This is a genomic window from Bifidobacterium tibiigranuli, assembly GCF_022655035.1.
Taxonomy (GTDB): Bacteria; Actinomycetota; Actinomycetes; order Actinomycetales; family Bifidobacteriaceae; genus Bifidobacterium; species Bifidobacterium tibiigranuli_A.
Map to the genome: position 1 here is coordinate 115,344 of NZ_JALCUA010000004.1, position 57,671 is coordinate 173,014.

The 57,671-nt window shown below is 60.3% G+C and carries 44 protein-coding genes and 1 other RNA gene (1 of these 45 only partly in view); 34 read left to right on the plus strand and 11 right to left on the minus strand.

Features of this window, described 5'->3' with window-relative positions:
* Positions 1–404: 404 nt before the first annotated feature.
* From LKK40_RS06150 to LKK40_RS06175, 6 genes are all read left to right on the plus strand, one after another.
* Positions 405–3,704, plus strand: coding sequence for a DNA polymerase III subunit gamma and tau (locus LKK40_RS06150; RefSeq protein WP_304309893.1), 3,300 nt, complete (start codon positions 405–407; stop codon positions 3,702–3,704).
* Between the two features lie 9 nt (positions 3,705–3,713).
* Complete coding sequence (recR, locus tag LKK40_RS06155) at positions 3,714–4,316, plus strand: recombination mediator RecR (RefSeq protein ID WP_152581810.1); 603 nt, start codon at positions 3,714–3,716, stop codon at positions 4,314–4,316.
* Positions 4,317–4,604: 288 nt separating this feature from the next.
* Positions 4,605–5,369, plus strand: a complete 765-nt coding sequence (locus tag LKK40_RS06160) for an aspartate kinase (RefSeq protein ID WP_152581811.1) — start codon at positions 4,605–4,607, stop codon at positions 5,367–5,369.
* Between the two features lie 136 nt (positions 5,370–5,505).
* Positions 5,506–6,072 carry an ACT domain-containing protein gene (locus tag LKK40_RS06165; RefSeq protein ID WP_152581812.1) on the plus strand — a complete coding sequence of 189 codons (567 nt, stop codon included), beginning with the start codon at positions 5,506–5,508 and terminating at the stop codon, positions 6,070–6,072.
* A 306-nt stretch (positions 6,073–6,378) separates the two neighbouring features.
* Positions 6,379–7,449, plus strand: a complete 1,071-nt coding sequence (locus LKK40_RS06170) for an aspartate-semialdehyde dehydrogenase (RefSeq protein WP_304309894.1) — start codon at positions 6,379–6,381, stop codon at positions 7,447–7,449.
* Positions 7,450–7,513: 64 nt separating this feature from the next.
* On the plus strand, positions 7,514–8,134 hold the full coding sequence (locus tag LKK40_RS06175) for a DUF5701 family protein (protein WP_152581814.1): 621 nt from the start codon (positions 7,514–7,516) through the stop codon (positions 8,132–8,134).
* Positions 8,135–8,232: 98 nt separating this feature from the next.
* Here the strand turns inward: LKK40_RS06175 and LKK40_RS06180 are convergent, their stop codons facing one another.
* Entirely contained in the window at positions 8,233–9,387 is a 1,155-nt protein-coding gene (locus tag LKK40_RS06180; RefSeq protein WP_304309895.1) for a glycosyltransferase family 4 protein, read from the minus strand.
* A 256-nt stretch (positions 9,388–9,643) separates the two neighbouring features.
* On the opposite strand from LKK40_RS06180, the gene leuA reads away from it, so the two are divergent.
* The 7 genes from leuA to LKK40_RS06215 all read left to right on the plus strand — a co-directional run bounded on the left by leuA (position 9,644) and on the right by LKK40_RS06215 (position 17,725).
* Positions 9,644–11,551, plus strand: a complete 1,908-nt coding sequence (gene leuA / locus LKK40_RS06185; protein WP_304309896.1) for a 2-isopropylmalate synthase — start codon at positions 9,644–9,646, stop codon at positions 11,549–11,551.
* A gap of 221 nt (positions 11,552–11,772) precedes the next feature.
* Positions 11,773–12,012, plus strand: a complete 240-nt coding sequence (locus tag LKK40_RS06190; RefSeq protein ID WP_304309897.1) for a hypothetical protein — start codon at positions 11,773–11,775, stop codon at positions 12,010–12,012.
* A 435-nt stretch (positions 12,013–12,447) separates the two neighbouring features.
* On the plus strand, positions 12,448–13,425 hold the full coding sequence (locus tag LKK40_RS06195; RefSeq protein WP_304309898.1) for a ketopantoate reductase family protein: 978 nt from the start codon (positions 12,448–12,450) through the stop codon (positions 13,423–13,425).
* A 162-nt stretch (positions 13,426–13,587) separates the two neighbouring features.
* Positions 13,588–14,493 carry a MetQ/NlpA family ABC transporter substrate-binding protein gene (locus LKK40_RS06200; protein ID WP_423773203.1) on the plus strand — a complete coding sequence of 302 codons (906 nt, stop codon included), beginning with the start codon at positions 13,588–13,590 and terminating at the stop codon, positions 14,491–14,493.
* A gap of 176 nt (positions 14,494–14,669) precedes the next feature.
* Positions 14,670–15,767 (plus strand): methionine ABC transporter ATP-binding protein, encoded by a 1,098-nt coding sequence (locus tag LKK40_RS06205; RefSeq protein ID WP_273192446.1) that lies wholly within the window; start codon positions 14,670–14,672, stop codon positions 15,765–15,767.
* Complete coding sequence (locus LKK40_RS06210; RefSeq protein WP_273192449.1) at positions 15,764–16,423, plus strand: methionine ABC transporter permease; 660 nt, start codon at positions 15,764–15,766, stop codon at positions 16,421–16,423. The genes LKK40_RS06205 and LKK40_RS06210 overlap by 4 nt, the downstream gene beginning before the upstream one ends.
* A gap of 69 nt (positions 16,424–16,492) precedes the next feature.
* Positions 16,493–17,725 (plus strand): pyridoxal phosphate-dependent aminotransferase, encoded by a 1,233-nt coding sequence (locus LKK40_RS06215; RefSeq protein WP_434735125.1) that lies wholly within the window; start codon positions 16,493–16,495, stop codon positions 17,723–17,725.
* 453 nt (positions 17,726–18,178) lie between these two features.
* Here LKK40_RS06215 and LKK40_RS06220 read toward each other — a convergent pair whose 3' ends face one another.
* Positions 18,179–19,153: a P1 family peptidase gene (locus tag LKK40_RS06220; protein ID WP_273192451.1), complete on the minus strand. Its 975-nt coding sequence runs from the start codon at positions 19,151–19,153 to the stop codon at positions 18,179–18,181.
* Positions 19,154–19,595: 442 nt separating this feature from the next.
* Here LKK40_RS06220 and LKK40_RS06225 point away from each other — a divergent pair, with 442 nt between their 5' ends.
* The 5 genes from LKK40_RS06225 to LKK40_RS06245 all read left to right on the plus strand — a co-directional run bounded on the left by LKK40_RS06225 (position 19,596) and on the right by LKK40_RS06245 (position 26,489).
* Positions 19,596–21,005, plus strand: coding sequence for an amidase (locus LKK40_RS06225; protein WP_304309899.1), 1,410 nt, complete (start codon positions 19,596–19,598; stop codon positions 21,003–21,005).
* Positions 21,006–21,191: 186 nt separating this feature from the next.
* On the plus strand, positions 21,192–22,715 hold the full coding sequence (locus LKK40_RS06230; protein WP_304309900.1) for an ABC transporter substrate-binding protein: 1,524 nt from the start codon (positions 21,192–21,194) through the stop codon (positions 22,713–22,715).
* Between the two features lie 149 nt (positions 22,716–22,864).
* Positions 22,865–23,806 (plus strand): ABC transporter permease, encoded by a 942-nt coding sequence (locus LKK40_RS06235; RefSeq protein ID WP_273192458.1) that lies wholly within the window; start codon positions 22,865–22,867, stop codon positions 23,804–23,806.
* 2 nt (positions 23,807–23,808) lie between these two features.
* Positions 23,809–24,669 (plus strand): ABC transporter permease, encoded by an 861-nt coding sequence (locus LKK40_RS06240; RefSeq protein ID WP_304309901.1) that lies wholly within the window; start codon positions 23,809–23,811, stop codon positions 24,667–24,669.
* Positions 24,666–26,489 carry a dipeptide ABC transporter ATP-binding protein gene (locus LKK40_RS06245; protein ID WP_304309902.1) on the plus strand — a complete coding sequence of 608 codons (1,824 nt, stop codon included), beginning with the start codon at positions 24,666–24,668 and terminating at the stop codon, positions 26,487–26,489. Before LKK40_RS06240 ends, LKK40_RS06245 begins: the two co-directional genes overlap by 4 nt.
* Before the next feature lie 257 nt (positions 26,490–26,746).
* Here the strand turns inward: LKK40_RS06245 and LKK40_RS06250 are convergent, their stop codons facing one another.
* Positions 26,747–29,083: a transglycosylase domain-containing protein gene (locus LKK40_RS06250; protein ID WP_304309903.1), complete on the minus strand. Its 2,337-nt coding sequence runs from the start codon at positions 29,081–29,083 to the stop codon at positions 26,747–26,749.
* A gap of 232 nt (positions 29,084–29,315) precedes the next feature.
* On the opposite strand from LKK40_RS06250, the gene LKK40_RS06255 reads away from it, so the two are divergent.
* A complete protein-coding gene (locus LKK40_RS06255) occupies positions 29,316–30,458 on the plus strand; it encodes an inositol-3-phosphate synthase (protein WP_024463269.1) in 1,143 nt (380 codons plus the stop codon).
* Between the two features lie 189 nt (positions 30,459–30,647).
* Here the strand turns inward: LKK40_RS06255 and glf are convergent, their stop codons facing one another.
* Positions 30,648–31,808 carry a UDP-galactopyranose mutase gene (glf, locus tag LKK40_RS06260; protein ID WP_304309904.1) on the minus strand — a complete coding sequence of 387 codons (1,161 nt, stop codon included), beginning with the start codon at positions 31,806–31,808 and terminating at the stop codon, positions 30,648–30,650.
* Positions 31,809–32,199: 391 nt separating this feature from the next.
* Here glf and ffs point away from each other — a divergent pair.
* The 5 genes from ffs (at position 32,200) to LKK40_RS06285 (ending at position 39,092) form a co-directional block, all read left to right on the plus strand.
* An RNA gene (ffs, locus tag LKK40_RS06265) (signal recognition particle sRNA small type) lies at positions 32,200–32,296 on the plus strand.
* A gap of 92 nt (positions 32,297–32,388) precedes the next feature.
* Positions 32,389–33,951, plus strand: a complete 1,563-nt coding sequence (locus tag LKK40_RS06270) for a phosphatase PAP2 family protein (protein WP_304309905.1) — start codon at positions 32,389–32,391, stop codon at positions 33,949–33,951.
* A gap of 166 nt (positions 33,952–34,117) precedes the next feature.
* Entirely contained in the window at positions 34,118–37,183 is a 3,066-nt protein-coding gene (gene topA, locus LKK40_RS06275) for a type I DNA topoisomerase (RefSeq protein ID WP_304309906.1), read from the plus strand.
* The gene (tmk, locus tag LKK40_RS06280) at positions 37,183–37,941 is read left to right on the plus strand and encodes a dTMP kinase (RefSeq protein WP_304309907.1); all 759 of its coding nucleotides are present in this window, start codon (positions 37,183–37,185) and stop codon (positions 37,939–37,941) included. The genes topA and tmk overlap by 1 nt, the downstream gene beginning before the upstream one ends.
* Positions 37,938–39,092 carry a DNA polymerase III subunit delta' gene (locus LKK40_RS06285; RefSeq protein WP_304309908.1) on the plus strand — a complete coding sequence of 385 codons (1,155 nt, stop codon included), beginning with the start codon at positions 37,938–37,940 and terminating at the stop codon, positions 39,090–39,092. Before tmk ends, LKK40_RS06285 begins: the two co-directional genes overlap by 4 nt.
* A 245-nt stretch (positions 39,093–39,337) precedes the next feature.
* On the opposite strand, the gene LKK40_RS06290 is transcribed toward LKK40_RS06285, so the two are convergent.
* Positions 39,338–39,607, minus strand: a complete 270-nt coding sequence (locus LKK40_RS06290; protein WP_273192490.1) for an HPr family phosphocarrier protein — start codon at positions 39,605–39,607, stop codon at positions 39,338–39,340.
* Between the two features lie 173 nt (positions 39,608–39,780).
* Between LKK40_RS06290 and ptsP the strand changes: the two genes are divergently transcribed.
* From ptsP to LKK40_RS06310, 4 genes are all read left to right on the plus strand, one after another.
* Positions 39,781–41,430, plus strand: coding sequence for a phosphoenolpyruvate--protein phosphotransferase (gene ptsP, locus LKK40_RS06295; protein WP_273192492.1), 1,650 nt, complete (start codon positions 39,781–39,783; stop codon positions 41,428–41,430).
* Between the two features lie 422 nt (positions 41,431–41,852).
* A complete protein-coding gene (locus LKK40_RS06300) occupies positions 41,853–42,413 on the plus strand; it encodes a YbhB/YbcL family Raf kinase inhibitor-like protein (protein WP_304309909.1) in 561 nt (186 codons plus the stop codon).
* A 93-nt stretch (positions 42,414–42,506) separates the two neighbouring features.
* The gene (locus LKK40_RS06305; protein ID WP_304309910.1) at positions 42,507–44,153 is read left to right on the plus strand and encodes a C69 family dipeptidase; all 1,647 of its coding nucleotides are present in this window, start codon (positions 42,507–42,509) and stop codon (positions 44,151–44,153) included.
* 120 nt (positions 44,154–44,273) lie between these two features.
* On the plus strand, positions 44,274–45,791 hold the full coding sequence (locus LKK40_RS06310; protein ID WP_304309911.1) for a formate--tetrahydrofolate ligase: 1,518 nt from the start codon (positions 44,274–44,276) through the stop codon (positions 45,789–45,791).
* Between the two features lie 177 nt (positions 45,792–45,968).
* Here LKK40_RS06310 and LKK40_RS06315 read toward each other — a convergent pair whose 3' ends face one another.
* Positions 45,969–46,316 carry a phenylpyruvate tautomerase MIF-related protein gene (locus LKK40_RS06315; RefSeq protein WP_304309912.1) on the minus strand — a complete coding sequence of 116 codons (348 nt, stop codon included), beginning with the start codon at positions 46,314–46,316 and terminating at the stop codon, positions 45,969–45,971.
* A 276-nt stretch (positions 46,317–46,592) separates the two neighbouring features.
* On the opposite strand from LKK40_RS06315, the gene LKK40_RS06320 reads away from it, so the two are divergent.
* Positions 46,593–47,126: a GtrA family protein gene (locus tag LKK40_RS06320; protein ID WP_304309937.1), complete on the plus strand. Its 534-nt coding sequence runs from the start codon at positions 46,593–46,595 to the stop codon at positions 47,124–47,126.
* 90 nt (positions 47,127–47,216) lie between these two features.
* Here LKK40_RS06320 and LKK40_RS06325 read toward each other — a convergent pair whose 3' ends face one another.
* Complete coding sequence (locus LKK40_RS06325) at positions 47,217–48,593, minus strand: MFS transporter (protein ID WP_304309913.1); 1,377 nt, start codon at positions 48,591–48,593, stop codon at positions 47,217–47,219.
* 298 nt (positions 48,594–48,891) lie between these two features.
* Between LKK40_RS06325 and LKK40_RS06330 the strand changes: the two genes are divergently transcribed.
* A complete protein-coding gene (locus tag LKK40_RS06330; protein ID WP_304309914.1) occupies positions 48,892–49,551 on the plus strand; it encodes a histidine phosphatase family protein in 660 nt (219 codons plus the stop codon).
* Positions 49,552–49,694: 143 nt separating this feature from the next.
* A complete protein-coding gene (locus LKK40_RS06335) occupies positions 49,695–50,669 on the plus strand; it encodes a hypothetical protein (RefSeq protein ID WP_304309915.1) in 975 nt (324 codons plus the stop codon).
* A gap of 73 nt (positions 50,670–50,742) precedes the next feature.
* On the opposite strand, the gene LKK40_RS06340 is transcribed toward LKK40_RS06335, so the two are convergent.
* The 3 genes from LKK40_RS06340 to LKK40_RS06350 form a co-directional block, all read right to left on the minus strand.
* Complete coding sequence (locus LKK40_RS06340) at positions 50,743–52,047, minus strand: DUF805 domain-containing protein (protein WP_304309916.1); 1,305 nt, start codon at positions 52,045–52,047, stop codon at positions 50,743–50,745.
* Positions 52,048–52,137: 90 nt separating this feature from the next.
* Positions 52,138–52,989, minus strand: coding sequence for an ABC transporter permease (locus tag LKK40_RS06345; RefSeq protein ID WP_304309917.1), 852 nt, complete (start codon positions 52,987–52,989; stop codon positions 52,138–52,140).
* 9 nt (positions 52,990–52,998) lie between these two features.
* A complete protein-coding gene (locus tag LKK40_RS06350; RefSeq protein WP_368491391.1) occupies positions 52,999–54,072 on the minus strand; it encodes an ABC transporter substrate-binding protein in 1,074 nt (357 codons plus the stop codon).
* Positions 54,073–54,395: 323 nt separating this feature from the next.
* Between LKK40_RS06350 and LKK40_RS06355 the strand changes: the two genes are divergently transcribed.
* From LKK40_RS06355 to LKK40_RS06365, 3 genes are all read left to right on the plus strand, one after another.
* A complete protein-coding gene (locus LKK40_RS06355) occupies positions 54,396–55,217 on the plus strand; it encodes an HNH endonuclease family protein (RefSeq protein ID WP_304309919.1) in 822 nt (273 codons plus the stop codon).
* A gap of 83 nt (positions 55,218–55,300) precedes the next feature.
* On the plus strand, positions 55,301–55,573 hold the full coding sequence (locus tag LKK40_RS06360; RefSeq protein ID WP_304309920.1) for a hypothetical protein: 273 nt from the start codon (positions 55,301–55,303) through the stop codon (positions 55,571–55,573).
* On the plus strand, positions 55,570–55,902 hold the full coding sequence (locus LKK40_RS06365) for a ribbon-helix-helix protein, CopG family (protein WP_304309921.1): 333 nt from the start codon (positions 55,570–55,572) through the stop codon (positions 55,900–55,902). The genes LKK40_RS06360 and LKK40_RS06365 overlap by 4 nt, the downstream gene beginning before the upstream one ends.
* Before the next feature lie 159 nt (positions 55,903–56,061).
* On the opposite strand, the gene LKK40_RS06370 is transcribed toward LKK40_RS06365, so the two are convergent.
* Positions 56,062–57,671, minus strand: partial view of an MDR family MFS transporter gene (locus LKK40_RS06370; protein WP_434735126.1) — the 3' portion only. The gene runs 124 nt beyond the window's last position; only the last 1,610 of its 1,734 coding nucleotides appear in the window; its start codon lies off the right edge, out of view — the gene reads right to left on this strand; the stop codon is at positions 56,062–56,064.

The following is a 57,671-nucleotide window of genomic DNA, read 5'->3' on the forward strand; positions in this document are numbered from 1 at the left end:
GCAGCGCACGATGCGTGTCGGCATAAGGTGCATGGAGCATGGTGCATGGTGACGCAGGGCATATGTGCATGATGTGTGACGCCGCATAGTACGTGGCGCGTGATGTGACATATGACGCATAGCGACACGTAATACGTACTGACACGTGATACGTGCCGAAGCGCGAACTGCCGTGGCAGATCGTGGCATATTGCAGCCGTTATGGCACCAAGATAGTCGGGTGCAGGTAGGTTAGGAGGCGCGAGCAGATGCTGCGGATGCGAAGACCGTGGCGGTAAAACAGATGATGCTGGCAATGCGACGATATGGCATCAGCTAGACGCGAAGGACGAGCAGACCCGGCGGCGGATTGTAATCTGTAAGTCGGATGAGATATGGGCATAAGCGTGCGTAAGGGAGCAGATATGGCGTTGGCGTTATACCGCAGGTACAGGCCGGACACCTTTGACGGGGTGATTGGTCAGGCACAGGTCACGGTCCCGTTGTCGCGCGCGCTTGACGAGGGCAAGCTGACCCATGCCTACCTGTTCTCGGGGCCGCGTGGATGCGGCAAGACGAGTTCGGCCCGCATCCTCGCACGCTGCATCAACTGCGAAAAAGGTCCGACTTCGCATCCGTGCGGCGAGTGCGAAAGCTGCCGGGATCTGGCGACCGGCGGCCCGGGATCAATCGACGTGGTGGAGATCGACGCGGCCAGCCACAACGGCGTTGACGATGCGCGCGAGCTGCGTGAGCGCGCCGCATTCGCCCCCGCGCGGGATCGCTACAAGATCTTCATCCTCGACGAAGCCCATATGGTGACGCAGCAGGGGTTCAACGCCCTGCTCAAAATCGTGGAGGAACCTCCGGAGCATGTGATGTTCATCTTCGCGACCACCGAGCCGGAGAAAGTGATCGGTACGATTCGCTCGCGCACCCACCACTATCCCTTCCGCCTCGTCCCCACGGAGATCATGGGACCATATTTGCAGCAGATCTGCGAAAAGGAGCAGATCAAGGCCGAGCCCGGCGTGCTCAAGCTTGCTATGCGGGCTGGCGGCGGTTCGGTGCGTGATACGCTCTCTGTGCTCGACCAGCTGATGGTCGGTTCGGTGGGCGGCGTCATCGCGCAGGATTCGGCTGTCGCGCTGCTGGGCTTCACGCCTGACGCACTGATCGGCGAGGCGATTGACGCCGTTATCGAGCGCGATGGCGAAAAGCTGTATGGCGTAGTGCAGAAGGTCGTGGTCGGCGGCTTCGACCCTCGTCGCTTCGTCGAGGATCTGCTGTCACGCGTGCGTGATCTGCTGGTGTTGACCTTGGGCGGAGAACGTGCGGAAAGCGTTCTTGGTGATGATTCCGCGGCCGAGGACATGGATCATCTGCATCGTCAGGCTGAGGCGCTTGGTCTTGGCACGCTCAGTGGCATGGCTGAAACCATCAACTCTGCGCTCAGCGCCATGACCGGTGCCGTGTCGCCGCGCATGCGCTTGGAACTGCTGGCGGCGCGTCTGCTAGCAGGTCGCGACCCCGAAACGGCGACAGTCATGCCTGCGCAGCAGAGTTCCGCTGCGGATATGGCGGGTATCGTCCAGCGCCAGCCTTCGGGCCGTGCGGCGACTCCGGCGAGTCGTGGCGGTTTCGCAGGGGCGAATCGGCGGACGGCGCAGCAGCCATCCGGTGGTGCCGCGACGTCGTCTGCTCCTGCGTCGGTTGGGCAGACACATAATGATGCAGCGGCGAACGTGGGCACGAACGCAGGGATGGCGCGGTCTGCTGCAAGGGCGCAATCTGTAGGGGCATCGTCTGCAGAGGTATCGAACGACGCGACGCCTGCTGCGACACCGAATGGCATGGTGTCGGATAACGCAGCGCAGCATGCGTCGGCGGGAGTCCGAGCCGCATCGAATGGACGTGGAGCCGGCGCTATGGATGGCGACTCGGCTCAACACGCATCATATGCGGCAACACCGGCTGTCGAGCCTGTTGCAGCGCCAATGGCATCGTCTTCCGGATCGTCTCCCGTTGCACCGAATGCGTCGGTGCAGCATGCGGCGCAGGGAGCTGCCGCTGCTGACTCAGCGGTTGACTCAGTGATTGACGGTTCAGCGGCACCAGCGCAGGAGGACAGCCGCAGCGTCGATGAGCGTTGGGATGCTGCCGTTGCCGCACTACCGTCCGATGTCCGCGAATATGTCACCCGTGACAAGGTCGTGCGTGTTGCGCTGGCCTCGAATGCCGTTGGCAAACAGCGGGTATCGATGACCTTCGACTGCCCGCTCAGCCAGCATGCCTTCGCCTTGGCTGTTTCCTCCGATGAGGCGCATCGCGGGCATAAGGCGTCGAAGGTCGTGCTTGCGGCCGTGCGCGAGGTGTTCGGTGCGAACACGATGATTGCGCCGGCACCAGTCGCTGCCAATGGTGACAAGGTCGAGCCGACTTCGCGCATGAGCGGCGAGCAGCTCGCCCAGGTGAAGCAGCAGATTGCGCTGGCCAAGGCCGGTCTTGCTGCCGCTGGTCTCGCCGTCCACATCGGTGCGCATGCACCGGCGCAGTCCAAGGAGCCTCGGACCGGTGCCGCGGATGGACAGCAAGACGCCGACGACCCGGTTCATCGGGTCAGCGGGGCGCTCCTAGGCGAAACGGGCAATAGCGCAGATTCTGGCAATCAGGAAGCGCCGTCTTACCTAGGGGTCAACGGCCAGGAAAAGCTTGGCGCATCGGATGGCCTTAATAATCGCGGCGAACTGAGCAACTCGAGAAATTCCTTCAGCCCAGCGAGCCCCGATGCCGCACCGACCCCCGATGATTCGGAACGATCAATAAGCTTGGGGAAACTCGGCAATCGCGGTGATTCGGCTGGCAGCCTGAGCGGCGAGGGCCATAAAAACGGAATGGCCCACGATGCAGGCCGCGATGACGACAACGCTGACCCGTGGGCGCAGCCGGCGCAAGAGCCGAGCGCGACGGCATCCGCTGCGGCCTCCGTTGCTGCGGCAAGTGCAGATGCTGCGGATACCGGGGAATCGAAAGGAACCCGGCATCACAAGCAGGTTTCGGTTCCCGATACAAGCGATGGCATCGACCCATGGGCCGTGTCGTCCCTTCCGCCGTTAGACGCTGCGGCCAGCGACACAACCGACAGCGCAGCTGTTCATACGCTCGCCAAGGTAACCAGCAACGTGACTAGCAGCGCAGCCGACAATGCCCATGACAATGCGTACGAGCCGGCTGTGCATGCAGGCGGGACCTCGTCTGCAATTTCGGACGAAAACCCATCGGCGAATCCAGCCATGCAGGATCAATCCGACCCTTGGCAAACCGAAGCGCATGGCGTCGCGGGCGGAAGCAGCAACAGCAACGCGGCGAACGGCGAACAGGGGTCAAGGATTGGGCGGGATGCCGTGCAGTCAGTGCAGCAGCCACAATCAATACGTCAGCCACAATCAGCACGGCAACAGGCGATGCAGCAGTCGCAGCAGCCGCAGCAAGAACGCTCGACGCAACCAAGGTCGGCCGGAGCGCCGGAGCACGCGCAGGTCGCGCCGGAGGATGACGAATACTCGCTGAACGACGAATCGCTCGGCGCTGCGAGCGCGATGAGCATGGATGAGCTCGCGCAGCTGTTCGAGGTGAAGCGCGTCGAGGATTTCGCCGCCGACGACCCGCACAATCCGAAGAACATCCAACCGCCCAGCAAGTCCAGCAAGCACCAGGAAGGCTGACGAAAACCCATGGCATTGGCTTACGACGGCGCGATACAGCGCCTGATCGACGCATTCGCGCATCTTCCCGGCATCGGGCCCAAGGGCGCGCAGCGCATCGCCTTCTACCTGCTGTCGGCGAGCGAGGAGGAAAGCCGCGACCTCGCCGAGGCAATCAGCGAAGTCAAAGAGAAAGTGCGGTTCTGCGACATCTGCGGCAACGTGTGCGAGACGAGCCCGTGCCCGATATGTGCCGATCCGCGGCGCGACCACAGCCTCATCTGCGTGGTCGAGGAGCCCAAGGACGTCATGAGCATCGAGCGCACGCGGGAGTATCGCGGCACCTACCATGTGCTGGGCGGGGCCATCAACCCTATGGCCAACGTCGGTCCGAACGACTTGAACATCCCCAAGTTGCTCGACCGGCTCAAAACCGACGAGGTCAAGGAGATCATCCTCGCCCTTGACCCCAACATCGAAGGCGAGGCCACCACTACCTACCTCAGCCGGCTGCTGTCCCCACTGGGCATTCTGGTGACCAGGCTTGCCAGCGGCTTGCCCGTCGGCAGCGACCTGGAATACGCCGACGAGATCACGCTCGGACGTGCGCTCGCCGGCCGTCGTGAGGCGTAGCTGCAAAGACTATGGAGCTGCAAAGGCATAGAGCCACAGAGTCATAGAGCCGCAAAGTCGCAAAGTCATAGAACCACAGAGCCGCAGAACTACAGGGCACATAGCGCACATATGCATAATGCGGCGCACCGCAACACTGCTACAACGTCAACGCAAAAAACATCAACAATGGCGCAAAACAGCCCGCATAGCGGCCGCTGCGATGCGCGACCGCTTCGCCTGCGGGTATAATCGCCCCGTTTGCGTAGAATAAACGCAGCGAATCGACGAAACAAGGATTGGACAGTCGTGGCTCTTATCGTGCAGAAATACGGCGGCTCATCGGTCGCCGACACCGATTCGATCAAGCGTGTCGCCAAGCGCATCGTCGAAACGAAGCGGGCGGGCAATGATGTGGCGGTTGTGGTCTCGGCGATGGGGGACACCACCGACGACCTCATCGACCAGGCGATGAGCATCGACTCGAACCCTCCGGCGCGCGAGATGGACATGCTCATGACGGCGGGCGAGCGCATTTCGATGAGCCTGCTGGCGATGGCCATTCACGCCGAAGGCTCGAAGGCACGTTCCTTCACCGGCTCCCAGGCAGGCTTCATGACCGATGCGAAGTTCGGCACCGCGCATATCAAGGCCGTGCGCCCTGCGCGCTTGCGCAAGGCTATGGAGGAGGGCTGCGTGGCGATTGCCGCAGGTTTCCAGGGTGTGAGCGAGATAGGCGATGCGACGACACTGGGCCGCGGCGGTTCTGACACGTCGGCGGTGGCGCTTGCGGTGGCGCTGGGTGCGGACGTATGCGAGATATACACTGACGTCGATGGCGTCTTCACTGCGGATCCGCGCATCGTGCCTACCGCGCGGCGCATTCCGTCAATCGATTACGAATCGATTCTGGAAATGACCTCCTGCGGATCGAAGGTGCTGGCATTGCGTTGCGTCGAGTACGCGCAGCGCTTCGGCATGCCCTTGCATGTGCGCAGCTCCTTCTCGCACCGCAGCGGCACCGTGATCGTGCCGGACGGCGTCGACCCGCGCAGTCTGCCGAATCTGAGCTGAATGCGGCCGGGCTTATCACTCGGGCATCATGGTCCGGGCGCGGCACAGCGGCACAGATGATTCCGATGACAATGATTTTCAAGACAATCCAGCAGTTACCCCAACACGGCATGCTTCGAACCGAGAAGGCAGGATTATGACCAACAACATGAACGTTTCGATGGGCGATCTCTTCCCCGACCTCGACCCCGAGGCCCCCGTAATCTCCGGCGTGGCGCACGACCGCAGCGAGTCCTTGGTGACCGTGCGTGCCATGCCTGACGAACCGGGCATGGCGGCACGCGTCTTCAGCACGCTCGCCGAGGCCGGCGTGAACATCGACATGATCGTGCAGGCCAGCGCTTCGACCGGCACGGCGGATATCTCCTTCACCGTGCCCGGCTCGGCCGCCAAGCGCGTGCAGGAGGTGCTGGAAGACAAGCACGAGGAGCTGGGCTACCAGTCCTTCGATGTGAACTCCTCCGTCGGCAAGGTGGCGGTCGTGGGCGTGGGCATGAAAACGCATTCCGGTCTCGCCGCGAAGTTTTTCAACGCGCTCAGCGAGCATGGCATCAACGTGATGATGATCTCGACCTCCGAGATCCGCATTGCCGCCTTGGTGCCCCTCGATGATCTGGATGAGGCGGTCAAGGCGCTGCATACGGCCTATGGCTTGGATGCCGAGCGAATTGAAGCCGTGGTGTACGGCGGCACCGGCCGCTGAATAGCGCCATAGCGCAATAATGTACGTCATAACGCTGTAGCGGCACAATGACATAGCGTCCAATGGCACAGCGTCATAGTGGCACGGTGTAGTAGTGACACAGTGCAGTAGCGACACAGCGCAGTCGCCAAACCGCCAACAGCGGCTTGTCGCGCGTGTTGTTGTCGGCGCGATGTGGGCAATATAGAGGCATACGCAAAACGTTTCGCCGAAAATCCGAGGCAGACCGGCGGGACCGGCGAGCATCTGCGGATTGCAGCGCTTGCGTAGCATATAGGGCGGAAAGCAAGAAGGAGTCGATCTCAAATGGTGCAGATACACGAACGTGGCGTGAACGTGGCGGTGCTGGGGGCGACCGGCCAGGTGGGCATGGTCATGCGCCGTGTGCTCGACGAACGTGACTTCCCGGTGCGCGACCTGCGTTTCCTCGCATCAGCGCACTCCGCCGGCACGACGCTCACGTGGCGCGGCGTCGACATCCCGGTTGAGGACGTCGAGAAGGCCGATCTTTCGGGCATCGACATCGCCATATTCTCTGCGGGCGGCGGCACGTCGAAGATCTGGGCGCCGCGCTTCGCTGAAGCGGGTGCGTACGTGGTCGACAATTCCTCGCAATGGCGCATGCATGATGACGTGCCGCTGGTCGTGGCTGAGGCCAATCCTGACGATCTGGACGATATCCCGAGCCGCATCGTGGCCAACCCCAACTGCACGACGATGGCCTGCATCCCGGTCCTGAAAGCGCTTGACACGCATTTCGGCCTGAAGCGGCTTATCGTAAGCTCGTATCAGGCGGTTTCCGGTGCGGGTCGCGCCGGAGTCGAACAGCTGATGAACGAGGCTGCGGCCGCAATCGAGCAGGGTGCCGACAAGCTCGCGTTCGACGGCTCGGCCATCGACTTCCCCGAGCCTACCAAGGTCGTGCGCACCATCGCGTTCAATGCCGTGCCCTTCATCGGTGCCATCGTTGATGACGGCTCCGAGGAGACCGACGAGGAGCAGAAGCTGCGCAACGAAAGCCGCAAGATCCTGCATCTGCCGAACCTCGCCGCATCCTGCACCTGCGTGCGCGTCGGCATCTTCACCGCCCACGGCATGAGCGTCAACGCCGAATTCGAGCGCGACGTAACCCCCGATATGGCTCGTGAGGTGCTTGCCACCGCTCCGGCCGTCGAGTTGGACGACATCCCCACACCGCAACTGGCCGCAGGCAAGGACCCGAGCTACGTGGGTCGCATCCGTCAGGATCAGGCGGTGGACGGCAAGAAGGGCCTCGCCTTCTTCATCGCCAACGACAATCTGCGCAAGGGCGCTGCCCTGAACGCCGTCGAGCTGGCCGAGATCATCGCCCGCAAGCATTTCGCTGAGCAGCTGTAAGGCCTGCAGCGCAAGCGCACTGGCAGGGCATGACTACCGGCGATTGGCGTGCCATACTAGAGCTATGTCGAAGGCATCTGAAGAAGCGCAAAAACAGCTCGACCGCATCGTGGCTCTGGGCTACCCGGACGTGGCCGATATGAGTTCGGCGGCGTTCCGGGCTCTCGCCCGCCCGCTGATCACCGCACTCGAACGCAGCGATCTGGGCACGAACATCCTGCTGGTGCCTACGCATGAGCTGGTTTCTCCCGAATCGCTGATCGCACGTACCAGCATCAACCGCATGGCCGGATTCACGACCATGCCGCCGCGCGACATCGCCAGTTTCCTGCCGCAGGATGGCTTCGAACCGCCCGAAGGCCCCTTCTATCTCGTTGTGGATCCGCACACTGGCACGGCTTATATCAATCGCGAGCCCGATGTGGCGCGCAAACTCATCGACACCGACGAGCGACTGCCGCTGACCATCGGCGAAGGGCTGGCGATAGCCACCCAGCACCCTGACTGGCTGGTGAAGAAGAACGGCTTCAACCTGCTCGGCTCGCGCAGCACCGATGGCCGCGTGCCCAGCATATGGATGAGCCAGAACGCGCCTCGGCTCGGTGCCGTCTGGCCCAATTCGCGCCACACCTGGCTTGGCAACGCCTACTGTGCCGCACGTCGCGGCGTCTCGCTGTTTTTGTAAGGCTGCGAAGGGCAACGAGCAAAGGGCAGCGAACGGTGCTCTCGGCTCCATTGCTAAGCACCGCCAATACATACCACTAACAACGTGCCAATAACCGGCTACTGCCGTCTATCCGCAATCGCCTGCGCATACACCGTTTCGACTTCGTCGGCCACGGTGCGCACATCGTAACGCTCGAGCAACGCCGCCTGCCGTTCATGCATGCTCGCAGCCCACGGAGCGTCAGTCAACGCTCTCGCGATGCTGTGCGCCAGTTCGCCCGCCCGGCGCTGCGGATCGATGGTGAACAGCGCATCGTCGTCATCGCGCAGCGTGGACCGGTAGCCGGGATTGTCGCCGGCGAGCACCACGCGCGCCCCGGCGGCTATCGCCTCCACGAGCACGATGCCGAAGGATTCGCCTCCCGTCGAAGGGAAGACCGCCGCATCCGCGCTCGCCAGCAGCGCCGGCTTGTCATGCTCATCGACGAATCCGGGGAATGCAACCGGCGTGCGCAGCCGCGCGGCTGTAGCTCGGCAATCCCCCAACAGCGGCCCGGCCCCGGCGAGCGTCACATGCATGCCCGGAGGGAAGATGCCCTGGCGCTCGCCCCAGTCCAACGCTTCAAGCAGAATGCCGGCTCCCTTGCGGCTGACGAAACGCCCGACGAACACTACATGCGGCCCCTCGCCGTGGAATTGCGCGATGCGTGCCGCGCCCGCCTGAGCGCGCGCCGCCACATAAGCCTGCACATCGACCGGATTCGCGATGACGCGGCTTTCGACATGCGCGGTATGCCGTGCGTAGGAGGCCGCCACGGGAGACACTGCCACCACCTCGTCAATGCGCTGGTGCGTGCGCTGGTTAATCATCCCCAAAGCTTTGCCGCCGTAATACGCGGCCATCGATGTGGGCGCGATATGATACGTGGCGACCACACCCGCCGTCTGCGGCGCCAGCGCAAGGACGCGCCCGGCGAGCAACGGGCTGTATGGCGCCTGCACATGCAGAATGTCGTAGTTCCCCTCGTGCAGCGTCCTACGAATCTGCGCGCGGCTGGATGCGACAGGCACGCGCATGCGGTTGCCGTTGAACGACACCATCACGTTCTTGGACAGCGAGTGCGTGTCAGGCATCGGCGAATGCTCGCTTTCCCCTACCAAATACTCGACATGGTGCCCGCGCCGCGCCAGCTCGCGCCCGAGCGTGACGATATGCTGCTGGACGCCGTCGTGGACGTCGAGCGTGTCGTCGAAGACAAAAGCTATGCGCACCTGTTCCAACCTGCCTTGGTTCCGCCCGCCGCCAGCGGGTCATATACATTCGTGATGCGGACGGCGATCCGCATCACGCCAGTCTACTCGCGTCCAACATGCCGCCCAAGGCACTGGGGTAGGCCGTGGGTACACTGAGGCAAGTGCGTGCATGTTACGGGCACGTTAACGATTCGCGTCGGACTTCGACGCGGATTTCACAAGCAGTACATGCTTCCATGCGGAAGTCGTGATACAGAAGAAAGAAGGAGGAGTGATGGGTCAGGATCAATCATCAGTATTTGATCTCGCGGCACAAGCCGCAAAGTCCAATGGGGGGAACAACGACCTGCTGCTGCCTCCTCGCAGATTCATCGGAGCGCCGCAGAAGCCGAGCGCCATGCCCTACACCAAGTACGTGGCTTATAACAAGCAGATTCCCTTCGACTATCCTGAGCGCACCTGGCCGGGCAAGACCCTGCAGCGTGCGCCGCGCTGGGCTTCGGTCGACCTGCGCGATGGCAATCAGGCGCTGGTCAACCCTATGGATCCGGAGCGCAAGCTGCGCTTCTGGAACATGCTCGTCTCGATGGGCTTCAAGGAAATCGAGGTCGGTTTCCCGAGTGCTTCGGAGACGGATTACGATTTCATCCGCATGCTTATCGAGCGCGAGCTCATCCCCGAGGACGTGACCATCATCGTGCTCACTCAGGCGCGCGAGCATTTGATTCGCAAGACCTACGAGTGCCTGCGGGGTGCGCGCCGCGCCGTCGTGCATTTCTACAATTCGGTTTCCGTGCTGCAGCGCGAGGTCGTGTTCCGCAAAGACAAGGCGGGCATCAAGAAGCTCGCTACCGATGCGGCCACCTTGTGCAAGGAGCTTGAGGCCGAGGTGGGCGACACCGAGCTGTATTACGAGTATTCGCCGGAGTCGTTCACTGGCACCGAACCCGAATACGCGGCTGAGGTGTGCAATGCGGTGACTGACGTCATCAAGCCCACGCCCGAGCACAAGATCATCTTCAACCTGCCGGCTACGGTGGAGATGACCACGCCGAACGTCTTCGCCGATGAGATGGAATACATGTCCAACCATCTGCAGGATCGCGACTGCGTGGTGCTTTCCGTGCATCCGCACAACGACGAGGGCATGGCCGTGGCCGCCACCGAGCTGGCGCTGCTCGCCGGCGTCGACCGCGTCGAGGGCTGTCTGCTGGGCAACGGCGAGCGCACCGGCAATGTCGATTTGGTGACCTTGGGCCTCAACCTGCTCACGCAGGGCATCGACCCGCAGATCGACTACTCGAATGTGCCCGAGATTCGCAAAACGGTCGAATACTGCAACCAGATCAAGATCTCGGAGCGCCACCCCTACGCCGGCAACTTCGTGTTCACGGCATTTTCCGGGTCGCATCAGGATGCGATCAAAAAGGGCTTGGATGCGCGCGAAATGGCCGCGCAGCGCGCTGGAGCGGAGCTTGACAGCTTCGTGTGGCTCGTGCCGTATCTGCCGATCGACCCCAAGGACATCGGCGGCACCTACGAGGCCATCATTCGCGTCAACTCGCAGTCCGGCAAGGGTGGCATGGCCTACCTGCTCAAGACCAACCACAACTTCGACCTGCCCAAGCGCTTGCAGGTGGAGTTCGACAAAGTCGTGCAGACCTACGCGGACCGCACCAAGAAGGAAGTCAAGGACGCCGATATCTGGCACCTCTTCAAGGACGAGTACCTGCCGGTCGAGGACGGCGGCGTGACCGCTGCCGCGGAGGTCATGGGCGATGGCGGCGATGCGACGCTCAAACAGTGGGGCCGCCTCAAGCTGCTCAAGGTCACTTCGTCTTCGGGCGAGGACGGCTCGGACACCGTCATCAAGGTGCGCATCCTCGATCGTGGCGCCACGCCTGACGCGACTCCGGTCGAGCGCGAGATCTCCGGCCTGGGCAACGGCCCGCTCGCGGCCTTCCTCAACGCGATTCGCACGCTAGGCATCACCGTTTCGATCATGGACTACGCCGAGCACGCCATGACCGCCGGCTCCGAAGCCCTGGCCGCCTCCTATGTGGAGTGCCAGATCGGCGAGGAGGCTGACACCAAGATCATCTGGGGCGTCGGCGTGGATTCCTCCATCACCACCAGCTCCCTGAAGGCGATCATCTCCGCCATCAACCGCTCGCAGCGCTGAGCCAAGGCTGCTGAGTAGCTAGGAGACCGATCAGTCAAAGGGCTGCGCGGCATAATGATTACGCCAGTAGGGCAGGAAAGCCATAGTGCGCTTTCCTGCCCTACTGGCATTTGGTTCCAGACAGCCAAGACGTCATTGCAATTCGCCGAACGTGATTCCTGCTTTCAGCGCTAAGGGATATTGGTTAGAATCAAGGCAAAGCATTGGAAGGGTGGTGTGTTATGACCGTTGTGAGTAATGGGCCGTCTTTGTATGAGCAGGCGGAATCGATTGCGAGTCGTCGCGGCGTGAACATCGACGATCTGGTCAATGCCTTCCTTGCGGGATATGTCGCCGGAGGCTCTCCTCAGCGTGACGAACGCGGATATCCGATTCTGCGGCTCAATCCTAATTATTCGGGAATAGTGCGACCAGAGATTCGTGACGGTGCCGTTGTACTGCCCGAGGGATGTCCCGCGTGAATTATTCTTGGATGAAGGACCGGTCGGGGTGCTGTCCAAATATGACGCCGAACGTGTATATGGTGCCGTTCTGCAGGCCAATCCGGGCATAGAACTGTAATTATTCATTGCCACCCCATACTTGTGACGAGGAAGATTCCGACTGCCTTCAAGATGAGCCGGCATATTGCGCACGCCACCACGTGCACCTATTTTTATAACCGCTGATAACTAAATGCTATAGCCGCGCCGCTGCGGCGGATTCGCACGATGCATATATTAAGTGTTTGGCGATACTACAATCACGAAAGAGACAGTTCCGCAAGGGGACAGCACGGGCATCACATCAGGCACGGGCATGAGTGTGATCAGGCATGGATGAAGCCCTTTGCGCAGACATTGCGTCTTTCACGAATCCGTCGTCGAAATTCAATCGAAGCGAGGCAAGGCAAGGCAATGAAATATGCGGTGATCGGCGCGGGCGGCATGGGTGTGCAATACGGCGTGCTGCTGCAGGAATTCGCCGGCAAGCAGGTGGACTTCATCGATGCCTGGGAGCCCAATGTGGCCGCGATTCGCAAACAGGGCGGCGTCTACGTCTCCCAGGATGACGAAAACCGCCATCTGGTGCCGATCAAGGTCTTCTATCCGGAAGAGTACGACGGCGAGCCGGACGTTTGGATCATCTTCCTCAAGCAGCATCAGCTCGAAGGCATGCTCAAGCGCTGCGCGCATCTGTTCCACCCCGGCCAGATCGTGTTCTCGGCGATGAATGGATACGGGCATTTCGAGAAGATCGCGCAGTATTTCCCGGACGACCATATCTACGGCGGCACGGCGCTGATCGGCGCGTTCGTGTACGGCCCCGGTGATGTGAATTTCACTGGCGGAGCGCATTCTAAGGCGATGAGCATGTGCGCCTACGACGGCCATGTGAGCGACGTGGAACATGAGCTGCATGACGATTTCGCGGCGGCCACGCTGAACCCAACCATCGCCGATGACTTCATGGGCATGTGCATGGCCAAGATCGTGTTCAACTCGGTGCTTAACACCCTGTGCACGATGTATCAGATTCGCTTCGGCCAGTTCGAATCGCACCCTGCCGCGCGCTGGATGACCGAGCAGCTCGTGAACGAGGCCTACACCGCCGCCGAACATGCGGGGCTCACACTGCTGGGCACGCGCGAGTCGGAGGTCGAGACCATACTGCACACAGCCGGCGTGGCGCACCCGTTGCACTACCCGTCGATGTACCAGGATCTGACGCGATGCCGCCCCACCGAGGTCGATTACATCAACGGCTACATCGCCAAAATCGGCCGTGAGCACGGCTACGTCTGCACGCTGCACGAATTCCTGACCCAGGAGCTGCATCTGGCCGAGCACGCCTACGCTATCCATCATCCCGAGCTGGCCGGCGAGGCCGCCTGATTTCGAGCGGAATGCAGCGGGTTGGCCGCAAATCGGTCGGCTGGCGCAGGACAGATACAGCCAAACGTTTTCAGTCAGTAGCTCGGGAATATTCCAACCATCAACCAGCGTCAGCCGGCCAGCAGCCGTCACAACGCCAACCATCAACGTAAGGATCACATCATGTCCATCTTCACCACGAATAACCAGAATCGCGACGCACGCCGAACCCCGTCCCGAGTCGTCGTCAACGTCAGGCGCATCGCCGCCGCAGCGCTCGCCATGATCACGCTGGCGTCCGCAGCAGCTTGCGGCAGTGCTTCCAGCGATAATCTCAGCAGTGCTCCGAAGAAGAGCCAGACCACTAAGATCGTCGTCGGCGTATGCCCCGGTCCTTACGGCGACATGGTCAACAAGGTCATCGCGCCGCTGCTCAAGGACGACGGCTACGAGCTGAGCACGAAGCTGTTCAACGACTATGTCCAGCCCAACAAGGCGCTGGCATCGGGCAGCCTGCAGGCCAACCTGTTCCAGCACAGCAACTATCTCAATAAATTCAAAGCCGACAACAACCTCGCCCTGACCTCGCTGGGTCAGGTGCCGACGCTGGGTCTGGGCATCTATTCGCACAAGTACAAGTCGGTTAGCGAGATCAAGGACGGCTCCACCGTCTCGATCGCCAGCGACGGCAGCAATCTCGCTCGCTCGCTCGGCGTGCTTGAGCAGCAGAAGCTCGTGACGCTCAAGGGCAACGTGGACCCGACCAAGGCCACCGTCAACGACATCGCCACGAATCCGAAGAATCTGGTCATCAAGCCGCTGGACGCCGCCCAGCTCGCGCGCTCGCTGAGCACCGTCGACGTGAGCCTGGTTCCCGGCAACTTCGCCTGGGCCGCAGGGCTCAAGCCCAAGGAGGCGCTGGCGATGGAGAAGCAGTCCGAGGGCGTGATCAACATATTCGTGGTCAACACCAAGGATGCCAACAGCGATTTCGGCAAGAAGACCAAGGCGCTGCTGGTGAGCGACAAGTTCAAGAAGGCGATCGCAAACAGCGAGTTCGCAGACTTCGGCAAGCCGACGACTTGGTGATTGCACTGTGATGACCGCATAGCCTTGGCCGTCGCCCCGGATGCAGCATTGCGCCGGGGCGACGGTTTCGATTCCAACGGTTTTCTGCGGTTTCGGTTTACAGGGATGCGGGACAATACATAGCGGCACGATAGGCGGCGTAACAGCTGCGAACAACGCGAGGCAGGGCATAAGGCATGGCAATCATCGAACTGAAGGATGTGTCCGTCACCTTTCATGAGGGCGACCGCACCATCGAAGCGGTCAGACAGGTCAATCTCAGCGTCAGCAAGGGCGAGATATTCGGTATTGTGGGATTCTCCGGCGCGGGCAAAAGCACGCTGGTGCGGACCATCAACCTGTTGGAGCGGCCCACCTCGGGGCAGGTGCTGCTTGACGGGCATGACATCACGCAGGCGAAGGGCGGCGCGCTGCGCGACGTGCGCAAACGCATCGGCTTCATCTTCCAGTCGTTCAATCTGATTGGCAATGTGAGTGTAGGCAGGAACATCGAATTCGCGCTCAAGGCGGGCAATTGCCCGAAGCGTGAATGGAGCGCCCGCGTCGCGCAGCTGCTTGCTCTTGTCGGGCTGGAAAGCAAGGCCGACAGCTACCCGTCCAGTCTGTCCGGCGGCCAGCAGCAACGCGTCTCCATCGCGCGCGCCCTGGCCAACAACCCGGAGATACTGCTGTGCGACGAGGCCACCAGCGCCCTGGATTTGGAGACGACCGGCGAAATCCTCGGCCTACTGCAGCGCATCAACCGCGAGCTGGGCATCACCATCGTGTTCATTACCCATCAGCTCGACGTGGCCAAGCAGATATTCGACCATGTCGCGGTGATGGAGGAGGGCCACATCGTCGAGCAGGGCGAGACCTTCGATATCTTCGGCGCTCCGCAGCACCCCACCACTCGCGCGCTGGTCGAGCGGTATCTGGGCGTTGCTGTGCCGCCGCAGCTCGTGCCTTCGCTGCCTGACGGCACGATCGTCGAGCTGCGCTACAAGGGCGAGGATGCGCTTGAGCCGCTGATCAGCGCGGTGGCCCGCCGCTACGATGTGGCGATCAACGTGCTGCATGCGAATGTGGAATACTTCGGCGCGCAGGCCATCGGCGTGCTGCTGGTGCTGGTTTCCGGGCCGGACGACGCGCTGCGCTCCGCGCTTGAGACGCTGCGCTCACGGGTCTTCGGATTCCGCGAGCTTGACCGGGAATCCATAGGGCGAGTTGATGCCGGCGATTCCGCATCGCTGAGTGCCAGTGAAAACGATGAAGAAGGGGAGTCCCGAGCATGAACGATACCATTGATATCCTGCGCACCAATCTTGGCAAGGCGCTGACCGACACTGCCTACATGGTCGCGGTCTCCACGGTTATCGGCGTGGTTCTGGGAACGCTGGTGGCGCTGCTGCTGTACGTGACCAGAAACCGGCTGTTCCTGCCGAATCGCGCGGTGAACGCGGTCGTCGGCGTCATCGTCAACGCCATCCGTTCGCTGCCGTTCTTGATTCTCATGGTCGTGCTCATCCCTGTGGTCCAACTGCTCATCGGCGACCCTTACACGCCCACCGGCGGTGCCATATCGCTCTCCATCGCCGCCGTGCCCTTCTTCGCCCGCGTCGCGGAAAGCGCGTTCAGCGAGGTCGACTCAGGTTTGCTGGAAGCCGCCGTCTCCACCGGCGCGACCATGCGGCAGATCATCGTAGGCGCGGTGTTTCCGCAGGCGCTGCCGTCATTCATCCGCGGCGTAGTGCTCACGATTATCTCGCTGATCGGCTATTCGGCTATGGTCGGCACGATTGGCGCGGGCGGCATCGGCGACATGGCCATACAATACGGCTACAATCGCTATGAGACCGGCGTTCTGGTAGCGATTGTCGTCATCCTGATCGTGCTGGTGCAGCTCATCCAATGGGCGGGTGACGCCCTCGCCCGGCGCGTCACGCACTGATTACGGCCAACGTTGATTGCAGCCGGCACTGATTACGGTTGGCATAGAGGCATAGAAAGGATTGCCCATATGGTTTCATCTGTGGTTTCGTCTGCTTCGTCCGGGGCATCAGCATCGCAGACCTGCCCGGTTCCCTTTGCTCCGATAGCAGAATCCATACCGCCCAACGTGTTCGCGGTTATGGATGGCAAAGTCGCCAAGGCGGTCGCGCAGGGGGCGGACGTGATCGACCTGGCGAAAGGCAATCCGGACGCCTACCCGGCGCAGTTCATCCGTGACGAGGCCAAGCGGGCCGTGGACGATCCGCTCAACGCCCGGTATACGTCCTTCGACGGCAAGCCGGAGTTCCTTGAGGCGGCGGCCAAGTGGTACCAGCGTGAACATGGTGTGTCGCTCGATTGGCCGACGCAATTATTCGCGGTCGAAGGAGCCGTCGACGCGCTTGCGGGATTGTATGCGATTCTCATCGAACCGGGCGATGCGGTGGCCTTTGCAGACCCGTATTATCCTTCGTACCATTGCATGGCGCGCATGTGCCGAGCCGAAGAGGTGCTGCTGCCGGCACGCGAGAATCTTGGCTTCCTGCCCGATTTGGACGCCGTGCCCGATGAGACTTGGGACCGCGTCAAGCTGCTGGTATTGAACTACCCGAACAATCCCACCGGTGCGCAGGCCCCGCTTGAGTTCCTGCAGCATGCGGCCGAACTGGCCAGGCAGCACCGTTTCGTCATCGTGCACGACTACGCCTACTGCGGGCTTGGCGTGGGAGACTCCGGCCCTGACGCCCAGCAGCACAGCATCCTCGAGGTTCCGGGAGCGTGCGATGTGACGGTCGAGGTGTGCTCACTGTCGAAGATGTACGCCATGGCCGGCTGGCGCGCCGGATTCGTCGCCGGCAACACGGCCATCGTCGACCGCCTGAAGCATTACCACTATCAGATGGGCTCCATGATAACCGGCAGCGTGCAGGACGCCGGCACGGTCGCGCTGGACAGCGACCAGAGCTGTGTGGCCGAGCTGGCCGATCTCTACGCCCGCAGACGCAGCATTGTGGCCCAGGGACTCGAACGAGCCGGATTACAGGTCTTCGATTCGCCCGGCGGCATCTACGTATGGGCGAAAGTTCCAAGCGATTGGGACGGCGACCGCATGGCCGACTACCTGCTGGACAAGGCGCAGGTCGCGGTCCTCCCCGGTTCCTGCTTCGGCACCGTCGGCCTCGATTACGTCCGCCTCAGCCTCCTCAAGCCCCAAGAGCAGCTGCAACAGGCCGTCGAGCGGATTGCTGCAGTGCTGGGGTAGCGGTTCGGCACGGAGCGTTGGGATTTTCCGGTCATCTGCCCACATCAGGGGGATATCGGCGCTATCCGTAGCTGATCGGCGGCTCTGCCGAGGCCTATCTACCTTATTTGCGGCACCGATATCGACTTATCGCCCATGCTGGCGGTCCAAAATGGCCATTGTTGGCCTCGTTACACTCTCGGCGTCACGAAACGGTGCTACGAATAAGGCAGTTAGGACTCCGCAGCTATCGAGATATGCCACAAATAAGGCCGATAAAGAAGATTTTGCTGTGTTCTGCCGCGCTGCGGTTACCTCGTTGTATTTCGTGTCATGTTATAAACTCTGAATCGTGCGAATAGGCAAAATGGTATTGAGGTATTACTTCGCTAATTTGGATTTTCGTAGAAGGACGATTCTGTTATAGGACCACGGTTCGTCGGCCAGAACTGCTGCACAGCAGAGCCCGCCCTTTTACAGGTGAAGATCGTGGTTTGAAGGCAGTCCATAAGCACCTTGTGCGCTGTAAGTCGCCACTTCTATGGCATTTTCTATGACATAGGCCGCCAATGTGCCAACGATGTCTGGGTTCGCTGCAACATGTCCTGTTGAAATAGCATAGATTGAGTCACCATCAGAAGAAGTATGTACTGGCCGAATTGTTCGTGCGTAGCCGTTATGTGCCATTTCAGCTATTTTTGTTAGTTCTGTCTTATTGAATTGGGCGTTGGTAAAGACCGCGCCTAGAGTTGTATTTCCTTGAGGAAGGCCCTGATTGGCCTCAGCGGTCTTGGCATCGTCCATCATGCTGGCAAAGGTTGATTCTAATTCTGCTCCTGAAGAGCCTCGCATCCCAGCGATTGCAGTATTGGTGCCAGCCTTATATATGTCGCCAAGAGCGTTAAGCGCCACGACTGCACCGATTCGTATCGGCCCAAGTTCGATCGCATACGATCCGATTCCTGTTTTCATGGCATGACGTGGACCATGATATTTTCCCACCGAACAGCCGGTGCCGGCACCCACGTTTCCATTTTGAAATGGCGCAGTCGTGGCTCGCTGGCTTGCAATGTACAGATCCTGGGCTGTTGGATACGCTTTGGAATCGGCAATAGGCAAATCGAAGAGACATGATTGGCATACTAATGGTACACAGTTGGTTCCAATATGCACGCCTACGTCACTCTCCTCAAGGAATCGCATGACTCCTTCGGCCGCTGCCAAGCCATATGCTGAGCCTCCTGAAAGCACCAAGGCGTTGATGCCTTGTGCGGCAGCAACTGGGGCAAGCAGTGGAGTTTCGCGGCTTGCTGGACCACCTCCTCGGATTGAGACGCCAGCCGGACTGGCAGAGTTAAAAAGGAATACGGTCGCACCCGTTCCGGCTATTGCATTGGTGAAATGAGAATATGTGAATCCCCGCACATCAACGACGTTAATATGTCTCATGGTGGCTCCTGGCTCTGGCGGAATGATACCGCTTACGATATCTGCGTCGTATTATGCTATACATTTCGCCTGCTGAATCCGATGGGACTGCTATTTTGCCGCTATTTTGATGGTGAGCGAAGAGGATGGGTCGGAATGTTATTCTCATTGATTTGACGCTACGAAGGACAGTGCGTTAACCGATTTGAAACTGAGTGATATCGCAGAGAAATGTACAACCCTTAAGGTGAAAACCACTTCAAATCAACGATTAAAGATATCTTTCGATATTTATTCTAGGAGGGTTTTGTGGAACAAGTTTAGGGAATAATGGCACGGCTTACGGCATAGCACATCGTTGAGGTGGCGCTGATGCAAAAGTGTCATGGGCATATTTGTGGAAACAATTTTTATAAAGCGCCGCAGCGCTTTGCTTCGTAGACGCACAAGGAGACACAAAACAATGGATATTGACGATTTCTCCGTGAATGACTTCACGACAGCATATAGAAATGGGACTTTGTCGCCAGTTGAAGTGTTGGAGCACAAATCCGATCTGATGGATGCTGCGGAGCCTGTTTTGCACGCTATGGCAAAACGATACGATAACACTCACACAACAATTGAAGATGCGCAGGCGTCTGAGAAGCGTTGGAAACAGGGGAATCCCCTTAGTCCCCTTGATGGCGTCCCCCTCACCATTAAGGAAAACGTCAACGTCAAAGGCGAGGTGACGACCTGGGGATGCAAGGCGTTTGCGGATTCGGAGCCGGCGACCTTGAATTCTCCGGTTTATGATTTACTCAAAAAAACTGGATGCACCATTTTAGGCAAGACCGCGATGCCGGAATGGGGAATGCTTTCATCGGGACTTTCGACGGATCATCCGACAACATGCAATGCGTGGAATGCACAATGGAATCCGGGAGGCTCGAGCGCGGGTGCTGGCTGCGCATCGGCCGCAGGATACTCTCCGATTAATTTCGGCAGCGATATCGGCGGATCGGTACGGTTGCCGGCGAGCTGGAATGGAGTAAGCGGACTTAAGCCTACATTTGGTCGAATCCCTGTCGATCCTCCCTATTTCGGACGTTCAATTGGTGTTCTAGGTCGGCATTTGGATGATATCGCCACTGCAATATCGTTGACTTCGGCATCGGACTGGCGTGATCCCTATAGCCTGCCATCAGCGCAGCCGGGATGGCTCGATGCGCCACAGCGGGATATTCATGATATTACGATTGGTCTGTTGCTCGATGCAGGGGCTGGGGCGCCAGTTAATCCCGAGGTCGCCGAGGCGGTTCTCAAAGTCGCTGACTTTTTTGAAAATGCAGGAGCTAAGGTCGTGAAGCTTCGCCCATTTGTCGATGGAAGTATTGACCTTATCGATATGTTTTGGCGTGCAGGACATTATCGTGATTACGCGGCGCTCAGTCAGGATCGAAAAGATCTGGTGCTTCCATTCATATCGCAATGGTGTATGGCAGGAGCTGACATCTCAAGCGGCCAGGCCGTTCGGGGGAGCGATGAGCAGCTCGCTTTGGCCAAACGGACGCTTGATGCCACCAAAGATGTGGACTTCATCGTCTCGCCGGTTTCTCCTGACGCCACGTATCCCGTTGACTGGCCGATGCCAAGCAACGATGTGGAACATGCGATGTCTCATATTGCATTCTGTCTGCCATATAACATGTCGGGACAGCCTGCCAGCAGTTTGAATTGTGGATTCACGAGTGATCGGCGCCCGATTGGAGTGCAGATTGCAGGGCAGCGATTCGATGAAGCCGGTGTTCTGTGGATGTCGCGACTTTACGAATCTCTCAAACCGGATTCGGCCAAGGTAAATTCTTGGCCACGGATATGGGAATCGTGAATCGTGAACCATAGATCGAGAGGAGGTTCATAACTTTTTTGATTCCAAAGACGGCGAAGGAAAAATCGGCAGCACCGTGTCACGTATATGCATCGAACAAGTGGTTGCGGGGCGCATGATTTGTCGGGTTCTCGCCGATTCGTCGGTGTTATCAAAGACAACGGCATTACAAAGAAAGTTCAAATCATGAGTATACGTAATAACAAGATATTTCGAGTAGGCGCTGCGCTCCTCGTTTCCATGTGTCTATTTGCTACTGCCGCTTGCGCTGGCGGAACTGGAGAATCTTCGAAATCTGCATCGAGTTCCACGGATTTGAAGGTCGGTCTGACTGCTTCCCCAGCGAATCTCGACATAACACAGACCTCAGGCGCGGCTATTCCCCAGGCGCTGATGTACAACGTGTATGAGAGTTTGGTCAAGCTCAACGAGGACGGCAAAACCATTGAACCGCTTCTGGCGAAAAGCTGGTCTGTCAGTGCTGATGGCCTGACCTATAGCTTTAATCTCCAGCCCAAGGTGAAGTTCTCCAACGGAGATCCGTTCGATGCCAAAACAGTGAAATTCAACCTTGAACGACTCAAGGACTGGAAGGCTAATACGCCTACTAACCTTTCGGCCATCGATCATGTTGATGTTGTCTCTGCGACGAAGGCAAATGTAGTTCTCAGCAAACCTGACAGCAATGTTCTCTTCTGGCTTAGCGGCACGCTGGGAGCGATGCTTGACCCAAATGCGCTTGATTCTCTGGCCACTAAGGCCGTGGGCACAGGTCCCTTCCTCATGAAAGGCTACACTGTCGGCAGCAAGCTCAGTTTGCAGCGCAATGACTCCTATTGGGGGAAGAAGCCGTTCTTGAAAACAGCTGAGTTGATGTATTACACCGATACGACATCGTGTTCCAACGCATTGCTGAGCGGTGATATCGACACTATCTATAACTTCACTGCCTATGACCAGTTGGACCGCTTTAAGAGCAATAAGGATTTCCGCGTTGACGTGGGCAACGCCCAAGGAATTCTCGTCCTTTCGATGAATTCCAAAAAGGCGCCATTCGATAATGAATCGCTACGCAAGGCGGTTCTTTATGCGGTCGATCGCAAGGCCATCGTCAATACGGTGCTTAACGGATATGGAAATGTCCTGTCGGCCCCGACCATACCTACTGATTCCTGGTATGAAGATCTGTCGTCCACATATAAGTACGATCCGGCTAAGGCAAAGCAACTTGTTGCCGATTCGAAGGTCTCCAGTCCAACGGTGACGTTCAACGTGCCTAGCTTAGGCTATGCGCAATCCATCTCCCAGCTTGTTAAAACACAGCTTGAGGCGGTTGGATTCAAGGTCAACCTTGTCACTCAGGAGTTTCCTGCTGTCTGGCTGGATAGCACGTTGACCAAGAAACAGTACGACATGACTGCGATTCTGCATGTAGAGCCACGGAACGTCACTAATTACGGGAATCCTGATTATTACTGGAATTACGATAATTCCTCGGTAGGTGAGGCATTCGCCAAAGCTAAGGCCAGCACTGACAATGGCGAGTTCGATTCCTACATGAAGCAGGCAATTGAGCAGATTCAAAAGGATGCGCCGGCGGATTGGCTATATAATCCCAAGCTGGTGGTGGTCACGAAGCAAGATGTATCCGGAATCAATAAGAACGACGTGGGCATATCGCTTGATTTGACCGGTGTGACCCGCTCGTAGATGGGTTTGTTCCATTTAATCTTCATGCGTCTGGACCTGCACGGTCAGCACAGGTTCAGACGCATATTATCTACTGATTTCATGAAATCCCTTGTAACTATTGAGTCGTAACTAACGAAACCTTATATAAAAATTTGGAAGGCGACCATATGAAAAAAATTATCAGGCGTATAGGTATTTTCATTATTACAGTCGCCGTAGCTTCCATAATTGTTTTTCTGCTGCTCTCCGCATTGCCTGGTGATGCGGCCGCTACAAAGTTGGGTACTGAGGCTTCACCTGAGGCAGTGGCTCATCTGCGTCACGATATGGGGCTGGATAGGCCGCTCTACATGCGCTACGCCTCATGGGCAGCAGGTATGCTCCGTGGCAACATGGGCATTTCGCAAAGCTCTGGGGTCAGCATTTCGAGCGATATCTTCCAAGGGCTTCAAGTCACTTTTCTTCTGGTGCTTATTGCTATGCTGATTGCCCTAATCATCGCATTCATCTTTGGTACTTTGGCCGCAGTTCTTCGCGATCGTCCTTCCGGCATGGTTCTCAGCGTGATAAGCCAAATAGGCGTATCGATTCCCGCTTTCCTTGCTGGTCTTCTTTTGGTCATTGTGTTTTCAGTTGCGTTGGGGTGGCTGCCTGCCACAGGGTGGGCGGCACCAGACGACCCTGTTCAGTTCCTCAGGCATGTTGCATTACCAGCATTCTCGTTGGGTTTGGTACAAGGTGCGATTCTTAGCCGCTATGTGCGTTCTGCGGTTCTAGAAGTGACGACTGAGGACTTTATGCGCACTGCGCAGGCGAAGGGTCTCAGTTTCGGCCAAGCATTGCGAAAACATGGAATTCGGAATGCACTTGTTCCAATCATGAATATTGTCGGTGTCGAAACCGCGTCGATTCTCATCGGAGCGGTGGTCGTGGAGAGGGTTTTTGAGATACGTGGATTGGGCAGCCTACTGGTTTCCTCAGTGGAGAACCGTGACCTGCCCGAAGTGCAGGCTATTGTGATGGTTCTTGTCATCATGGTGCTGTTTGTGAATCTGATAGTCGATCTCCTCTCAGCAATCGTCGATCCAAGATTTGGAGGAGAACGATGAGCATGGCAACAACGCAGCCGAAACTGGCGGAAAATCCAGCAGACTACCACCGCCGATTCAACGCTAGCATGGTGGCCGGAGGGATAATGCTAGCCTTAGTGGTCCTTATGGCTTTGGTATCGGTGCTCTGGACTCCTTATGATCCCACCAAAGTCGTCGCCGCTAAATTATTGGCCCCCAGTGCTCAGCACTGGCTAGGAACCGATCGGTTAGGCTATGACGTAACTTCCGTGATTATGTCCGGTGCGCAAACCACCCTTGAAGTCGGTTTGATAGCCGTTGCAGTCGCGGCTCTCATCGGGGTGCCATATGGTATTGCGTGTGGCATGGTCGGTTCGAATGCCGGGCGGTGGCTAATGCGCTGGAATGATGTCGTGCAGGCATTCCCTCCACTGCTGCTCGCTATCATTTTCACAGCGGTCCTAGGACAAAGCACCGTAACAGCCGCTTTGGCGCTTGGTATTGGAGCATCTCCGGCATTTGCGCGGGTTGCTCGTAGTGCTACCTTGCAGATCATGGGACGAGAGTTCATTCTAGGTGCCCGGGCAGCGGATCGAGGAGTTCTTTTTATAGCATGGAAACATGTGCTGCCTAATATTCGAGGGCTTATTATCGTACAGTTATCGGTGAATTTCGCCGTAGCTGTGCTCGCTGAGGCGGGCTTGTCTTATCTCGGCTTGGGCACCCCCGCTCCGGAACCTTCATGGGGGCGATTGCTGAAGGACTCATCGGCAGTCATTTATTCGAATTGGTTCTTAGTGCTGGTTCCCGGCATTGCTATCGCATGGACAGTGCTCGCTTTCAATCTTCTTGGCGATGGCTTACGAGACTTCCTTGACCCACGTTTGGAGGGGCAATCATGACACAGGTACAGCAGGACAACGGCTACTCGCACGAAGACTCCCAAGAAGCGAGAAGAAAACCTGTGCTTAGCATACGCAATTTGAAGGTTTTTTCAGGCGAACGTGAGATCATTCACGGCATCAATTTGGATATTGCCCAAGGGGAACGGTTTGGCCTTATTGGCGAATCCGGCTCAGGCAAGTCACTGACATGTCTGGCAACGATGGGACTGCTTCCGCATGGCTTACGTGCGGAGGGCACAATCCAGCTTTCTGGAAGCTCTGATAACTTGCTTGCCTGTGGTGATGCAGCGATGAGAAAACTGCGCGGCAAAACCGTGTCGATGGTGTTTCAAGAACCCATGACCGCTCTGAATCCTCTGATGACTGTGGGTCGGCAAATTAGCGAGGCCGTCACCATCCATCACTCTTTGCCTGCGACTGAGGTGAAGCAAAAAGTATCCGCGATGCTGGAAAGCGTCGGTCTTGCAGACACGAAACGGGCTGAGTCATCATACCCATTTCAGATGTCTGGCGGCCAACGCCAGCGAGTGATGCTAGCAATGGCAATGATCAATAAGCCGCAGATATTGCTTGCCGACGAGCCGACCACGGCTTTGGACGTCACGGTTCAGCGACAGGTCACAGATTTGATGGCTCAGCAGGTACTCTCTTCTGGTTCTTCATTGCTGTTCATCACGCACGATTTGGGTGTCGTTGCCGGGCTATGCACTCAAGTGGCGATTATGCGTCACGGGCGTATTGTGGAGCAGGGCAAATTAGACGATGTATTTGCCAACCCCCAGCACCCATATACGAAAGCGTTACTTGCCGCAGCACAGTTGCGGAAAAATACAGCCACAAACCGTCTGTTGACATTGGAGGATCTCGAGTCTCAAGATACGGCGAACAAAACTGAGAGCAGGCTAGCGAACGTTATCGACCAGTCGCAAGCAAAGCCTTCATTCACCTTGCGTAGCGACATTCCACATAACATGATTCCCGATGATGAGACTCGCAGCATCGTGTTTAACCGTCTGCCTTCAAACCTTGCCGAGCACAATGAGAACGCTCTTGAAGTCAGTGAATTAGTTAGAGAATACCGGACGCGCACATTCGGGTCTTCGCATACGTTCCAAGCGCTTAAAGGCATATCCTTCGATGTGCATCGGGGTGAAAAATTCGGCATCGTAGGCGAGTCTGGCTGCGGAAAATCGACAACTCTTCGTCTTCTGGGAGCATTGGATCATGCCACAACAGGATCGATTAAATTGTTTGGCAGAGAGGTTGCTGATGGATCGGCAAAAGATGCTTCTTATGTTCATAAAAAAGTTCAGGTGATATTTCAAGATCCGATGGGTTCGCTGGATCCGCGAATGCGTGTCTGGCAAATCATATCCGAACCACTAAAGGGAGTTTCCCGCCATGAGTGTCAAGAACGGTCAGAACAGCTTTTGACCTCAGTAGGACTCGATGCCAGCTGCGCTACTCGATACCCGCATCAGTTCTCAGGCGGTCAACGCCAGCGCATAGCCATCGCCCGGGCGCTCATCACCAAGCCCGAGATACTGCTTGCTGACGAGGCGGTATCTGCTCTCGATGTTTCAGTAAGGGCGCAGGTGCTTAATCTTCTTGCAGATCTCGCAGAAACCTATGAATTTACACTCGTTTTTGTTTCACACGATTTGCACGTCGTTCGGAATCAATGCGATGTCGTCGCTGTTATGCATGCCGGGAGAATCGTCGAATGTGGACCTAGCGATGACATCTATCGGCATCCTCAACATCCCTATACCAAGAAACTTCTCGCGGCCATGCCGTCAATTGATGCCGTTAGCTGATGCTGAGCTGTCGCTCACATGGGTCACATTACATGATATAGACAATTATGCAGCGCTGGCGGTAGAGAAATGAACCTTTGCGTTGTGGCATGTATGGGGCTTGTGATTTCGTCAATTCCATACAGACAAAAAGGATACCGCCTTATTTGTGGCCGATAGAGAAGATTCCGCTGCATGTTGCGGCATCGCGAATATCGTGTTGCGCTTGGCACGTTGGGCGGCAACTCTGCGTTACGAGGTAAGTCGAAACCTCACGGCTACTGCCCAGCCTTGCCTTGCCCTGAGCCAGCATCCCGCTGCGAGTTGTCTGATGCGCCGCCCTGTTTGTTGTCATCTGCAGCCGGCGAGCTTGGCGTAGCTGTCGGCACCGGCACGCTCTGCGAAGGCTCAGGCGTCTGCGTCTGCGTCGGTTGGGGGCTGGCTGGCGTTTGACTCTGCGTGCCCTGATTACTGCCGGTGCTTGGTGATGTGCTCGGCTGCGTCTGCCCGGAGTCGGATTTGGGCGTGGTCCCGTATCCGTACTTGTACTGCGAAATTCCGCCCCCGGTGCCCCAAGTGCCGTTCGGGCCGCCGATCTTGCCGGTGTCGGTGGCGACGGGGAAGGCCTGATTGGGCGTATCCGCCAAAGCCTGCTCCATGTACTTCGTGAACATGTGCACGGGGTAGTCGCTGCCGCCGCTGTAGATGCCGAAGGGCGGAATCGGCTGCGGATTGCCCTTCTGATCGGGGTACCATATGGCGAATACGCTGACCGTGTTCGGCGTGAATCCGACGAAGCTGCCGGCTGTCGCGTCGTTCGCTGTGCCGGATTTGCCGGCCATCGTCTTGCCCACGGCCAGTGCCTCGGTGGCGGTGCCGTACTGCACGGTGCCGGTCATGGCTTTGGTGACCAGCGCGGCGTTGTTCGCTGTGAAGGCCCGCTGCGTCGCGGTGGGGGCCTGATACATGCTCTTGCCGTTCGCGTCGGTCACCTTGGACACGATGTGCAGGGTGGGCTTGTTGCCCTGGTTGGCGATGGTGGCGTAGGCCTGCGCGATGTCCTGCACATGCACGGCATCGTTGCCCAGCACGGTGAAGGGGTTGTCGCCCTTGACGAGACTAGAGCTGATGCCTGCGGCGTTCGCTGTCTGCGCCACCTTCTTGACGCCGACATCCTGCTGCAGGTCCATGTACACCGTGTTCACCGAGTTCGCCGTGGCGCTGTACATGTTGACGTATCCGAAGCTCTGGTTGCCGAAGTTCTGCACCGGGCTGGCGATGCCGGGGAAGCTGCGCGGCGAATTGCCGTTGAAGCTCGTGTTCAGGCTCATGCCCTCCTGCACGGCCGCCAGCAGCGCGAACGGCTTCATCGTGGAGCCGGGCTCATAGGTCGCCTGCGTGGTGTTGTTCAGCTGCTTGGCCAGATAGTCGTCGCCGGCGTACAGCGAGATGATGGACCCGTCCTTGGGATTGACCGACATGGCGCCGGTCTGCAGACCCTGCGGCACGATGCCATTGCCGTCCTGTGACGGGCTCGCCACCTGGAACATGAGGTCCTGCTTGGGCTTGTCGATGGTGGTGACGATTTTGTAGCCGCCGGTGTCCAGCTCCTCTTTGGTGAAGGTCTTGTTTTTGGTGAGCTCCGCGCGCACCATTTCCAGCAGATAGCCCTTCGGCCCGCCGTAGGTGTTCTGCTGGGTGGTCTGCGCGGTCTGCGGGAACTGCGCGGCCGCCGCGTCCTGGCTGCTGATATGGCCATCTTCCTTCATGATGGCTATCACGCGCTCGAAGCGGGTCTGCGCCTGCTTCGGGTTCTCGGCCGGATCCCAGTTGCTGGGGGAGGGGATGATGCCGGCCAGCATGGCGGCCTCGGAGAGGGTCAGGTCCTTCGCGTCCTTATTGAAGTAGGCCTCGGCTGCGGCTTGGATGCCGTAGGCGCCGCGCCCCAGATAGATCGTGTTCATGTAGTTGCACAGCACTTCGTCTTTGCTTTGCGTCTGCGTGATCTTGACCGCCAGTATGGCCTGACGCAGCTTGGCGGCATAGCTTGAGGTCACGGTTTCGCCCATGTAGTACTGCTTGACGTACTGCTGGGTGATGGTGGACCCGCCCTGACGCGAGCTGGTGGTGATGTTGCTCAGGAAGGCACGCCCGATGCCTTTGAAATCGATGCCCTTATCGGTGTAGAAGGAGCGGTTCTCCGACGAGACGATGGCCTGGCCCACGTATTTGGGCAGCGCATCGCAGCTGATGATCTCGCGGTTCTGCTGCGCGAAGGAGCCGAGCTCGGTGGTGCCGTCTGCATAGTAGACCGTGGTTTTGGACGATATCGCGACCTTATCGGCCTGCGGTATGTCGGTGGTTATGTAGAGGTAGGCGAACACGGCGATGCCGGCCAGCAGCAGCGCGCCCGCTATGATGAGCAGCCACTTCAGCACACGGCGGACAGGATGCCGCGGCTTGTTCTTGCGCGGCTTACGCCCTTGGGCACGATGCGATTCATTGGAGTTGCGATGCGATCCCGGATTCGGTGATGCGCCGCCGTGCGACCCTGTCGATCCCCGTGCCGGGGTGCCGTTGGTCCGCGATGAAACGCTGCGAGTCTGAGAAGCCATGCCCACCACCGTAACGGCAGCCCCTGAAAAATACATGCCTGTCAGCGGAATTCTCGCAAATCTTCGCAAATGGCGCTGTCGGGTTGACACGCTTAGGAATTTCACGGTATATAGGGGGCTGTAGGGGGCGACTCGGCGCTTAAATAGCGAATCCAGCAATGCTTCTCCAAGTTGGGCGCTATGCTTAAATGTTGGAATGCGCAACGCGCTACATATATAAAGAGGAGTCAATATGAGCATTCGCGTAGCAATCGCCGGCGTAGGCAACTGCGCCTCGTCGCTGGTGCAGGGCGTCGAATATTACAAGGATACTGCCGATGATGACAAGATCCCCGGACTGATGCACAACAACTTCGGTGGCTACCGCGTGCGGGACATCGAGTTCGTGACCGCCTTCGACGTGGATGCGCTCAAGGTCGGCAAGGATCTGTCCGAGGCGATCAAGGCCTCGCAGAACAACACGATCACGTTCGCCGATGTGCCGAATCTCGGCATCGAGGTGCTGCGTGGGCCGACCCACGATGGCCTGGGCGAGTATTACCGCGAGATGATCGAGGAGTCCTCGGCCGAGCCTGTCGACGTGGTCAAGGAGCTCAAGGACAAGAAGGTCGACGTGCTGGTCAGCTACCTGCCGGTCGGCTCCGAAGAGGCCGACAAGGCCTATGCACAGGCGGCTCTTGACGCGGGCTGCGCCTTCGTCAACTGCCTGCCGGTGTTCATTGCCTCCGATCCCGAGTGGGCGCAGAAGTTCCGCGACGCCGGCCTGCCGATCGTAGGCGACGACATCAAGAGCCAGGTCGGCGCCACCATCACGCACCGCGTCATGGCCCGCCTGTTCGAGGATCGCGGCGTGCGGCTCGACCGCACGTACCAGCTTAATGTCGGCGGCAACATGGACTTCATGAACATGCTGCAGCGCACGCGCCTGGAATCCAAGAAGATCTCGAAGACCCGCGCCGTCACCTCCATCGTGCCGCACGAGATGGAAGGCCACAACGTGCATATCGGCCCGTCCGACTACGTGGCGTGGCTTGACGACCGCAAGCTGGCATTCGTGCGCCTGGAAGGCACGACCTTCGGCGATGTGCCGCTGAACCTTGAGTATCGCCTTGAGGTGTGGGATTCGCCGAACTCGGCCGGCATCGTCATCGATGCGGTGCGCGCCGCGAAGATCGCGCTCGACCGTCATCTCGCCGGCCCGGTGCTCGCGCCGAGCTCCTACTTCATGAAGTCCCCGGCTGTGCAGCATGAGGACAACGAGGCGCGTCAGCTCGTCGAGAAGTTCATCGCCGGTGAGGTCGAGTCGACCGAGGCTCAGCTCAATGCCGACGTGGCCGAGGCGAAAGCCAAAGGCAAGGACGTCTGGCACGCCTGAGCGAGTGGGCTTATGCTCTGTAGGCTAGTGGCTGATGTTGCTGGCTAGCCTACAGAGCCAGTCTGTATATGACAATGGGGGCTGCGCGCGATTCATAACGAATCGCGCGCAGCCCCCATTGATGTATGTGGCTACCGTTCGGCTCACACTTTTTTCAACGTTCGCAAAAAGTGTGAGCCGATTCCTGAGCTACTTCGCGATGAGCGGGTGAATGCGCTTGTCGTAGGCGGTCAGGGCGCTGTTGATGACCTGATGCATGTCGTAGTAGGCGTAGGTGCCCAGCCTGCCGCCGAAGATCACGCCGGGCTCCTTGTCCTCCAGCTGCTTGTACTGCTGGTACAGGTCGCGGTCGCCTTGCGTGTTGACCGGGTAGTATGGCTCGTCGTCACGGCCGGCGGAGCGGCTGTATTCGCGCCACACCACGGTTTTGTCGGGGTTCTGCTGCTCGCGGCGCTCGGGGTTGAAGTTCTTGAACTCGATCGCCCGCGTGTAGGGCACGTCCGCATCCGGGTAGTTCATCACCGGGCAGCCGTAGTGGTCGCCCTCCTCGTAGCGGACCTCCTCGAAGTCCACCGTGCGCCATTTCAGCTCGCCGAGCGCGTAGTCGAAGTAGCGGTCCACCGGGCCAGTGTAGATGATCGGGACCTTGCCCACAAGCGCGGCCTTGTTCAGCGGCTGGCTCTCGTCGAAGAAGTCCACGCCCAAGGTCACATGAATCTTCGGATCGTCGATCATCCGCTCCATCCACGCTGTGTAGCCGTCGGTCGGCAGCCCCTCGTACTTGTCCTTGAAGTAGCGGTTGTCGTAGTTGAAGCGCACCGGCAGACGATTGATGATGCTGGCCGGCAGGTCGGCCGGATCCGTCTGCCACTGCTTGCCCGTGTAGTACTTGAAGAACGCCTCGTAGAGCGGCCGGCCCACCAGCTGGATGCCCTTGTCGTTGAGGTTCTTGGCTTCCACGCCCGCCAGTTCGCCCGCCTGCTCCGCAATGAGCGCCTGGGCCTCCTTCGGCGTGTAGTGCGCGCGGAAGAACTGGTTGATGGTCCCCAGATTCACCGGCAGCGGGAACACCTCGTCCGCATGCGTCGAGTACACGCGGTGCACGTAGTTCGTGAACGAGGTGAAGCGGTTCACATACTCCCACACGCGCTCGTTGGACGTATGGAACAGGTGGGCGCCGTACTGGTGGATCTCCGCGCCGGTCTCCTCATCCATGCGCGAATACGCATTGCCCCCGATATGCGGGCGAATGTCGATGATTTCGACTCGCGCCCCCGCACGTTCAGCCGCCTGCTGCGCCACCGTCAGCCCAAACAAGCCAGCGCCAACCACCACTAGATCCGCATTCATGAATATCCTTCCGTTCCCAATATTCCCATGTGTTCAGTGTCATGAACCATATGCGATGGACTGCTGAAGGCAACAACCGCTTGTCGCAACGCATAATCTCCTTTATATTACCCGCAGGCGCTCCCGTGACTCAATAGCCTGTCGCGCGGCGAGAATGAAAGTCGATTCGCCGGGGTTCTCTGCATCTGACGAATCAACCCGTTTGCATCGTCTTTTATCCGCCAACTCGAGGCTGCCGTACAAAAGGTGACGCAAAATCAGTGCAAAACGTTGCGAAACCTACGGCAGTGGCGCATTAGCGTGCAAAAGGCGACGCAAACTCCTTCGGAAACGTTGCGAAAGCTACGGCAGCCTTGCGTGCCGAAGTGCATCCGAGGGTGGTGTACACTAGGGAAAGCCTCCACGCGGCGCTATGTCACCCAACTCCCCCAGGGCAGGAATGCAGCAAGGGTAAGTGGCCTCTGACGGGTGCGTGGAGGTTTTCACATATTTGACTTATAACCCGCTTATGTGCAAGTTTTGCCGCAACTGCGCGTCTAGCGAATGCATCGTCGCAGGCTTGGCCGTAGAGTCGTGAAATATGAGCGACGAAACAGAATCTGAATTTGAACCCGATGCCGTGGCGCGCGACCCGAACAATCCTGATAACGCCGGCGATATGAGGAATGACGCAGACAGTGCGGATACAGCTGCCGTGACGCCGGAAGATACGGAAGGTGCGGAAGATACAGAGAATGTCGGCAACACGGAGATTGCCGGCAATGCAGATGGCGAACATGGCGCGGCCGAGGCTGACGGTGAAGCTGGCAGCGCAGATAGCACATCTAACGCAGATGACGCATCCGACGCAAGTGACGCGAGCTCAGCCTCACCCAGCGCCCCCATGCCCGTGTTCACGCCGCTGTCTGAGCCCCCGGCATCGGCTGGACTGCCGACATCAGCGTCGCCAGCGGCTTCGAGCCACGGAGCCTTTGCAACGCTCGGAGACGCTTCGCCGCATTCCTTGAAGGCGCAGCCTGGGCAGAGCAATCAGGTAGACGACTTGACAGGCCTGATCGGGTCGCAGGGGCCGCAGGGTCCGCAAGGCCTGCAATCCGGGCAATCCGCACATGATTCGCAAGGTGGCTCCGCATCGCAGGGTGGGCTCAGCTACGATTCCAGCCACGATTCCGACCCTGATCTCGATCTCGACCACGGCCTCGCCCGCCTCGACCCGCTGACCGTGCGCCCGAGAATGTCCAGCCGAGTCCTGTGCGTGACGTTTGCCTTGGTCTTCGCCGCCTTTGCCGCCGGCGTGTGGTGGCTGGGTGTGCACACGATGTCAGGCCAGAACTACGACGATGCCGTGTATACGGGTTTGCGCGGCTCCATCGCCGGCTGGTTCGGTCCGCTGACCACAATGCTTACCAACTCCGCTCTCGTGATTGGGCTGAGCGTCGCCATCATCGTCGTAGCCGTGGCGGTTGCCGCGTTGCGCCGCCGGTGGTGGCTGCTGGGGCAGATGGCCGTTGTCGGACTGCTGTTCTGGGCCGTTCACTATCTTAAGGACGTGCTGCCGCGCCCATTCATCGTCAACACGGCTTCCAGCAAGCTCAATTCCGCGCCGTCCGGCCACACCTTGCTGGCCGCAGCTGCCGGCGTGCTGCTCCTGATTGCGGTCGGTCGAGCCTGGCGGGCGCTCGCAGCGCTGCTGGCTTCCGTCTACGCAGTGCTGGTGGGGCTGTCGGTGATCGTCGGCCAGTGGCATCGTCCGACCGATGTCATCATGGCCATCCTGCTGATCGGCGCGGTGACCCTGCTGGTGCTCGCCTTCACGCGCGCATCCGGCATGGACGCGCCGGGCAAGCGGGCCTCCTCGCCCAGCATACAGATCGTCGCCAGCGTCATGATCACTGCCGGAGTGCTTGGCTGCCTGTACGCGGGCTATATCATCTGGCAGCTCGCGCCCGGGCTGCCCTTGAGCGAGCAGTGGACGCACAGCGGAGCCATCGCCTCGGCGATTGTGCTCATAGCGGCGGCAAGTGCCCTGGTCTTCGGTCTGGTGCTGGCGATGCGCCAGCTGACTGCATCGCCGCTCTCGAAGCTCGGCCTTGTTGGAGCGCCTCCCGAGCCGCCGACCGCACCGCAGCAGAAGGCGAAATAATCTGGAATAATCCGAAATAATCGCCGTGGCAATCACTGGAATTGCTGGCGAAACGCTGAGACGGCACACACCCGATTTGGCGCTTCGACATACCGCATGCGTATGATGGCGCTGCGCAATGCCATGAGGAATGGCAGAGGAACTGATAGTAGAACAAGGAGGGGCAATGGCTAACGGCACCAAGCTCGTCATCGTGGAGTCCCCGACCAAGGCCAAGAAGATCGGCGGATATCTCGGCAAGGACTATACCGTGATGGCATCGGTGGGTCACATTCGCGACCTCGCCCAGCCCAGTCAGGTCCCTGCGGCCCAGAAGGCGAAATTCGGCAAGTTCGGCGTCGATGTGGACGACGGCTTCGCTCCTTATTACATCGTTGGCTCGGACAAGAAGAAAACCGTATCCGAGCTGCGTTCCGCGCTCAAAAACGCCGATGAACTCTACCTTGCGACTGATGAGGATCGCGAAGGCGAGGCCATCGCCTGGCATCTCGTGCAGACGCTCAAGCCCAAGGTCCCGGTCAAGCGCATGGTCTTCCACGAGATAACCCCGGAGGCCATCAAGGCCTCGCTGGCGCAGACCCGCGATGTGGACGGCAATATGGTCGACGCGCAGGAGACGCGCCGTGTGCTCGATCGGCTCTACGGCTATGAGCTGTCCCCGGTGCTCTGGCGCAAAGTCGGCCCCGGGCTGTCGGCGGGCCGTGTGCAGTCCGTGGCGACGCGGCTGATCGTCGAGCGCGAACGTGAGCGCATGGCCTTCGTGAAGGCCGCGTATTGGGATGTCACGGCTATATTGGGGGCACCAAGCGTCCAAGGCGACAACGTCGATTTCGCTTCCCGGCTCGTGTCACTGGACGGCAAGCGACTGGCCGTCTCCAAGGACTTCGGCGATGACGGCAAGCTCACGCCGGCCGGATTCAAAGACAACGTCTGTCTGCTGGATGAGACCGGCGCGGCTGCGCTCGCAAAGTCAGTGCAGGATGCCGTGTTCACGGTGGTTTCGAATGAATCGAAGCCTTATCGTCGCCGCCCGATGCCGCCGTTCACCACGTCGACGCTGCAGCAGACCGCCGGCAACCGGCTGTCGATGAGCTCGCGCCAGACCATGCGTGCCGCGCAAGGTTTGTACGAGAACGGCTACATTACCTACATGCGTACGGATTCGGTGACGCTGTCGCAGGAGGCCATTTCCGCCGCCCGCGATGCGGTCGAATTCCATTTCGGCGCGTCGTATCTCGCCGATAAGCCCAAGCAGTATGCCACGAAGACGGCTGGCGCGCAGGAGGCCCACGAGTGCATCCGCCCCGCCGGTTCGCGCTTCCGCGACCCGAACGAGCTGGGCGGCAAGGTGCCGCCGGACCAGCTCAGGCTCTACACGCTGATTTGGCAGCGCACGCTGGCCTCGCAGATGGCCGACGCAACCGGATCGACCGCTACAGTCAGGTTCTCCGCGCCCGCAGGGCAGCAGGGCGAGGCGATTTTCCAAGCCTCGGGCACCGTCATCGAATTCCCGGGCTTCCTTAAGGCCGTTTCAGGTCGTTTCGGCGGCGGTTCGTCCTCGTCGACGGCAGCGCAGTCGGCTCGGACTGCCGACAATGCGCAGTCGGGCAAGGCGGATGCGAAATCCGGCAAGTCCGCTGACGAGAACGAGTCGCTGCCGCCGATGCAGGTCGGCGACGAGCTGCACGCCTCGCAGGTGACAGCCGATGGGCACGAAACCCAGCCGCCGGCGCGCTACACTGAGGCCTCGCTGGTCAAAACGCTTGAGGCCAAGGAGATCGGCAGACCGTCGACCTACGCGAGCATCATCTCGACCATCATCGATCGTGGCTACGTCTACGAGCGCGGCCGCGCCCTGATACCGTCCTGGCTGGCGTTCGCGGTCACGAAGCTGCTGGAGACGAAATTCCCCAAATACGTGGACTACGAGTTCACTGCCGATATGGAGAACGGCCTCGACCAGATCGCGCATGGCAGGGAAACCGGCAAGGAATGGCTCACACGCTTCTACTTCGGCTCCGGCGAGGATGCGGCGCAGAACGCCGCCGAAGCCCACGAAGGCCTGCAGCAGCAGGTCGCGCAGCTGGGCGAAATCGACGCGCGGGCCATCAACACCATCGACATCGGCGACGGGCTGCATGTGCGCGTTGGGCGCTATGGCCCATATCTTGAGGATATGAACCACCTCGACAAGGAAGGCAATCCTAGTCGAGCCTCGCTGCCGGATACGATGGCGCCTGACGAACTGACCATCGAGGCAGGCCACGAGCTCATCGAGCACAACGCCTCCGGGCCGCGCGAACTGGGCAAGGACCCGGCGACCGGCGGTTCCGTCGAAGTGCGCAACGGGCGTTTCGGACCGTATGTGGCGTTGGTGGCGCCCGAAACCCTGGAAGAGGACAAGGACGCTGCGGCTTCGGAAGCGTCAGCCAAGACGGCTGCGAGCAAGGATACTGCGGCCAAGTCGAGCAAGACGAGCAAAGCAGGCAAGACAGCAAAATCTACGAGCGCCGCGTCGAAGCGTGCGAAGAAGGCTCCGGCCGCGCCAAGACCCAAGATGGCCTCGTTGTTCAAGTCGATGAGTCCGGACACGCTGACCCTTGAGGACGCCCTGAGGCTGCTCAGCCTGCCGCGCGAAGTCGGCGCGATTGAGGAGACCAATGCCGAAACCGGCGAGGTCTCGCAGGCGATCGTGGCCGCAAGCAACGGACGATACGGCCCGTACCTGACCAAGACGGGCGCTGACGGCACGAGCGAAACGCGCTCGCTGACCAGCGAGGACGAGATTTTCACCGTCGACATCACACAGGCCAAGGCCCTGTTCGACCAGCCCAAATACGGGCGCGGCCGCGGCCGGGGAGCTGCCAAGCCGCCGCTGCGCGACCTCGGGGCCGACCCTGAGACCGGCAAGAACGTGACCATCAAGGACGGGTTCTACGGCGCGTACATCACCGATGGCGAGACGAACCGAACCTTGCCCAAGCAGTACACGCCCGAATCGATCGAGGTGCCGGAGGCCTTCCGGCTGCTGGCCGAGAAGCGTGCAGCCGGCCCGGTGAAGCGCCGGGGCCGCAAGGCGGCAACGTCAAAGTCGAAATCAGCCGCAAAATCGACCACGAAGAAGGGCGCTGCAGCCAAGAAGACCACCGCAGCCAAGAAATCCACGGCGAAGACCGGGGCTGCCAAGAGCAGCGCAAGCACCCGCAAGAGCGCTTCGGCCAAGGCCAAGTGATGGCGGGGCTGTTCATCTCCTTCGAGGGTGTTGACGGTGCGGGCAAAACCACGCAGGTCGAGCGGCTGCGCCAGTATGCCGAGTCCTTGGGGCGTTCGGTTACCGTCACACGCGAGCCGGGCGGCACCGCCTTGGGGCGGGCCATCCGCCAGATGCTGCTACACGGCGTGCCCGAGGACGCCGAGTATGCCGGGCAGACGGTTAGCAGAGGCGCTGCCGAGAACACTGAAAACGCAGGCATCGCCGCGCGCGCCGAGGCGTTGCTCTTCGCCGCCGATCGAGCGCAGCATGTTGCGCAGGTGATACGTCCGGCTTTGGAACGCGACGGCATCGTAATCACCGACCGATATCTGGATTCCTCGCTCGCCTATCAGGCGGGCGGGCGCGAACTGACTGTCGAGGCCGTGCGTCGGCTCAATCTCTGGGCGAGCGATGCGCTGCTGCCCGCACGCACCTATCTGCTCGATATGGATACGGATATTTCGCATCGCCGGCTCACGCACAGCGAGGATCGCATGGAATCGGCGGGCGCTGCATTTCAGTATCGCACGCGGCAAGCTTTTTTGGAGCTTGCGCGCAAGGATCCGCAGCGGTTCAAGGTCATCGATGCCGCGCGGCCCGTCGATGTGGTCTGGCAGGAGATCAAGGCCGATTTCGATGCTTTGCTGGCTGACGGCATGGCTTCTGGTGGTTTGGTCTCCGGCGGCATAGTTTCTGACAATATGGACTCCGGCGAATCGCAGGGAGAGCCGCGATGAGCGTCTGGGATTCGATCGTCGGCCAGCAGCGCGTCGTCGGCCAGCTCTCCGCCATCGCCGCCGGGGATGCGAAGGCCATCGCCCAGTCATGGCTTATTTGCGGTCCTTCAGGCTCGGGCCGTTCGAACATCGCCCGCGCCTTCGCAGCAGCTCTGGAAAGCCCTGATCATGGTATGGACGCGGAGCCGACGCGGATTGCTGCGCAGGTGCTTGCCGGCACGCATCCGGATGTGACCGTGCTGGCGACCGACAAGGTGACCATCGGCATCGACGAGGTGCGTGGTCTTATCGAAACTGCCGAGCAGACGCCGAGTACCGCGCCGTGGCGCATCATCATCATCGAAGACGTCGACCGCATGCTCGAGCGCACCACGAATGTGCTGCTCAAAGAGATCGAGGAGCCCAGCCCGCACACCATCTGGCTGCTGTGCGCGCCTAGCGCCCAGGACGTGCTGCCCACCATCCGCTCGCGCACCCGCATCATCAATCTTGCCGTGCCGCCTGTCTCGGCTGTCGCGGATTTTCTGGTCGAGCAGGACCATGTGGACCGCAATATTGCGTTGCGTGCCGCGCGGCTGGCCGAAGGACATATCGGCGTGGCCCGGCTGTACGCCAACGACGATCAGGTGATGGCCGACCGCGATGAGCTGATCGTCGGCGTGCTGGGGCTGCAACGCGCCTCCGACGCCGTGCTGCTGGCGGGAAATCTGATCGAGAATGCGCAGGCGCAAGCGCAAACGGATGTGCAACGCCAGGCCGAGGCGCGTGAGGCCCAATTCCGCCGCATCAACGGACTGGGAGGGAAGGACCGCATTCCACCCAAGCTGCGCGGAGCCTTCAACGCCATCGGCAAGAAGGACGTGCTCAAGCGCCAGACCACGCGCCGCAGCCGCGATGTGCTGGACCGCGCGCTGAACTCGGTCGCCAGCATCTACCGCGATGTCGCCGTGCTGCAGAACAATGCCGAGGACGCGGTTGGACTCATCAACCTTGAGAACCGCACGCCTATCACCGAGCTGTCGGCCCACCTCACTCGCGCTGGTGCAGTGCAATGCCTCGAAGACATCGCCACCGCGCGGCGCCGACTCGCCGGCAACGGCAACCCAACGCTCGTCTTCGAAGCCCTGTTCTGCGCGCTCATAGCTCGCTAGCGGCTCACTAGTCGGCTCGGTGGCGAGTCGCGGGCAAAACCGCAAGGGATGCGTCGCCTTTTGTACACCAACTTGGCCTTACCGTACAAAACGGCACGTTTCAAGCCTCCAAAACGTTGCCTTTTGTACGGCAGCGTCGCGTTAGCGTACAAAAAGCAACGTGGGAGGGTATAGGTACAAATAGTAATGCCGGACGCAGCGAACTGCGTCCGGCATTACTGTATTCGTAGCCTAAAGGCTGGCAATCACTCGCTTGCGGCGATGGTGGCGGCGAGCTTGTCGGCCACGGATTCGGCGTCATCGCCATCCACGGTGATGGTCACTTCGTCGTTCTGCTTGATGCCCAGGCCCATGACGGACAGGATGCTGCCGGCGTTCACGCCTGCGGTGCTGGGATCCTTCGAGATGGTCACCTTGGCTCCGCTGGCGGCGGCCGCCTGCGCGAACTGGGAGGCCGGGCGTGCGTGGATGCCCACGGGGTCGGTGATGGTGATGGTGCGGGTTGCTGTTGACATGCAACGCTCCTTTGAGTTTGAGCAGTGTCCTGCTGGGCATGCTGCGACATAACGTTGTCGCGTTTTAGTCTAGCATGGGTATGGAAAATCTAGACTGGGAGGCTGACTCGCCCTGTCGTGGCTTTTTTCTAGGTGTCTCGATATACTGACAAAGATTTGGAGAAAGGACTCTGATGATTATTACAGGTGTTGGCATTGGCCGTGGCACGGCTATAGGGCCGGTTATCCGCATGGCTTCAGCGTTGAAGGAACCGCAGGACATCGCGCGTGGCGCGGGCTTGGACGCGCAAAGTGAAATCAAGCGCGTCAAGGCTTCGCTGGACGCGGTCAATGCGGATTTGAACGCCCGCGCCGAGGCCGCGTCGCATGGCGACGAGGGAACCCGGCAGGCAGCGGCAATACTCGAGGCTTTGGCGCAGATGGCGGGGGACCCGACGCTGCTGGACTCCATCAGCAAGCTCGTCGAGCAGGGTAAAACCGCTGATCGCGCCGTGTTCGAGGGCTTCGCCGGCTTTGAGCAGACGCTCACCTCGCTCGGCGGCTACATGGCCGAGCGCGCAGGTGATTTGCACGATGTCGGGCAGCGCGTGATCGCCAATCTGCTTGGCGTTCCCGCCCCAGGCGTGCCGCAGAGCGACCATCCATTCGTGCTGGTCGCCGAGGATCTGTCTCCTGCCGACACGGCTGCGCTGGATATGCATAACACGCTGGCCATCGTCACTACTCAGGGTGGGCCGACCAGCCATACCGCGATTCTGGCTCGCGCCCGCGGCATTGTCGCCGTGGTTTCGGCATCCCGGGCCAGCGATCTGACCAATGGCACGACTGTCATCGTCAGCGCCGCGAAGGGCGAAATCACCGTCGACCCGAGCGACAAGGAAATCGAGGCGGCCAAGGCAGCCCAGTCCTCGGCTGCTCAGGCCAAGGACCTGCGCGGCAAGCCCGGTGCGCTCAAGGATGGCACGCCCATCCCGCTGCTGGCCAATGTCGGCAAGCCGAAGGACGCCGATGCGGCGCTTGAATACGGCGCTGAAGGCGTGGGCCTGTTCCGCAGCGAGTTCCTGTTCATCGGCAATTCCGAGCCGCCCAGCGTCGAGGAGCAGGCCAAGGCCTATGCCGAGCTGCTCAGCCGCTTCCCGGGCAAGAAGGTTGTCATCCGCATGCTCGATGCGGGCGCGGACAAGCCCCTGCCGTTCCTGACTCCCGAGGATGAGCCGAACCCGGCGCTCGGTCTGCGAGGCCTGCGCACGCTCAAGGCGCATATGCAGGTGCTCGAAGATCAGCTCGAAGCGCTCGTTGAGGCCGATCGCGCCACTAACGCGCACCTGTGGGTCATGGCCCCGATGATCGCCGATCAGTATGAGAGCGAATACTTCGTCAAGCTCGGCAAGTCGAAGGGCCTGAAGTTCGTTGGCTCGATGGCCGAGGTTCCTTCGATCGCCCTGATGGCGAACGAGGTCGCTGAAGTGGCCGACTTCGTCTCGATCGGCACGAACGATCTGACCCAGTACACGCTGGCCGCCGACCGTACGCTCGGCTCTGTCGCCAACTACCAGACCGCCTGGCATCCGGCCGTGCTGCGCAACATCAAGCTCATCGCCGACGCCGGCAAGGCGCATGACATGCCGGTGGGCGTGTGCGGCGAAGCTGCGGCCGATCCGGATCTGGCCGTCGTGCTCGCCGGTCTCGGCGTCACCTCGCTGTCGATGACCCCTGTGGCCCTCGACGATGTGCGTGCCGAACTGGCCAAGTACACGCTGCAAGAGGCGCAGGAGAAGGCTAAGCGCGCCCTTGCCGGCGAGTTCTACCACCCAGCCGAGTAATACATACCCATTGACGCGTCAGGTTCAATCCTGACACGACCAAACCGACGCCATTAACCAGCGGGGCCCTGCGCATATGTCTATGCACAGGGCCCCGCTGGCATGTGAAGTGCCTGATATGCGAAGTGCTGTGCCTATGACACATGGCAGATGGCTGTCCTGCGTAGCCTTTTGTACGCTAACTTGGGCTTATCGTACAAAACGTTACGCAGAGCGGCCATTTTCCATTGCGGTTTATACGTCAAGATCGTGTTAACGTACAAAAGACTACGCACAATGGCTGTTCTGCATCGCATTTCATACAGGACACTGGCGTTAGCGTACAAAACGCGACACACCGAGTGGCGTGCAATATGGCCGCAATCCGTTGCTCTCGCGTTATTCTCCTAGGGCAAGTCAGCGCGGTGGGGGATACTGGGTTCATGAGAGTCTCAGCTGATTTCACCGTCGTCCCCGATGAGTTCGCCGCCGCAGCGCCGCCGGAGAACCTCATCGATGGGACGCCCGTCGTCTCCTTCCCGTTCTACATCGATAATCTCGATCCATCCGCCCAGTATCTGCACTGGCAGTTCGTCGACCCTGATTCGATTCCCGTCTGCGGATTCGAGTGGATTCATTGGGGCGTGGCGAATGTGCCCATCGACGCGCTCATGTTCGATTTCAACGATTCGCACGCGCTGCAGATTCCGCCGGACTTCTCGCGCACACTGCCTTCGATGATTCCCGAGGCCATCCAAGGCCGGACTTCGGCGGCAAGCAAGTTTGTCGGGAAAAGCGACCCGGCTGTGACCATGCGTTACAACGGTCCTACGCCGCCCGACAAGCTGCACGGCTATGAGCTGCAGGTCTGGGCCACCGCATCGCCGCTGCCAGGCTTGTGCCAGGGCTTCTGGCTCAATGAGCTGCTGCACGCGCTGCACGGCTACGAAGGCCCGCTCGATCATGGCGGCATCGTCTTGGAGTACGGCCCGAAAGGCAAGTGAGTGCTGGGCGCGGCAAGACACATAGACAATCAAATAGGCAATAGGTAATTAGGCGACTGCGCCAACATATACAAGCAAAGGAAGCAACAGCATATGGCCTGCACCACGATTCTGGTCGGCAAAGACGTGAGCTATGATGGCTCGACCATCATCGCTCGCAACGAGGATTCGGCGAACGGCGAGTTCAATCCCAAGCGCTTCATCGTCGTGAAGCCGAGCGAGCAGCCCCGCCATTATCGCAGCGTCATCAGCCATGTGGAGCTTGACCTGCCGGACGACCCGCTGCAGTACAGCGCGGTGCCGAACGCCGATGCCAAAGAAGGCATTTGGGGCGAGGCCGGGGTCAATGAGGCGAATGTCGCCATGAGCGCCACCGAGACGCTGACCACCAACGAGCGTGTGCTGGGTGCCGATCCGATGGTCGAGCTCACTGCAGCGAAGGGTGCAGCGGGCGAGCCGGGCTACGAGCCGGAAGTGCCCGGCGGCATCGGCGAGGAGGATTTCCTCACCATCGTGCTGCCCTATGTCACCACCGCGCGCGAAGGCGTGGCCCGCTTGGGCGCGCTGCTTGAGCAGTACGGCACCTATGAGATGAACGGGGTCGCGTTCAGCGATGCGAGCGAGATCTGGTGGCTGGAAACGGTCGGCGGCCATCATTGGATCGCCAAGCGCGTGCCGGACGAGGCCTATGTCACGATGCCGAACCAGCTCGGCATTGACGAATTCGACCTTGACGACGCCCTCGGCGATCAGGAAAACCACATGTGCTCCGCCGATCTGGCCGAGTTCATCGAGGCGAACCACTTGGATCTCTCGGTCGAATCGACCACGCCGTTCAACCCGCGCGACGCCTTCGGCTCGCATTCCGACTCCGACCATGTGTACAACACGCCGCGCGCGTGGTTCATGCAGCGCTTCCTGAACCCCTACGACGAGGTCTGGGACGGGCCGGATGCCGACCACAGCCCGCAGAGCGACGATATTCCATGGGCGCGCCAGCCTGATCGCAAGATCACCATCGAAGACGTCAAATACGTGCTCAGCTCGCACTATCAGGGCACGCCATACGACCCGTACGGCAAGCTCGGCGACGAGCATACGCGGCATATGTTCCGCACCATCGGCATCAACCGGCAGAGCCAGCTCGCCGTCATCCAGATTCGCCCCTACCAGCCACAGGCCAACCGTGCCATCCAATGGATGGCCTACGGCTCGAACCCCTTCAATGCGCTCGTGCCGTTCTATGCAAACGTCGACACGACGCCGGATTACTTGGCTGATACCACGACGCGCGTGACCTCGGAGAACTTCTACTGGGAGAACCGCATCATCGCGGCGCTGTGCAACTCGGCCTTCGCCGAGACCTCGAACGCAATTGAGCGCTACCAGGAGAAAATCGGCGGCATCGGGCATCGCATGGTGACCGCCGCCGATGAGCAGGTGGCGCGGCTGGACGGCGTCGCGGCTGACAGCGCGGCTGACGAGGCCTATGAGACCGATGCCGATATCGACGAAACCGACGATATCGAAGTGACTGACGATATCGACAACGACATCCAGCCAATGGAACCGGGCGAGATTCCCGCCGCCACCCGCAACGGCGAGGCGCGCGAGATACTGGCCGCCGCCAACCAGGCGATGGCCGACCAACTCAAGGCGCAGACCGACGAGCTGCTCGACGCCGTGCTGTACATCACCAGCATGAAGATGAGCAACGGCTTCAATCGCTCCGATAACTGAAAGAGACATAGCTAACATAGCTGCCTGTCATGTAATCGCCGCCCCACGTATTATCGTATTATCCTGAGTAATTGCACCATCCTTACCCATGCCCCTATCCACGGAAACTTAAGGAACAACATGCCACTGATCGATCAGTTCACCACCCAGTACGGCCTCGTGCGCAAAATCGACGCCTTCGGCTATCTCGCACAGTTGAAGAGCGACTCCAGCATTGAGCGCAAGCATGGCAAAGTCGTGCTGGTCACGGCTGACACGCCGCTGAAGGCTTCGCGCGGCGAAGGCAAGACCACCACGACCATCGCGCTGATCGATGCGCTGCGCGCCAAGGGCATCGACGCGGCAGCCGTGCTGCGCCAGCCGAGCATGGGCATCACCGCAGCCGGCTCCAAGGGCGGCGCGTCGGGCGGCGGCAAGGCATCGCTGACCCATCCTGAACTCGTGGACTGGGGTCTGTGCGGCGAGATGACCGCCATCGCGGCAGCGCAGAACCTGCTGGTCTCTTTCGCTGAGAAGGCCGTGGACGAAGGCCTGCTCGATACGATTCTGACTCCTCGGGTGAGCGAGGTTCCCTCGCGTTCGCTGCGCCAGATTGCCGTCGACTACGGCAAAGGCGATGTGCCCGAGCGCGTCGTGCTGACGCCGACCAGCGAGCTGATGCAGATTGTGGTGCTTTCGCGCTCGATGGCTGAAATCGGCGAGCGGGTCGCCGCGATGATCGCCGGAACCAAGGACGGCAAGCCGGTGAAATACGGCGAATTCATCGACCTGTGGCGCATCACCAACATTCTGCTTGACGCGGTCAAGCCGGCGCTCACGGAGACGCAAGCCGGCTCGCCGGTCTACGTGCATTGCGGCCCTTTCGCGAACGTGTCCATCGGCATCCCCTCGCTGGTATCGGTCGAAATGGCGTGCGCGCTGCACGATGTGGTGGTCGTAGAAGCCGGGTACGGTGCGGACGCCGGGGCACAGAAGTGGCTTGACATCGCCTGCCGTGACTATGGCGCACAGTGGCCTTCGGCCGCCGTGATCGTGACGCGCGCGACCACTTGGCGCGACGATCCGGCGCTTTCGTGGCGCTATCCCTTCCATGTCCAGCGCCTCGAAGGCCTTGACATTCCCACCTTCCCGCTCATCAACCTGTGGGAGGGCGAGGACGGCGAGATCGCGTCGCTGCGCGAAACCGCGAAGACCTTGGAGTTCCGCGATCCGATTATCGGCAACCTGTTTCGCGACGGCGGCGATGCGCTGGGCGATCAGCTCGAAGGCTTCATCGACGCGCTGCAGAACGGCGAAACACCGGCGCAGCCGCGCAGCCATCGCGGCATGTCCCTGACCGAGAACGCCAAGTGGGTCGCCGAGCAGGCCTATGGCGTGCCCGGCGAACGTGTGCTGCTCAAGGACGGGTTCGGCGCGTCGCTCGCCCAGGCTCGGGATCTGTGCGCCGATGCGGGTCTCAACCTCGATGAGCTGGCCTTCGTGGCCGTCAAGTCGCCGGCCGTGATGACCGACAACGACTCCGCGCCGGAAGCCGAGCACACGGTGACCCTGAAAAAGGTCGAAGTCCACGCCGGAGCAGGCCTCGTGCAGGTCAACCTGACCACGTCACTGACCACCCCAATGCCCAAGATCGTGTGAGCCTTGGTTAGCTGGCTGGCTAGCTAGCGGTTATATTACGTATGAAGGCGGCGCACCCAGACCGGATGCGCCGCCTTCATACGTCGTGGCATGCGCGATGCGCGCTGAACGTGCCGTAGCCCTATGGCATTCTATGCGTCTTAGGGCCATTAGCTACTAGACCCTTAAAAATTACCCTTAGAAATTGCTGCCGTTCCAGCCCCAGTCGGTGGTGGCGGTGTAGCGGATGTAGGTGCGGTCCTCGGGAATGCCGAGCTCGCCGTTGAGCGCCTTCATGATGCTCGTGGTGAGCTGCTCCCAAGCTGAGCTCGGAACGCTGCGGCCGAAGACATTCACCTCGACATAGGCGGCGGGTTTGCTGTCATCGCCAGCGAAGTAGATGGGCATATCGTCTTCGAAGGGGCACATCAGCCAGCCTTCGGACTTGCCTGGGACTGCGGTAATTGCCTTGCCGTAGGCGGCCTTGAGCGCTTCACGCTGTTCGGGCGTGGTGGATACTGAGACATGGGTGTGAATGACTGGCATGATGATTCCCTTCCAATAGGTAGACGGATGGTCGTGAGGCCCAGTCTAATCCGGCTTGCCGATTGGAGCCGGACATATGCGTAGCTCTGGTGCGCAGTTCTGGTGCGCGGGCCTGGCGATTGGAGATCACGAGCCACAGCCGAGTGCAGCCGTGGAGCATGCTGAACGAAACCTCGAAGATATGCATGGGTTCGGTTCAGATTGCGTGCGGGCCTGCCGGATTATCGGCTGCGACGTGTTTAATGAAGCGTTGTGAGAAAACTGATTGAACAGCTGATGAAGTTCGGCGTCGTAGGCGTCATCGCCTTCTTCATCGATTGGGGCATCCTGAACGCCTTGGTGTGGGGCCTGCATATGCACAACGTGCTGGCCGGCACGATTTCCTTCACGATATCGCTCGTGTTCAACTATCTGGCCAGCATGAAGTACGTGTTCAAGCATCGCGAGGACATGGCGCGCTGGATGGAGATCCTCATTTTCGTTGTGGCTTCGGTCATTGGGCTGTTCATCAACGATCTGATTCTATGGCTCAGCACGTACGGAATGAACCACGACGCCTACGTTTCGCAGAGCGCCCAGTACGTGCTGCGCACGAACGCCGGCAAGCTGGTCGCCACTGCTGTGGTCATGGTCTGGAACTTTGTGATTCGAAAATGGCTGCTCGACGACACGCATACCAACGCGATGAATCGGCTCAAAGGCAAGTCGAATCGGCTTACCCAAGAGGAGCTGGACAGCAAGTGGGAAGGCAGCTTCTCGCATAGGCTGGGGTTGTGGTCCCTCGCGCACACGCCGAAAGGCTGGAAGTAGCGCCGAGAAGTAGTTCTTGGAAGTAGCGAGAAGTAGCGCTTGGAAGCAACGCCGTCCGAAAGCAGCGGGCCGAGCCCCCGCGCCTAGACATTAGACGGTTATCGCGGTCAGCGTGGGTGTTTCCGTGCTCGACTTGATCTGCCTGAAGCCGACGAAGGCAAGCACCAGCGAAAGCAGCGCAAGCAGCGTGACGACGAGGAAGCCTCCCTGCGAGCCGGAGCGGTCGATGAATATGCCCGCGATTGCCGAGCCTACCGATCCGCCGATCGAGTTCATCGCGCCGATCCATGCCACGCCTTCGGTGAAGCGTGTCGGCGGCACGATATGGAGCAGCAGCTGGTTGCCGTTGATCCATGTGGGTGCCTGGCATACGCCGATGATCAGGTAGATGATCATGATGACCCACAAATGCCTGGCGAATAGGAAAGTTCCGATGCCGATGTTGACTACGGCCAGGCAGAAATAGAAGCGCTTCCACAGCGGGGTGATCCAGTTCTTTGCGCCGTAGACGATGGCGCCGCACAGCGAGCTGATCGAGAAGCACGCGAAGACGAGGCCGGTGTACTGCTTCATGCTCTGCTCCGTGGCGAAGGCGATAATCGAGATGCTCGCCGCCGACTGGAACGCGCCCAAGCCAAACCAGGTGACGCATAGCGCGATGAGGCCCGGCCCCCAGATCGACTGCTTGACACGCCTGGACTTGGCAGAGTCTCCGCTGCGTAGTTCCTGTGTTTTCGGGGAAGCGCCGCTGCGCAGCTCCTCGGCCTTGGCCGCCTCTCGCTTGCGGTACTGCCTGCGGGTGAGTCCGGACTGCTTGGCCAGCGTGGTCTGCGAGGGCGGCTCGGTCGTCAGTTCGGTCAGGAACATCAGCGCCCCGATGACGACGCATGCGCCGGTGACCCCGAACGCAAGCGTGCCGGAAACAACGGCCAGCGCGGAGGCCAGCGGATTGCCGATGACCCACATGCATTCGTCGAACACGCCCGAAAGCGACATCGCCCGGTCCGTACGCACGCGGTCGCCCTTGAGCAGATGCGTCCACCGGCTGCGGCTCATTGCGCCCCACGGTGGTATCGCCGCCATGAACGGCGCGATGACGAACAGCATCCACTGCGGCGCACGCGCAGTGATGCATGAGATCATGGCACCCGCCGCGATAAGCCAGACGATGACGGTGGGAATGGCGACCTGGCGCTGTCCGAACTTGTCGACCAGCTTGCCCAGCAGCGGGCCCACGACGGCCATCGCAATCGCCTGGATAGCGGCCAGCGCGCCGGCCAATGCGTAGTTGTGATAGTAGTGCTGCACGGCGATGGTGATGGTCATGCCGATCATCGGGAAGGGCATGCAGGCGAGCACCGACCCGATGGAGAATCGAGCGGTATGGGGCATGTGCAGCAGTTCCGCATAGCCGCCGAAGAGGCGGTGGGTGACTTCTGTGAAGCCGGAGAACACAGGGTTGCTCATGGCGTTCCTTTGCGCTGGTACGGGGTGCAGGAGGGCAGTGCGGGAGAAAGGGAATCAGATTCTCGTACATCGAGTACGATTGTGCAAGTGTAATGAGACTCAGGCCGCGACACGCGGTACATTGATTGATGAGCCGAGCAGCGTGCTTAATGCCGCGCGGTTCAGCGGGATCGCAGCTCAGCGGGACTGCGTAGCCTTATGAGACTGCGTGGCTTCTCTAGTGTCAGGCTACTGCAATTGCGAATCAGGAGGCCGAGGCGCGCGGGCGCGTCATCGGCGCATAGGAAAGGGACTGGGCATGCCGGCAACCACCATCCACTTCGTACGTCATGGCAAGGTCGAGAACCCCGACCAGCTGCTCTATGAGCGGCTTCCGGGCTTTCATCTTTCAGGGTCCGGCGTGCGCATGGCTCAGGCGACGGCGCAGTACATCGCGCAGGATCCTCAGCTGAGCGCGGTGACGGCCGTGTATTCCTCACCCTTGGAGCGCACGCGCGAGACGGCCGGCGAGATTCTTACGCAGCTCAATGCCCGGCGGGCGCAGCGTGGTCAGGAGCCGCTGCAGCTGGTCACCGATGATCGGCTGATCGAGGCGCGCAACGAGTTCCGCGGAACGCGCATCGGGCACGGTGACGGCGCGCTGTGGAAACACCATAATCTCAAATTGGTGTCCAACCTGTGGAAGCCGAGCTGGGGGGAGACCTACGCGCAGATCGCGCAGCGGATGGGTGATTTCGCCGACGAGAAAATACGACAGTACGCGGGCCAGCAGATTATCGTGGTCAGCCACGAGTCCCCGATCTGGTCCTACAGGCATCTGCTGGAAACCGGTCGCCCCGAGCACAACATGCTCATGCGCCACACCGCGCTCGCATCGGTGACCTCCATCACCTACGACCCCGAAACCGGCAGGATGCTGTCCATCGCCTATGCCGATCCGGCTGCCAATGTGGAGTGAACACTGTGGAATAAATACTGTGGAGTGAACGGAGTGGAATAAGCGGCGCAGAGTGGGCGGGATGATGCGGCGATGTGACGCCGTGACAAGGCGTAGCAGGGCATGGGGCATAATGGAAGCGGTGCAAGTGCAAAGGAGCTGAGATGGCATTTCATATGCAGGATGAAGTGATAGTACGCATCGCGATACTTCCCGAGGTGCGCGAGGCTGCGGGCGAAGGGGCCCGGCTGATGTCGCTGTGGCCGTTGGACGACGCCAAGCTGCTGGACAATGATGCGAAGTACACCGAGAATCTTCAGGTGCGCATCACGCGCGCAATGGCCGCGATCATGACCGGCGAGGAGGTGACGATTCCGGACGCTGAATTTGTCTACGAAGGTGCCGAGGAGATACCGGGGCGGCCTCAGCGCATCGTCGATGCGCTGCTCGCCGCGAACGACGCCTGCGAAACCATGGCCGACTACTCACAAACCGGCGATACCGCGCTGGTCATGGGCGGCTGCGGCGCTCTGGGAGTCGACTGGGGCGAGGACACCATCACCGCGGTTGCGCAGACGCTGGAAGAGGTGGAGAACGCGGTTGCTGACGGTGAGGCTCTGCAATCCGAGAGCAACGAGGAGCCGGTAGATGAGCCGGCGGATTCGCCGGAGCACTCATCCGGCAGCGTTGACATCGAGGCCGTGGCGCAGCGCCTGGCGACCGTGCTGGCGGCGGTTGACGGGCTGCTCGGTGTCATAGGCCAGGGCGATGATCCGAGTCTGCAAGGCGACGACGCAGAATCGGCGCGGCTGCGGGCCGGACGCGCACTGCCGGTGATGCTGTATGCCAACGAATTGTGCGAGCGGGTTTCGATTCCGCGTGTTTTCATCTCCGCACAGGAGTTCCTAGATATGATTGACGCGCGCGACGGCACTGGCGCAGCGGGCTCGAATGGGAATGCAGGCCTCGCGGTGGCCCGCATGCTTGCGCCTTCAATCGCTGCCGAATGGGCGAAGCATCGCGAAGATGTGCTCTGGGATCCGCAGGAGGCGAAGAAGAAGGCGAAAGAGGAGGACGAGCGCAAGAACAAGGAGGCGCTCGCCGCCAAATTCGCCAACGCCCCCGACAACAAGAACTGAGTGCCGGGGGTATAGGATTACGGTGTGCTCAATAGCATGATTCCTGCAGAGGGTCTTATGAATGCACATGTATTCAGTTTGTAGTGCCGGTGCTGTCGGAACTGCCGTTCCCATTGCTTTGGTTGTCGGCGGGCTCGCCCGTTGGCTGCGAGTAACCCGGAGTTGGCTGGGATTCGGCGTTTCCTGAGTAGGTGCCGTTCTCAGCGTTCTCAGCGTTTCCGGTATACCCGCCCTGTGGTTGGTAGGAGTCCTGAGCGGGATTGGCGTAGGGCTGCTGATTCTGGCCGTATGGTGCCTGCTGGTCCGGCGCGTAAGGTGCATAAGGCTGGCCGTATTGCTGCTGGCCATATGCCTGCTGACCGTTGGCGGGCTGACCTTGGGCGTATCCGGCGTATCCGGCGTAGCCGCCCGGGTATCCGGTCTGCTGGGCTTGGAAGTCGTCGTCATAGCGCGCGCCGGCGGGATTCGATCTCGCGACGCCAAACACGATGGAGGACGCCAAGGCTCCGATGCCGCACAACCCAGCGAGCAGACCCCACACAATCATTCCAGAGCCGACTCTTGGAGTGCCTGTGACAGTGTATGCGGCTCTGAAAGCGATAGCCTGCGCTGCAATGATCCCGCCAAACAGTCCAGCGAGGAAAATCAATCCGTAGGGCAGCACGGCCCACCAGCCGGACTTGTTGGAATCATGCAGTCGCCTGACGAAGATGGCGAGGGAGGGGATGAATATTGCCAGATTCCACAAATCGGACAGCCATGACATCCGGGTGCCATTAACGCCGTTGTAACCGCCAAGCACCATGCTCACGATGGCGCAGCCGAGAATCACCCACCAGAACTCGCTTTTCGAGGCTCTGCCTTTGAACACGATGTATTTCTGGAAGAAGCGTTTGATTGCTTCGGGGAAGGGGCAACCGTAATACGGCTTGTTCAGCGGCGGCACTCCGGCTGGCGAGAAACCTGGACCGGAGGGTTGGCCGCCGCCATATCCGGGCGCGTACTGCTGTTGGCTGTAATTCGGTGCGTCTGCGTACTGCTGAGCACCTGTGTATTGCGGGGCTTGTTGTCCATATGATGGAATTTGCTGCCCATATTCTGGCGTCCCATACTGTGGTTGCTGAGGCTGTATGGGCTGCTCAGGTTGCTCGGACGGTCCAGGCTGCTGAGTCTGCTGCGTCTGCCCGATCGGTTGTTGCTGAGCATATGAGCCGGCATACGGCGCATAGGGCTGCTGCGTGTCGCCTGAAGTGTTCGGAGTGTCCGGAGCGTCGCCTTGCTCGGAGCCAGACGCAGCAACATACGACGTGTCCTGAGAACGTGACGTGTCATCGCCATTGATGCCCGGATTGCCGGGGTATTGCTGTGAATCGGTCATGATGTCCCTTTCGGCATGATTGCGTACATCTCTATTCTCTCAGGCGTTGTGACAAAAACGCTCCAGCTGTCCTTAAAGAACACTGAAAGCCTACTGGCCCTCCTCCTCATCCAGCGTGGCATCGCTCGCCGGACCGAGCAGCAGATATTCGGCCAGTGCAATCAGCGCGAACAGCACGCCGGTGCCCACGATGATCACGAGCGTGGCCGAGAAGATCGGCGGCGTGCGGAAGGAGTTGAACGCGCCCTGCAGCCAGATGCCCAAGCCTCTGGTCGCGCCCAGATATTCGGCGGTCACGGCGGTGCCGAACACATATGCCGCGCAGATGCGGATGCCGCCGAATATCTGACGGGCGGCGACGCGCAGTTTCACATGCCACAGCGTCCATGCGCGGGTCGCGCCGCAGGTGAGCGCCACATCCTCATAGAATCGCGGCACGGCTGCCAAGCCGCGCGTGGTCTGCACAGCGACGGGGAACAACCCCAGCACCGCGACCAAGACGATTTTTCCGGTCGGATCGAAGCCGAACCACAGCATGAACAGCGGGGCGATGGCGATAAGCGGTATCGTCTGTGCAGCCGTCAGCAGCGGGTAGAGCGCCCGGTGCAGCACCGTCGAGGAGTAGAGCAGCACGCCGATGCCGACGCCTGCCGCCACGGCAATCACGAAGCCGACAACCGTTTCATACGCGGTCATGGCGGCGGCGGACATGAGATCGGGCCAGGTGTCGATCATCGAGGCGACGACCTGGCTGGGGGCGGCAAGCGTGCGCTCGCTGATGCCGCCGAAGCGCACCGCCGCCTCCCATACGGCCAGCAGCACGCCGATAGTGACGACCGGCGGCAGCGCCCGGCGTGCAAGACGCCCGAGACGTCTAAGACGCCCGACGCGCCCGACGCCCTGCCGTCGCCGCCGTTTGGCTGCTGGGGTTGGTCGCTGCATCAGTGTGCCTTAGGACAGGTAGTCATTGGTGGCAAGCTTGCGGGCCTGCGGCGCCTGGCTTGGCGCGCTGTTCGTGCCGCTCTTGCCATCCTTGGACTTGGCGTCGGACTTGCTTGGGGCGTAGGTGCCCGCGTTGTTCTGGAAGTCCAGATACGGCTGTGCGGCGCTGAAATCGGTGGTGCCGGTCACGCGCTTGGGGTCCTTTGTGGTCCAGTACTTGTTCGCGATGATCGTATCCATCGAAGCCCGCACCAGCTTGGGGTCGAGCTGCGATTCCTTGGTCTGCGCCACGAGGATGTCGCTGGCCTTTTGCGGGTTCGCCAGTGCATAGTCGTAGCCCTTGGCTGCTGCGGCGAGGAAGTGGCGCAGTGTCGCCTGATGCGCGCTGTCGTTGAGCCAGGAGGCGTTGACGGCGAATCCCAGCTGGTCCGGATTGCCGGGCACGCCCCAGTCGGCGGCCTCGAAGCAGTTCAGCGCCGGGCCGTTGAGCTTGCTCTCCACGCCTTCCCAGGTGGCGTAGAATCCGCCGAAGTCGCCCTTGCCGCTGCTGAGCGTGGCGAAGGTGTTCGTCCCGGCGGTCGCGGTCTTGAACTCGCCAGTGCCTCCGGCGTGCTTGATCATCTGGCGCACGACGGCGTTCTGCTCAGCCGAGCCGAAGCTGACGAAGGTCTTGCCGGAGAGGTCCTTCGGGGTGACGATGTCTTTGCGGCTGGCCAGCGCGCACCACTGCGCGACCGGCTTCTGCGTCAGGTCGAAGACGAAGCGCAGATTGGCACCCTGCGCGTTGAACGCCGCGACGTTGCTCAGCGTCGTGAACCCGACATTGGCCACGCCGTTCTCCACACTCGTCTCCGCGCCCGCCTGAGCGGTGGGCAGGATGGTGAGGTCGACGCCCGCATCCTTGAAATAGCCGAGTTTCTGGGCCACATACAGCCCGATGTGATTCGTGTTGGGCGTCCAGTCGAGCATGAACGACAGCTTCTGCGCGCCATTCGATGAGGCGCTGTCGCTCGTGCTGCTGCCGCACGCCGCCATGCTCAGCCCCAAAGCCGCGCAGATCAGCGCCGCCAGCACTGCGCGCATCGACGCGCGTAGTCTACGTAGCCTATGTGTGATTTCCCCTATGGAACCATGATTGCTGGAACCATGATTGCGATGTGATGCGGTCATATCGTCACCTTGCCTTTGCTGCTATGGCCCGAAGCAAGGCACGGAAAGGTGAGGAGTCCGCGCGATGCCTCAGGCCGCATCCCGTGCGGCCCATTGCCGCCAAGGATGCCTATGCCTATTGCTGGTTGTGACGCGGCTGCTGCCACCAACCGCGCGAACGCAGTCCAGTATAGCGCCAGCGCTGCCGGAGGCTTGCCTCTGCATTTCGACCCACCTTCGGCTATCATGGCAAGGTTATGACGCAGCATCCACGCAACCCGAACCGCCAGAATCGACTGAACCGGCCGAACCGTACGCGCAACCAAGAGTCCGCCAACGGTGCGCCCCGCGACGCGCATTTCACCAAGCGCCGCTTCAACGCGAGCAGTCCGTTGGAGCGGCTGCTGATTCTGCTGGTCGTGGCGGTGGTTATCGGCATTACTATCGGCGTCGTGCTGCCGAAGATCAGTCAGCCGGTCGGCCAGCTCACCGGCGAGTACACGGCCAGCGGCCCTGCGGCGGATGCGCTGAACGCGCTGAGCGTGAACGACAATCCTAAGACGAGCAGCTATCAGCGCGACGCCTTCGGCTACAACCAGACGGACACGGACGGCAACGGCTGCGATGTTCGCGAGGATGTGCTGTCCCGTGACCTGACCGAAGTGCGCTACACCTATGCGGGCGGCTGCAAGGTGAAGTCCGGCGTGCTGCAGGATCCCTACACCGGCAAAACCATTCACTTCGTGCGCGGGGCGAAGACCAGTGCCGCCGTGCAGATCGACCATGTCGTCGCGCTCGAAAACGCCTGGCAGTCCGGTGCCAGCGCGTGGGACACGGCGAAGCGCTATCGCTTCGGCAACGATATGCTCAATCTGCTCGCCGTCGACGGCCCGGCCAATCAGGAGAAGGGCTCGGCCTCAGCCGCATACTGGCTGCCGACCAACGGCGCGTTCCGTTGCCAGTACGTCGCCCGGCAAATCGGCGTCAAGACGAAATACGGCCTGAGCGTCACTAGCAAGGAGAAGCGTGCGATGCAGTCCGTCCTGCACTCCTGCCCCGCCCAAAAGCTTCCGCAATGAAGCGTAAAACCGGGCTCGATAAGGAGCATTCATGACAGCACGGAGACTTGACCCCAAGCATCTTTGGTAGTACCATACTGAAGATGGGCATCAGATTCTTGGAAAGTGCCGGCAAGCACGGCTTCAATCGCGGCGATGCCATGAACGCGATTACCTACGCGACGTGGAAACATGAACGGTTCGATATGTCTCGCGTCCCCGGGGCTCCTGATCCCACATTGTGGGTAGGCCCGGCGATGGATGGCACAGAGCTGGAAGTCATGACCTATGTTGTGCCGCCGGACGGCGTGGTAATTTTCCACTGTATGGAACTGCGCGATAAATTCCGCAGAATGATGGAAGGAGAACTGCAATGAGCAAGAACACCGACGATTTCGACATCGACAGGCTTGTGGCATGGGCTGAATCCGACGAACCGACGAAGTCTGGCGTCACGACTGCTCAAGGCGATGAAGCAGCGCGTCAGGGACGTGCGCTTCTGCATCTAGGCGGCCGCCCATCGCTTGGCGCTGTCCACGCTCAAGGTGAAGGACGCAGCCCGCGTCGGCAGGTGCGTCTGCCTCAAGAACTGAATCACGAGCTTGACCAATACGTCCAAGAGGAAAAAACAAGTGCTAGCGAGGTGATTCGTCTTGCTCTGAGTGAATACTTCGGGCACCATCGCCAGCAACCGGCCAGCATCTGAAACCGGCCGATAGCTCCGACCCAATGCTATGTTGCCTGTGATTGTTTGATTGCTTGGGGTATGCGCGCTACTGCGTATAACGCATATGCAGCAGCGCCAACTTTGATTGTGAACGTGCAGGGTCGCTCCGGTCAACTCCACAGCAGCAAGCGTTGTCGTCTACTCAATGCGGGCAGGCCACGCGCCTGAGCCGGAGACGGCTCCGGTGTGCTCCTCCACTTCGGCGTGCAGACGGCGCATCGCGCGGTGGGTGAGATCGCGGGTGGAGCCGGCGCCGTCGCCCTTCACGCCGAAGAGCACGATGAACACCACGACCAGGACGATTGCGGAGCTGATGTGCAGCGCCGTCTGCACACCGAAGATGCTCGCTGCGGCCGCATGTTCGGCGCCGCCGCCGAGCGCGTTCTGCCGTATTTTGGTGAAGGTCTCCATGAGAATCACGAGCACGGGTGCGCCGATGGCCCCGCCGAGCTGCCGCGCCGTGTTGGTCACGGCCGAGCCGGCGGAGACCTCGCGCGGAGACAGGCAGTTGAGCGACCAGGTGGTGATGGGCATGAGCACGAATCCCATGCCGATCTGGCGGATGAACTGGCAGATGGACACCCACCAGATCCATGTATCGGGGCCGATTGCGCTCATCATGAGCGTGCCTGCAAACAGCAGGATCGCGCCGGTCAGCGCGACTGGCCGTGCGCCGAATCGATCGAGTGCACGGCCTCCGGCGAACTGGGAGATGCACTGGCCCAAGGCGCCTGGCAGCATGATCAGGCCGCTCATCGTGGCCGAATAGCCGCGGTCGCTTTGGATATAGAGCGGCATGATCACCAGAATGGAGCTGAAAGCGAAGAAGCTGAGCGTAGCGGTGATGGTGCCGATGGCGAAGCTGCGGTTGCGTAGCACGGTCAGGTCGAGCAGCGGCGGCTGAACGTCCGCGTCCTTCAGTTTTTGCACGGTGCTTTCGTCCGCGCCCGCCTTGCGAGCCGCATAAACGCGATCGGAGAACTCCCTGAACCGCTTCGCGCCTTTCATCTGGCGCAGCACGAACCAGATAATGCCGACGAAGCCGATGAGCATCGGCGCCCAGACCACAGGTGCGCCGAATCCGTATGCCTCGCTGTTGGTGAAGCCGTACATCACGCCGCCGAAGCCGAAGATCGACAGCGCGACGGAGAAGAAATCGGCCTTGACACTGGTGTCGTTCTCAGCGAAGTTGTGCAGGCCTAAAATCGCCATCAGCAGCGCGAGCAAACCGATGATCGTGAGCGTCATGAAAATAGAACGCCAGCCGCTCGCGTCCGTCTGCCACCCGCCGATGGTCGGCCCGATGGCGGGCGAGATGCTCATCGCCATGCCGACGGTGCCCATGGCCACACCGCGGCGGGACATGGGGAAAATCGAGAACACGGTGATCTGCAGCACTGGCCACATCACGCCGGAGCCGATCGCCTCCAGGGTGCGCCCCGCGAGCACGAGCAGGAACGTGGGGCCGAGCCAGGCGAGGACGGAACCCAGCGTGAAGACGACCATCGAGGCGATGACGATCTGACGGGTCGAGAAGCGGCGCGTCAGGAACGCGGTAAGCGGCACCATGACGCCCATGATGAGCGGCATGACCGAGTTGAGCCACTGGCCGGTGGTGACGCTGATGTCGAATTCTTTGACGATCGTCGGCAGCGCGGCGCTGAGTTGCAGCTGCGTGAAATTGCCGACGAAAGTGATGAAGGTGAGGATCGCGATTGATATGAACGCAGGGCGGCTCAAATGGCCGT

What these genes read in the sequence shown, in the direction of transcription:
- LKK40_RS06150 (WP_304309893.1), top strand. Translation starts at nt 405, where the DNA reads ATGGCGTTGGCGTTATACCGCAGGTACAGGCCGGACACCTTTGACGGG.
- recR (WP_152581810.1), top strand. Translation starts at nt 3,714, where the DNA reads ATGGCATTGGCTTACGACGGCGCGATACAGCGCCTGATCGACGCATTC.
- LKK40_RS06165 (WP_152581812.1), top strand. Translation starts at nt 5,506, where the DNA reads ATGACCAACAACATGAACGTTTCGATGGGCGATCTCTTCCCCGACCTC.
- LKK40_RS06170 (WP_304309894.1), top strand. Translation starts at nt 6,379, where the DNA reads ATGGTGCAGATACACGAACGTGGCGTGAACGTGGCGGTGCTGGGGGCG.
- LKK40_RS06175 (WP_152581814.1), top strand. Translation starts at nt 7,514, where the DNA reads ATGTCGAAGGCATCTGAAGAAGCGCAAAAACAGCTCGACCGCATCGTG.
- leuA (WP_304309896.1), top strand. Translation starts at nt 9,644, where the DNA reads ATGGGTCAGGATCAATCATCAGTATTTGATCTCGCGGCACAAGCCGCA.
- LKK40_RS06190 (WP_304309897.1), top strand. Translation starts at nt 11,773, where the DNA reads ATGACCGTTGTGAGTAATGGGCCGTCTTTGTATGAGCAGGCGGAATCG.
- LKK40_RS06195 (WP_304309898.1), top strand. Translation starts at nt 12,448, where the DNA reads ATGAAATATGCGGTGATCGGCGCGGGCGGCATGGGTGTGCAATACGGC.
- LKK40_RS06200 (WP_423773203.1), top strand. Translation starts at nt 13,588, where the DNA reads ATGTCCATCTTCACCACGAATAACCAGAATCGCGACGCACGCCGAACC.
- LKK40_RS06205 (WP_273192446.1), top strand. Translation starts at nt 14,670, where the DNA reads ATGGCAATCATCGAACTGAAGGATGTGTCCGTCACCTTTCATGAGGGC.
- LKK40_RS06210 (WP_273192449.1), top strand. Translation starts at nt 15,764, where the DNA reads ATGAACGATACCATTGATATCCTGCGCACCAATCTTGGCAAGGCGCTG.
- LKK40_RS06215 (WP_434735125.1), top strand. Translation starts at nt 16,493, where the DNA reads ATGGTTTCATCTGTGGTTTCGTCTGCTTCGTCCGGGGCATCAGCATCG.
- LKK40_RS06220 (WP_273192451.1), bottom strand. Translation starts at nt 19,153, where the DNA reads ATGAGACATATTAACGTCGTTGATGTGCGGGGATTCACATATTCTCAT.
- LKK40_RS06225 (WP_304309899.1), top strand. Translation starts at nt 19,596, where the DNA reads ATGGATATTGACGATTTCTCCGTGAATGACTTCACGACAGCATATAGA.
- LKK40_RS06230 (WP_304309900.1), top strand. Translation starts at nt 21,192, where the DNA reads ATGAGTATACGTAATAACAAGATATTTCGAGTAGGCGCTGCGCTCCTC.
- LKK40_RS06235 (WP_273192458.1), top strand. Translation starts at nt 22,865, where the DNA reads ATGAAAAAAATTATCAGGCGTATAGGTATTTTCATTATTACAGTCGCC.
- LKK40_RS06240 (WP_304309901.1), top strand. Translation starts at nt 23,809, where the DNA reads ATGGCAACAACGCAGCCGAAACTGGCGGAAAATCCAGCAGACTACCAC.
- LKK40_RS06245 (WP_304309902.1), top strand. Translation starts at nt 24,666, where the DNA reads ATGACACAGGTACAGCAGGACAACGGCTACTCGCACGAAGACTCCCAA.
- LKK40_RS06250 (WP_304309903.1), bottom strand. Translation starts at nt 29,083, where the DNA reads ATGGCTTCTCAGACTCGCAGCGTTTCATCGCGGACCAACGGCACCCCG.
- LKK40_RS06255 (WP_024463269.1), top strand. Translation starts at nt 29,316, where the DNA reads ATGAGCATTCGCGTAGCAATCGCCGGCGTAGGCAACTGCGCCTCGTCG.
- glf (WP_304309904.1), bottom strand. Translation starts at nt 31,808, where the DNA reads ATGAATGCGGATCTAGTGGTGGTTGGCGCTGGCTTGTTTGGGCTGACG.
- LKK40_RS06270 (WP_304309905.1), top strand. Translation starts at nt 32,389, where the DNA reads ATGAGCGACGAAACAGAATCTGAATTTGAACCCGATGCCGTGGCGCGC.
- topA (WP_304309906.1), top strand. Translation starts at nt 34,118, where the DNA reads ATGGCTAACGGCACCAAGCTCGTCATCGTGGAGTCCCCGACCAAGGCC.
- tmk (WP_304309907.1), top strand. Translation starts at nt 37,183, where the DNA reads ATGGCGGGGCTGTTCATCTCCTTCGAGGGTGTTGACGGTGCGGGCAAA.
- LKK40_RS06285 (WP_304309908.1), top strand. Translation starts at nt 37,938, where the DNA reads ATGAGCGTCTGGGATTCGATCGTCGGCCAGCAGCGCGTCGTCGGCCAG.
- LKK40_RS06290 (WP_273192490.1), bottom strand. Translation starts at nt 39,607, where the DNA reads ATGTCAACAGCAACCCGCACCATCACCATCACCGACCCCGTGGGCATC.
- ptsP (WP_273192492.1), top strand. Translation starts at nt 39,781, where the DNA reads ATGATTATTACAGGTGTTGGCATTGGCCGTGGCACGGCTATAGGGCCG.
- LKK40_RS06300 (WP_304309909.1), top strand. Translation starts at nt 41,853, where the DNA reads ATGAGAGTCTCAGCTGATTTCACCGTCGTCCCCGATGAGTTCGCCGCC.
- LKK40_RS06305 (WP_304309910.1), top strand. Translation starts at nt 42,507, where the DNA reads ATGGCCTGCACCACGATTCTGGTCGGCAAAGACGTGAGCTATGATGGC.
- LKK40_RS06310 (WP_304309911.1), top strand. Translation starts at nt 44,274, where the DNA reads ATGCCACTGATCGATCAGTTCACCACCCAGTACGGCCTCGTGCGCAAA.
- LKK40_RS06315 (WP_304309912.1), bottom strand. Translation starts at nt 46,316, where the DNA reads ATGCCAGTCATTCACACCCATGTCTCAGTATCCACCACGCCCGAACAG.
- LKK40_RS06320 (WP_304309937.1), top strand. Translation starts at nt 46,593, where the DNA reads ATGAAGTTCGGCGTCGTAGGCGTCATCGCCTTCTTCATCGATTGGGGC.
- LKK40_RS06325 (WP_304309913.1), bottom strand. Translation starts at nt 48,593, where the DNA reads ATGAGCAACCCTGTGTTCTCCGGCTTCACAGAAGTCACCCACCGCCTC.
- LKK40_RS06330 (WP_304309914.1), top strand. Translation starts at nt 48,892, where the DNA reads ATGCCGGCAACCACCATCCACTTCGTACGTCATGGCAAGGTCGAGAAC.
- LKK40_RS06335 (WP_304309915.1), top strand. Translation starts at nt 49,695, where the DNA reads ATGGCATTTCATATGCAGGATGAAGTGATAGTACGCATCGCGATACTT.
- LKK40_RS06340 (WP_304309916.1), bottom strand. Translation starts at nt 52,047, where the DNA reads ATGACCGATTCACAGCAATACCCCGGCAATCCGGGCATCAATGGCGAT.
- LKK40_RS06345 (WP_304309917.1), bottom strand. Translation starts at nt 52,989, where the DNA reads ATGCAGCGACCAACCCCAGCAGCCAAACGGCGGCGACGGCAGGGCGTC.
- LKK40_RS06350 (WP_368491391.1), bottom strand. Translation starts at nt 54,072, where the DNA reads ATGCGCGCAGTGCTGGCGGCGCTGATCTGCGCGGCTTTGGGGCTGAGC.
- LKK40_RS06355 (WP_304309919.1), top strand. Translation starts at nt 54,396, where the DNA reads ATGACGCAGCATCCACGCAACCCGAACCGCCAGAATCGACTGAACCGG.
- LKK40_RS06360 (WP_304309920.1), top strand. Translation starts at nt 55,301, where the DNA reads ATGGGCATCAGATTCTTGGAAAGTGCCGGCAAGCACGGCTTCAATCGC.
- LKK40_RS06365 (WP_304309921.1), top strand. Translation starts at nt 55,570, where the DNA reads ATGAGCAAGAACACCGACGATTTCGACATCGACAGGCTTGTGGCATGG.